General features: G+C 70.9%; 40 protein-coding genes. 24 read left to right on the top strand and 16 right to left on the bottom strand.

Annotated elements, in window-relative coordinates; all coding sequences use genetic code 11:
• Positions 1-3,549 (top strand): hypothetical protein (locus tag D7W81_RS06845; protein ID WP_244227017.1); only part of this gene is annotated, 3,549 nt, incomplete at its 5' end.
• 386 nt (positions 3,550-3,935) lie between these two features.
• Here the strand turns inward: D7W81_RS06845 and D7W81_RS06850 are convergent.
• The 3 genes from D7W81_RS06850 to D7W81_RS06860 all read right to left on the bottom strand — a co-directional run bounded on the left by D7W81_RS06850 (position 3,936) and on the right by D7W81_RS06860 (position 7,140).
• Entirely contained in the window at positions 3,936-5,006 is a 1,071-nt protein-coding gene (locus D7W81_RS06850) for a CgeB family protein (RefSeq protein WP_120554518.1), read from the bottom strand.
• 226 nt (positions 5,007-5,232) lie between these two features.
• The gene (locus tag D7W81_RS06855; protein WP_120554519.1) at positions 5,233-5,793 is read right to left on the bottom strand and encodes a peroxiredoxin; all 561 of its coding nucleotides are present in this window, start codon (positions 5,791-5,793) and stop codon (positions 5,233-5,235) included.
• Positions 5,794-5,859: 66 nt separating this feature from the next.
• Positions 5,860-7,140 carry an amidohydrolase family protein gene (locus D7W81_RS06860; protein WP_120554554.1) on the bottom strand — a complete coding sequence of 427 codons (1,281 nt, stop codon included), beginning with the start codon at positions 7,138-7,140 and terminating at the stop codon, positions 5,860-5,862.
• Positions 7,141-7,478: 338 nt separating this feature from the next.
• Between D7W81_RS06860 and D7W81_RS06865 the strand changes: the two genes are divergently transcribed.
• From D7W81_RS06865 to D7W81_RS06875, 3 genes are read left to right on the top strand one after another with little or no spacing between them, the layout of a single operon-like run.
• The gene (locus tag D7W81_RS06865; RefSeq protein WP_120554555.1) at positions 7,479-9,689 is read left to right on the top strand and encodes a serine/threonine-protein kinase; all 2,211 of its coding nucleotides are present in this window, start codon (positions 7,479-7,481) and stop codon (positions 9,687-9,689) included.
• A gap of 10 nt (positions 9,690-9,699) precedes the next feature.
• Entirely contained in the window at positions 9,700-10,725 is a 1,026-nt protein-coding gene (locus D7W81_RS06870; protein ID WP_120554520.1) for a CE1 family esterase, read from the top strand.
• Positions 10,676-11,488 carry a carbohydrate deacetylase gene (locus D7W81_RS06875; protein ID WP_120554521.1) on the top strand — a complete coding sequence of 271 codons (813 nt, stop codon included), beginning with the start codon at positions 10,676-10,678 and terminating at the stop codon, positions 11,486-11,488. The genes D7W81_RS06870 and D7W81_RS06875 overlap by 50 nt, the downstream gene beginning before the upstream one ends.
• On the opposite strand, the gene D7W81_RS06880 is transcribed toward D7W81_RS06875, so the two are convergent.
• Positions 11,475-13,379, bottom strand: a complete 1,905-nt coding sequence (locus tag D7W81_RS06880) for an ATP-binding protein (protein ID WP_120554522.1) — start codon at positions 13,377-13,379, stop codon at positions 11,475-11,477. The two genes, D7W81_RS06875 and D7W81_RS06880, sit on opposite strands and share 14 nt — an antisense overlap.
• 193 nt (positions 13,380-13,572) lie before the next feature.
• On the opposite strand from D7W81_RS06880, the gene queF reads away from it, so the two are divergent.
• Positions 13,573-13,938 (top strand): preQ(1) synthase, encoded by a 366-nt coding sequence (gene queF / locus D7W81_RS06885; protein ID WP_120554523.1) that lies wholly within the window; start codon positions 13,573-13,575, stop codon positions 13,936-13,938.
• 10 nt (positions 13,939-13,948) lie between these two features.
• Here queF and D7W81_RS06890 read toward each other — a convergent pair whose 3' ends face one another.
• Entirely contained in the window at positions 13,949-14,962 is a 1,014-nt protein-coding gene (locus tag D7W81_RS06890; RefSeq protein WP_438503350.1) for a serine/threonine-protein kinase, read from the bottom strand.
• A 236-nt stretch (positions 14,963-15,198) separates the two neighbouring features.
• Here D7W81_RS06890 and D7W81_RS42265 point away from each other — a divergent pair, with 236 nt between their 5' ends.
• The 5 genes from D7W81_RS42265 (at position 15,199) to D7W81_RS06915 (ending at position 20,577) form a co-directional block, all read left to right on the top strand.
• Entirely contained in the window at positions 15,199-15,993 is a 795-nt protein-coding gene (locus tag D7W81_RS42265) for a hypothetical protein (protein WP_158621474.1), read from the top strand.
• Positions 15,990-16,880, top strand: coding sequence for a DUF3396 domain-containing protein (locus D7W81_RS06900; RefSeq protein WP_158621476.1), 891 nt, complete (start codon positions 15,990-15,992; stop codon positions 16,878-16,880). The genes D7W81_RS42265 and D7W81_RS06900 overlap by 4 nt, the downstream gene beginning before the upstream one ends.
• Before the next feature lie 86 nt (positions 16,881-16,966).
• Positions 16,967-17,551: a sll1863 family stress response protein gene (locus tag D7W81_RS06905; RefSeq protein ID WP_120554527.1), complete on the top strand. Its 585-nt coding sequence runs from the start codon at positions 16,967-16,969 to the stop codon at positions 17,549-17,551.
• A 120-nt stretch (positions 17,552-17,671) separates the two neighbouring features.
• On the top strand, positions 17,672-19,192 hold the full coding sequence (locus tag D7W81_RS06910; RefSeq protein ID WP_120554528.1) for a Ppx/GppA phosphatase family protein: 1,521 nt from the start codon (positions 17,672-17,674) through the stop codon (positions 19,190-19,192).
• A 161-nt stretch (positions 19,193-19,353) separates the two neighbouring features.
• On the top strand, positions 19,354-20,577 hold the full coding sequence (locus D7W81_RS06915) for a zinc-dependent alcohol dehydrogenase (RefSeq protein WP_120554529.1): 1,224 nt from the start codon (positions 19,354-19,356) through the stop codon (positions 20,575-20,577).
• 4 nt (positions 20,578-20,581) lie between these two features.
• Here D7W81_RS06915 and D7W81_RS06920 read toward each other — a convergent pair whose 3' ends face one another.
• On the bottom strand, positions 20,582-21,610 hold the full coding sequence (locus D7W81_RS06920; RefSeq protein WP_208721200.1) for an S-adenosylmethionine:tRNA ribosyltransferase-isomerase: 1,029 nt from the start codon (positions 21,608-21,610) through the stop codon (positions 20,582-20,584).
• Positions 21,607-22,323 carry an SDR family NAD(P)-dependent oxidoreductase gene (locus D7W81_RS06925; protein ID WP_279637806.1) on the bottom strand — a complete coding sequence of 239 codons (717 nt, stop codon included), beginning with the start codon at positions 22,321-22,323 and terminating at the stop codon, positions 21,607-21,609. The genes D7W81_RS06920 and D7W81_RS06925 overlap by 4 nt, the downstream gene beginning before the upstream one ends.
• A gap of 91 nt (positions 22,324-22,414) precedes the next feature.
• Between D7W81_RS06925 and D7W81_RS06930 the strand changes: the two genes are divergently transcribed.
• From D7W81_RS06930 to D7W81_RS06940, 3 genes are all read left to right on the top strand, one after another.
• Positions 22,415-22,972, top strand: coding sequence for a helix-turn-helix domain-containing protein (locus D7W81_RS06930; RefSeq protein WP_120554532.1), 558 nt, complete (start codon positions 22,415-22,417; stop codon positions 22,970-22,972).
• A gap of 116 nt (positions 22,973-23,088) precedes the next feature.
• A complete protein-coding gene (locus D7W81_RS06935; protein WP_120554533.1) occupies positions 23,089-25,215 on the top strand; it encodes a S8 family serine peptidase in 2,127 nt (708 codons plus the stop codon).
• Positions 25,216-25,434: 219 nt separating this feature from the next.
• On the top strand, positions 25,435-26,577 hold the full coding sequence (locus D7W81_RS06940; RefSeq protein ID WP_244227019.1) for a serine/threonine-protein kinase: 1,143 nt from the start codon (positions 25,435-25,437) through the stop codon (positions 26,575-26,577).
• Between the two features lie 4 nt (positions 26,578-26,581).
• On the opposite strand, the gene D7W81_RS06945 is transcribed toward D7W81_RS06940, so the two are convergent.
• Positions 26,582-26,944 (bottom strand): helix-turn-helix domain-containing protein, encoded by a 363-nt coding sequence (locus tag D7W81_RS06945; RefSeq protein WP_120554535.1) that lies wholly within the window; start codon positions 26,942-26,944, stop codon positions 26,582-26,584.
• Positions 26,945-27,057: 113 nt separating this feature from the next.
• Here D7W81_RS06945 and D7W81_RS06950 point away from each other — a divergent pair, with 113 nt between their 5' ends.
• The 4 genes from D7W81_RS06950 to D7W81_RS06965 all read left to right on the top strand — a co-directional run bounded on the left by D7W81_RS06950 (position 27,058) and on the right by D7W81_RS06965 (position 31,719).
• Positions 27,058-28,845, top strand: coding sequence for a serine/threonine-protein kinase (locus D7W81_RS06950; RefSeq protein ID WP_120554536.1), 1,788 nt, complete (start codon positions 27,058-27,060; stop codon positions 28,843-28,845).
• A 26-nt stretch (positions 28,846-28,871) separates the two neighbouring features.
• A complete protein-coding gene (locus D7W81_RS06955) occupies positions 28,872-29,783 on the top strand; it encodes a DUF2381 family protein (protein WP_120554537.1) in 912 nt (303 codons plus the stop codon).
• Positions 29,784-29,854: 71 nt separating this feature from the next.
• The gene (locus D7W81_RS42945; RefSeq protein ID WP_208721201.1) at positions 29,855-31,366 is read left to right on the top strand and encodes a hypothetical protein; all 1,512 of its coding nucleotides are present in this window, start codon (positions 29,855-29,857) and stop codon (positions 31,364-31,366) included.
• A complete protein-coding gene (locus tag D7W81_RS06965; protein ID WP_120554538.1) occupies positions 31,360-31,719 on the top strand; it encodes a DUF2019 domain-containing protein in 360 nt (119 codons plus the stop codon). The genes D7W81_RS42945 and D7W81_RS06965 overlap by 7 nt, the downstream gene beginning before the upstream one ends.
• Before the next feature lie 15 nt (positions 31,720-31,734).
• On the opposite strand, the gene D7W81_RS06970 is transcribed toward D7W81_RS06965, so the two are convergent.
• Positions 31,735-32,481: a hypothetical protein gene (locus D7W81_RS06970; RefSeq protein ID WP_120554539.1), complete on the bottom strand. Its 747-nt coding sequence runs from the start codon at positions 32,479-32,481 to the stop codon at positions 31,735-31,737.
• A 151-nt stretch (positions 32,482-32,632) separates the two neighbouring features.
• Between D7W81_RS06970 and D7W81_RS06975 the strand changes: the two genes are divergently transcribed.
• The gene (locus tag D7W81_RS06975) at positions 32,633-34,153 is read left to right on the top strand and encodes a hypothetical protein (protein WP_120554540.1); all 1,521 of its coding nucleotides are present in this window, start codon (positions 32,633-32,635) and stop codon (positions 34,151-34,153) included.
• Positions 34,154-34,224: 71 nt separating this feature from the next.
• Here D7W81_RS06975 and D7W81_RS06980 read toward each other — a convergent pair whose 3' ends face one another.
• Complete coding sequence (locus tag D7W81_RS06980) at positions 34,225-34,929, bottom strand: hypothetical protein (RefSeq protein WP_120554541.1); 705 nt, start codon at positions 34,927-34,929, stop codon at positions 34,225-34,227.
• A gap of 256 nt (positions 34,930-35,185) precedes the next feature.
• Between D7W81_RS06980 and D7W81_RS06985 the strand changes: the two genes are divergently transcribed.
• Together D7W81_RS06985 and D7W81_RS06990 are read left to right on the top strand one after the other, a co-directional pair.
• Complete coding sequence (locus tag D7W81_RS06985) at positions 35,186-35,710, top strand: hypothetical protein (RefSeq protein WP_120554542.1); 525 nt, start codon at positions 35,186-35,188, stop codon at positions 35,708-35,710.
• 14 nt (positions 35,711-35,724) lie between these two features.
• The gene (locus D7W81_RS06990; protein WP_120554543.1) at positions 35,725-36,306 is read left to right on the top strand and encodes a hypothetical protein; all 582 of its coding nucleotides are present in this window, start codon (positions 35,725-35,727) and stop codon (positions 36,304-36,306) included.
• Between the two features lie 3 nt (positions 36,307-36,309).
• Here D7W81_RS06990 and D7W81_RS06995 read toward each other — a convergent pair whose 3' ends face one another.
• Complete coding sequence (locus tag D7W81_RS06995; protein WP_120554544.1) at positions 36,310-36,912, bottom strand: 2OG-Fe(II) oxygenase; 603 nt, start codon at positions 36,910-36,912, stop codon at positions 36,310-36,312.
• A gap of 95 nt (positions 36,913-37,007) precedes the next feature.
• Here D7W81_RS06995 and D7W81_RS07000 point away from each other — a divergent pair, with 95 nt between their 5' ends.
• Positions 37,008-37,625, top strand: a complete 618-nt coding sequence (locus tag D7W81_RS07000) for a DUF4230 domain-containing protein (RefSeq protein WP_120554545.1) — start codon at positions 37,008-37,010, stop codon at positions 37,623-37,625.
• On the top strand, positions 37,622-38,131 hold the full coding sequence (locus D7W81_RS07005) for an O-acetyl-ADP-ribose deacetylase (protein WP_120554546.1): 510 nt from the start codon (positions 37,622-37,624) through the stop codon (positions 38,129-38,131). Before D7W81_RS07000 ends, D7W81_RS07005 begins: the two co-directional genes overlap by 4 nt.
• Position 38,132: 1 nt before the next feature.
• On the opposite strand, the gene D7W81_RS07010 is transcribed toward D7W81_RS07005, so the two are convergent.
• The gene (locus D7W81_RS07010) at positions 38,133-39,389 is read right to left on the bottom strand and encodes a tetratricopeptide repeat protein (protein WP_120554547.1); all 1,257 of its coding nucleotides are present in this window, start codon (positions 39,387-39,389) and stop codon (positions 38,133-38,135) included.
• Between the two features lie 17 nt (positions 39,390-39,406).
• Positions 39,407-41,455, bottom strand: coding sequence for a hybrid sensor histidine kinase/response regulator (locus tag D7W81_RS07015; protein ID WP_120554556.1), 2,049 nt, complete (start codon positions 41,453-41,455; stop codon positions 39,407-39,409).
• Positions 41,456-41,629: 174 nt separating this feature from the next.
• Here D7W81_RS07015 and D7W81_RS07020 point away from each other — a divergent pair, with 174 nt between their 5' ends.
• Positions 41,630-42,415, top strand: coding sequence for a DUF2270 domain-containing protein (locus D7W81_RS07020; protein WP_120554548.1), 786 nt, complete (start codon positions 41,630-41,632; stop codon positions 42,413-42,415).
• Between the two features lie 2 nt (positions 42,416-42,417).
• Here the strand turns inward: D7W81_RS07020 and D7W81_RS44045 are convergent, their stop codons facing one another.
• Entirely contained in the window at positions 42,418-44,325 is a 1,908-nt protein-coding gene (locus D7W81_RS44045) for a HEAT repeat domain-containing protein (RefSeq protein WP_120554549.1), read from the bottom strand.
• A gap of 81 nt (positions 44,326-44,406) precedes the next feature.
• A complete protein-coding gene (locus D7W81_RS07030) occupies positions 44,407-46,593 on the bottom strand; it encodes a hypothetical protein (protein ID WP_147445369.1) in 2,187 nt (728 codons plus the stop codon).
• 427 nt (positions 46,594-47,020) lie between these two features.
• Here D7W81_RS07030 and D7W81_RS07035 point away from each other — a divergent pair, with 427 nt between their 5' ends.
• A complete protein-coding gene (locus D7W81_RS07035; protein ID WP_120554551.1) occupies positions 47,021-48,028 on the top strand; it encodes an isocitrate/isopropylmalate dehydrogenase family protein in 1,008 nt (335 codons plus the stop codon).
• A gap of 58 nt (positions 48,029-48,086) precedes the next feature.
• Here the strand turns inward: D7W81_RS07035 and D7W81_RS07040 are convergent, their stop codons facing one another.
• The gene (locus D7W81_RS07040) at positions 48,087-48,464 is read right to left on the bottom strand and encodes a translation initiation factor (RefSeq protein WP_120554552.1); all 378 of its coding nucleotides are present in this window, start codon (positions 48,462-48,464) and stop codon (positions 48,087-48,089) included.
• Positions 48,465-48,625: the final 161 nt, after the last annotated feature.

The raw sequence follows: 48,625 nt of genomic DNA on the forward strand, positions 1-48,625 counted from the left end.
GCCCTGCCCACCCTGCGCGCCGAGCTGTCCTCCACCTTCCACGACGCCCGGGTGCGTCACATGGTGGCCCTGGGCCGCAAGGCCCGGACGGACCCGGAAGCGCAGGCGTTGCTGGACGCGCTGGCCCGGGGAGACGCCTTCGAGCGCAGGCTGGCCCTGGCGGCCCAGTTCACGCGGCTCGACGGCGAGGCGGTGCTGAAGGCCACGGCGGACGAGTCCTTCCGCGTGCGCGCGCTGGCGTTCGAGCTGGTGTCGCTGGCCTGTGACGATGCCCAGGCGCTGGAGGCGCTGCGGATGGCGCACGGCATGCGCCGCGAGCAGGCCGTCATCCACCAGCTGCGCAAGCGGAAGCGGCACGCCGTCATCGACGCGTTCCTGGACGGTCTGGCGGAGCGCGGCGAGCACGCCACCTTCGCGGACACGGTGCCCCTGGCCTCCGACGCGGGCCTGCGCCGGCACCTGGCCCGGGCGCTGGAGCGCCCCAGCTACCGGTTCTGGGCGCGGCTGGCGCGGCATGCACCGGCGGTGCTGGGCGAGGTGCTGCTGGAGCGGCTGCGCGCGGTGCCCGGCGAGCCGGATCCCGTGACGCGGCAGCACCTGGGCTGGGGACTGGCGTGGCTGGCGGAGCGGACGCCCGACGTCGCGGAGACGCTGCTGGGCCTGCTGCTGGAGCGGGGCATTCCCCCGGACGAGCACGCCGTGCGGACGCTGGTGCGCCAGCGCCCGGTGCGCATGGTGGCGCTCCTGCGTCAGCATCCCCCCGCGTTCCTCCCCCACCTGCTGTTCACGAAGGTCCTGGCGTCGCTGGACGCCGGGTCCCTGACCTGGATTGCCCAGCGAGACCCCACGCTGCTGGGCCGCGCGGAGGACGTGATCAAGGAGCTGCCGGAGTCCCTGCATCTGACGCTCACCGAGGCCTGGGCCGCGTCCGTGGAGCGGGCGCCCGCGTGGGGCACGGCGCTCATCGCCCGCATCGCGGACCCGGCCTTGCGCGAGAGCGTCTACGCGCGCTGGACCGTGGGGGCGCGCAACCGCGACGGCGTCATTCCGCTGGACTACCTGCGGCACCTGCCGGTGGACCTTCGCGAGCGTGAGGCACGCCGTCACCTGAACGAGGTGGTGGCGCTGGGCACCCGCGCCGAAGCGCGAATCGCCTACGCGCGCCACCTGCCCTGGGATGAGGCGCTGGGCGTGCTGCGGGGCGCGCTGGGACACCCGGACGCGGCGATGCGTGGCGAGACGCTGGCCGCGCTGTTGGCGCTGCCCGGCCTGCGTCCGGACGAGCCCGCGTGGGTGGCCCCCGCGCTGGCGGTGGTGCTGGCCCGGAAGAACGAACAGGACCCGGTGCGCGGCGTGATGCTGCAGGCGCTGGCCTCGTGGCCCCGGCGGATGTGGCGCGCCGAGCACACCGAGGCCCTGGGCCGGATGCTGCGCGACGCCCTGGACGCCGCGGACCTGTCGATGGGCACGGCGCAGGCGGCGGAGCGGCTGCTGGTGCGGGCCTTCGGCGCGGACCCGGCGTGGGGCGCGCAGTGGCTGGGCACCTTCCTCAAGGAGCGCGGGCGCATCCAGGACGCAGGGCTGGGCCACCGGTTGACGGACGACGAGGTGCGCCGGGCCGCGCCGTACCTGCTGACGCTGGCGAAGAGCTGGGCGGAGCGCGAGCGCGGCGGTCCCCTGCTCCAGCTTGCGGCGAGCCTGGGCAAGCGCGCGGCGCTGGTGCCCGGCCTGTCGGACTGGCTCGTCTCCGTGCGGGACGCGGCGCCCGACAAGCGGCTGGCGCTGGCGCTGACGGCGTGGCTGTCGAAGGAAGACCGGACGCGCTTCGAGTCGACGCTCGCGGCCACCCTGCGGCGCTGGCGGGACCGCGGCTGGGACGACGAGGTGGTGGCGTTGGCGGTGGCCGAGAAGCGCGGACTTCCCCTGCACCGGGAGCTGGTGGAGGAGCTGGAGCGCGTGGCGCTGCGGCTGGGCAAGCCGTCCGGGAACGCGCTGTGGGTGCTGCGCTACCGCGCGGTGAAGGACTTCGACCGGATGCTGCCCGCGCTGCTCAAGCGCGACGAGAGCGCCATCGCCATCCCCGTGGTGCGCGAGTTCCTGCACCGGCGGCGGCAGGACCTGCTGGGGCCGTACCTCAACGCGCCGGTCATCACCGGTCAGTTCGCCACGGGGGCGACGCACTGGATATTGCCGTTCGACTCCGGGTTCTTCCGGTGGACGGTGGAGCAGAACCGGGCGTATTCGAGCGCGCTCACGCGGCTGTGCGAGGACCTGGAGCGGGACACGCCCACGCTGCTGGCGGCGGTGACGCGGATGGCGGCGCTGGACTGGGCGCCCATGGACGCGCTCCTCGCGCTGGCGGACGACAAGCGGCCCGCGGTGCAGGAACGGGCGCTTCGGGTGATGGCGCGGTGCGACCAGGGCCAGGGCGTGCCCACGCTGCTGCGGTGCCTGGAGGATTCGCGCGCGCGCATCGCTATCTACGGGCTGCGCCGCGCGTTCAACGGCATGCCGGTGACGCGGGTGTTGTCGCTGCTGGCGGAGGTGCCGCTGACCAAGGTCACGGTGGCGAAGGAGGTGGTGCGCCTGCTGGGCGAGCTGCGCTCGGACGCGGGCTATGCGCGGCTGCTGGAGCTGGACGCGAAGCCCCTGCACCGGGACGTGCGCATCGCGCTCCTGCGCGCGCTGTGGGACCACCTGGACCGCGAGCCCACGTGGGCAGTGTTCGAGCGCGCCGTCTCCGGCGAGGACGCCATCATGGCGTCGCGCGTAGGGGACATTCCGGCGGACCGGCTGACGGAAGGCCTGGATGCGCGGCTGTCCGCGCTGCTCGCGAAGGTGCTGGCGCGGCCGGAGCCGGATGCGCGCATCGACCTGCTGCGGCGCGCGGCGTGGCTGCCGGTGAAGGACCGCGAGCGGGTGTTCCTCTCCGCCTGCGGCGCGCGGCTGGCCTCGCCCTATGACGACGAGGTGCGCGCGGCGATGGGGGCGCTGGTCTACAGGGCCGACGAGCGCGACGTGGCGCTGATGGAGCGGATGCTGGCGGCGGTGATGGAGGACCGGCGCGCGCTGAGCGTGGCGATGGACGCCCTGCTCCAGCCCCGGGAACGGATGCGGCCCGTGCCGCTGCAGACGGTGCAGGGGCTGGTGACGGGGCTTCTCACGAAGGACCCGTGCCTGGCGACGCTGCGCGTGCGCTGCGCGGTGGTGGCCCTGTCGCCGCTGGCCTTCGCGAGCCACCTGGACGCGATGGGGAGAGCGGGATGGCTCCACGCGGACGCGCTGATGGCGGCCCAGGTGGCGGTGTCGAACCTGCCGCTGGAGGCGATGACGGTGATGGGCTTGCGGCTGGCGGTCAGCCCCAGTCCGGAGACGCGGCGTGTGGCCCTGCACTGCCTGGTGCGCGATGCGGCGGATGGACGCGGCTGGACGGAGGAGCGGCTGGCGAAGCTCGCAGAGTTCCAGCGCGATGAGTCACCGCTCGTGGCCGGCGCCGCGCAGTTCGTGTTCCCGCCCCGGGAGATGGTGAAGGCCCCGGAGCAGGAGTAGGCCCGGGCGGGAAGGCAAGCCACATCCCGCCCGACGCGGTCGTCCCAACCGGTCCGACTGTCGGACCAGTTCAAACGGCCCGGCTGGCGCGGGCGCCCTCCCTGACCGGAGTCTTTCCAACTGGTCCGACTGTCGGACCAGTTCAAGCGGCCCAGCTGGCGCGGGCGCCCTTCCTGACCGGAGTCTTCTCAACTGGTCCGACTGTCGGACCAGCTCAAACCGCCCGGCTGGCGCGGGCGCCCTCCCTGACCGGAGTCTTCCCAACTGGTCCGACTGTCGGACCAGTTCAAGCGGTGCGCCGCGGACGGGGCATCCCCTTGGGTTCTCTCTTTCTCATCCCCGGGGACAGCCCGTATGTCCGGGAGCACGGCCCGGCCCCGTGAGGCTCAGTTCAGCGAGCGTACCGGCGCCATCCACGGGGCACCCCGCTCCGCCTCGTTCGCGTATTGCTCCAGTTGTACGGCGCGATGGGCCACGGTGTGTTCGGCCAGGACCCTCGCGCGGGCTCGCATGCCCAGCTGATGCCGGTCCGCTTCCGGCATCGCGAGCAGATAGCGCAGCACGTCCCGCTCCGTGCGGGCGACCATCACCTCTTCGCCCAGCGCGAAGACGTCCTCCAGGCCCGGCCAGGGGTCGCAGATGAGCGCCGCCCCACAGGCCGCGGCCTCGAACAGGTTCGCGCCCGGCGTGTGCTCCGCCTGGGAGAGGGCCAGCGTGAAGCGCTGCGCACCAAGGCAGGCCGCGCGCGCTCGGTGCGAAGGCGCGGGGTGCCTCGCCACGTTGGCAGGCCAGGCGTCATCCACCGCCGACAACGTCCCATTGAGGATGAAGCGGCCCTCGGGCCAACCGCGCGCGGCTCCGAGCAGCCATTGCTTGAGCACTCCCCGCCGCTCCGCGGACAACAGCCCCAGGTGCCCCAGGTCCCAGCGCGCCCTCCCGCTTCCTGGCGCGAAGTGCTCCGCGTCCACACCGGGCAGGAACATGCGCGCCCGGGCCACGCCCCACTCGCGCTCCACTTGCCGGGGCACCGGGCCACCGCTGGAGCAGAGATAGAGCCGGTAGCCCATGAACAGCTCCGGCGTCATGCAGCCGGGGTCCTCGCGAAGCGCATGCCGCGCCAGCGTCCGGGGCGTGTCCCGGTCCCAGAACACGGTGAGCCCGCCCGCAGTGTTCGTGGCCCAGCGGCTCACGTCCGCGACCTGCGGCACGTCCGCGTCCACCAGCACCAGGTCCGCGCGGCGCACCCTTGAATGAAAGCGTTCGTGCAGGTCCGCGAGGTCCAGGTACGTCGCGACGGTGGATGACTCCTCCCGCCCCGTGCCGGAGGCCGCGCGCTCCAGGACGAGGACCGCGTGTCCTCGCCGCCGGAGCGCCTGCGCGAGCTGCCTCGGAGCCGTGCCGGCCTGCGACTCCTCGGTGATGGGCCGGCATGCGGGCCCCAGGAAGACGATGTCCATCCACTCGGGCCTCCTCACGCCCCCAGCCCGGCGGATGGAGGAAGTCCCGCGCGCGGCGAGTCCCAGGGCTATCGCTTCGGGGCTCGGGCGGACAAGCAGCCGAGCGCCGTGCCGCGTGAACTCCTCAACGGCGCGGCCGGCGTTCAGCCCACGCGTGCCACGGCGACGTCCGCGAGTGGACCGTGCCCCTGTCCCGGAAGCCAGGGACCCGCATCCGCGGGCGCGGCTACTTCGTCGCGGGCTCGGCCTTGGTGGGCGGCGTGTTCCCCGCCGGAGCCGCCGCGGGCTTCGCGCCAGCGCCCTTGCGCAGGGGACACGCGACGATGGCGCCCGTGGGGTCGATGGCGTCCTTGCCCTCGTCCACCTTGAGCACCTTGCGGTCCTCGCCCACGACGAACGTGTAGCGCTTGGACACCGTCACCACCGGCATCTTCACGTCATACGCGCCCACGACCTTGCCGTCGGGGTCCGGGATGAACGCGAAGGGCGCCTTCAGCTCCGCCTTGAAGCGCGCCAGCGTCTCCGCGTCGTCCGTGGAGAAGGCCAGCACCTGGCCCTGCACCTGCTCGATGTCCTTGTAGCGGTCGCGGTACGCGGTCAGCTCCTTCGTGCAGCCGCCGGTGAACGCCTTGGGGAAGAAGGCCACGATGACGGGCCCCTTCTTCACCATCTCCGACAGCGTGTGGGTCGTCCCCGCGGTGTCCTTCACCGTGAAGTCCGGGGCGGTTTCACCCACCTGGGGAATCGCTGCGCTGAGCCATCCGACGACGAGCAGGGAGTTGAGCATGCCCGGGACTTAACGGGCCCCGGACACCGCGACAAGCCCCGCTCCCCGGGTTCCAGGCGCCACGCCCTACGACGAAGCCATGCGAGCCCACACGGCGGCGGCGGCCTCGCGCGACTGCTCGGCCACCACGGTGGGGTTCACCGACAGCGGCCTGCGCGCCCAGACGCGCCACACGCCGTCCACCATCACCGCCTCCACGTGGCGGCTGCCCAGCCCGTGCACCACGTGCCACGCCAGCGTCTCCGCCGTCAGCGGCGTGGGCGACAGGTAGTCCAGCACCAGCAGGTCCGCGAGCGCGCCCTCGCGCATGGGGCCGATGGCCGCCTCGAACACCTGCGACGCCAGCCGGTGGCCGTTGGCCAGGTAGCGCAGCACGTCGATGGGCTGCCCCGCCTCGCGCGAGCGCAGGTACGCCGCCTGCGCCTCCGCGAACATGTCCGGCGACGTGCCGTCCGTGCCCAGCGACGCGCGCGCGCCGAACTTCAGCGCGGGCGCGTAGCCCACCTCCAGGCCCTGGTTGGAGCGCGGCGTGTGGAGCAGCCACGTCCCCGTGGCCAGCACCTGCGCCAGGTCCGCCCACGCCAGGTGGCCCGCGTGCGCCGCCATCGCGCGGGGCGACAGCAGGTTGCTGGTGAGCAGCCGCGTCACCGGCGGGTTGCCGTGGCGCTCGGTGGACAGCCGCTCGTCCAGCGGGTCCTCCGCGAGCGGGAAGTGCAGCCCGGTGCCGGTGGTGTTGAGCGCCTCGCCCAGGCCCTGGAGCGCATCGTCGCCCAGCGTGAAGCAGGGGCCCGCGCCCACCTGTCCGCGGAAGCGGCCCCGGGCCTTGCGCGCGAAGCTGACCGTCTCCTCCAGCCCCTCTTCCCGGCCCACCGCGCCCATGCGGTCCGTCACCGCGTAGGACAGCACGCCGCGCACGCCCACCTCATGGAGCCCGCGCGCCGAGCGCAACAGCGAGCCCGTGACCGCCTTGGGCGAGGCGTGCAAATCGAACAGGGTGGTGGTGCCGCACTGGATGGACTCCAGGCCGCCCGCCGTGGCGGCCACCTGCACCGCGTCCAGGTCCAGCGCGTTCTCGAAGGGCCAGCGCACCTGTTCCAGCAGGGCCTGGTAGGACTGCGGCGGCGGACGGACCAGGCCGCGAGACAGCACGCTCGCGAGCCGGTGGTGGGCGTTGACGAGCCCCGGGAAGACGAGCTTGCCGGACAGCGCGACCACCTCGTCGTCGGGGCCGGGCGCCAGGTCCTCGCCCCGCGCCACGATGCGCTCACCCTCGATGCGCAGGTCCACCCGCTCCACGGACGCGGGCTCCAGCTCGACGACGAAACCACCCTTGAGGACGGTGCCCAACATCCCTCCTTGCATCCGCGACGGTACGCGAGGTTCGTGAAGGCGGCCCCCTCCCCTTAGGGGTCACGCTTTGAGGCGGGGGAGGTTAGCACTCCCGCGCCGTCCTCCGTCATCGGGTCCACACATCCCTGCACCCACACCCGTCGTCCCGGCCCGCCAGACACGGTGGGCATGCCCCGGGCCTCCGGAGGGACGGTTGGGGACAGGCAGGCAGGCGGCCCGTCAGGACGTTGGGCGCCGGGGGCGCGGGCCCGTAGACTGCCACCACCTTGGTGTCGAGACCCGGCGTTTCCTGGGCAGGCCGCTACCGCTTGAGCGCGCGCATCGCGACGGGCGGCATGGCGGAGGTGTATCTGGCGCGCGCCATCACCCCGGACGGACAGCGCGGCCCGGCCGTGGCGGTGAAGCGGCTGATGCCGCACCTGGTCGCGGACCGGCGCATCGTGCAGATGTTCCTCAACGAGGCGCGCATCACCGCGCAGGTGCGCCATCCGCACGTGGTGTCCATCCTGGAGCTGGGCATGGAGGGCGGAGAGCCCTTCATCGCCATGGAGCTCCTGGAGGGGCGCTCGTTCGCGGAGGTACGGCAGGAGGCCGCCGAGCGCGGCCAGCGCGTTCCGTTGGGCATCACCCTGCGCGTATTGGTGGACGCGTGCCGGGGGCTGGACGCCGCGCACCGCGCCGTGGACGAGGCGGGACGGCCGCTGAAGATCGTCCACCGCGACTTCACGCCGGACAACATCCACGTCGGGGTGAACGGCGCGGTGAAGGTCATCGACTTCGGCATCGCGAAGGCGGACGCGTTGGGGGCGGGGACGGAGCCCGGGACGCTGAAGGGGAAGTTCTTCTACATGTCGCCGGAGATGATCGCCGGCCGCAGCGTGGACCACCGCGCGGACCTGTTCGCCGCGGGGGTGATGCTCTACGAGCAGCTGTGCGGCCGGAGGCCCTTCACCGGCATGTCCACCGAAGAGGTGCTCACGCGCATCTCGGAGGGAAGGCCGAAGCCGCCCACCGCGTTCGACCCGTCGGTGCCGCAGGCGCTGGAGGCGGTGTGCCTCATGGCGCTGGCGAAGGACCCCGAGGCGCGCTTCGACAGCCTGCAGACGTTCATCGCCGCCATCGAGATGCTGGGCGGCCCCGCGGAGGTCGCCTCGCCGGCGCAGGTGGCCGCGTACCTGGATGCGTTGTTCCCGCCGGACAGCGACCCCAAGCGGCTGGCGCTGCGCCAGGCGAGGCTCGCGGATCCGTCCAATTCGGGAGCGAATGGGACACCGGGCGTGGCCGTGCTGCCGCCGTTCGGGGTGCAGGGCATTCCGCCCTGGCCCGTGCCTCCGCCGGTCGCGGCGGCTCCGGGGGGCGCCCGGCCCCTGCCGCCCCTGGGCACCCACACCGTGTCGCTGCGCGCCCGGCCTGTGATGTCCAGTGGCACCGACGGCGCGGCGCCGGGTAGCGCGGTCGGCCCCATGCCGTCCGGTGGCTTCAACACCGTGACCCCGGGCGACGCGGCCGGTCCGCTATCGCCGGGGACTTCTGCCGCATCCCCGGGCAAGACGGCGGATGGCGCCGCGCACGGCGGAGTTCCGGCCGGCGCACGGGACAAGGCGCCCCGGTCCCGCCGGGCCCTGGCCATCATCGTGGGAGTGCTCGCGCTGGGCGGACTGGGCGCGGGGGCCACGTGGTACCTGCGGCGCCCGGACGTGCCGCCTCCCGCGCGCATCGCCGCCGCCGAGGCCGCCACGTCAGCGGAGGCGAAGGTGTCCGCGCTGGACGGGCTGGGCAAGGACGTCCGCGCCACGGCGCCAGAGCTGGCTCGCGCGGGCACGCTGCTGTTGAACGCGGGCGCCCACTCGCAGGCCCTGTCGCTGGCGGAGGCGTACACCTCGCGCTTCCCGAAGGAGGCGGAGGCGCACCTGCTCGCCGCGCGCGCCGCCACCGAGCTGCGCATGGGCAAGCGCGCGGAACGCGCCATCGACGAGGCCACCACCCTGGCCCCCAAGGACATCCGCGTGCCGCTGGCCCTGGCCGACCTGCGGGCCCGCCAGGGGGATGTGCCGGGGGCGCTGACCGCGCTCGCGAAGGCGTACGCGCAGGCGCCGGGCTCCAGACAGGTCGCGCCCCGCTACGGACAGCTCCTGTCACAAGGTGGACGGCTGGATGAGGCCGCCACCGTGCTGTCCGCCTGGACGCGCCAGCACGACGACGCCGAGTCCCTGGCGGAGCTGGGCTTCGTGCGCTTCCGCCAGGAGAAGCTGGAGGACGCCGCCGCGCTGCTCAAGCGCGCGCAGAAGAAGGCCCCCACGCTCGCGGTGGCCCACTCCTACCTGGGCGCCGTCCTCTTCCGGCAGGGAGACCTCCGCGGCGCCGAGCGCGAGTACCGCGAGGCCGAGCGGCTGGCCCCGGAGGACCCGCGCGCCCTCACCGCGCGTTGCCAACTTCACGTCCACGAGGGCGACACCGCCGGGGTGGCAGACGTGAAACGTACGCTGGCGGAAAGGTTCCCGGACCGGGCGCAGGCGCTGGCGGCGGAGTGCGGCACGGGGGGCTAGCTTCCACCCCATGCGCCTTCGCTTCCTCGCTCTCGCCGCGTCCAGCCTGCTGCTGACCGCCACCGCATGCGCCTCCAAGGAGTACGGCGACTCCCCATCCGACGACGAGGTGGAGGTCCCGAATCCCGAGGCCGGGGACATCCCGCTTCCGGACCGGACCGCCTGCGCGAGCCTCACCGTCACGGCGGGCACCTACGACTGGAACGTCGACCACCAGGGCCGCTCGCGCCTCTACCGCGTGCACGTCCCCACCGGCTACGACCCCACGAAGCCCATGCCCGTGGTGTTCAGCTTCCACGGCTTCGGCTCCAACGAGGTGGAGCAGGAGCAGCTGAGCAACTTCTCCGCGCTGGCGGACGCCGAGGGCTTCATCGCGGTGTACCCGCGCGGCATCAACGTGCCGGAGCTCTACGGCCAGGGCGACCCGGACACCCGCAGCTGGAACGGCGTGGCCTGCTGTGGCCCGGCGCAGATCAACCAGGCGGTGAACGACGTGAGCTTCGTGGACCGGATGCTCCAGGACCTGGGCACCCGCGTGTGCATGGACCCGCGCCGCATCTTCGCCAGCGGCTTCTCCAACGGAGCCTTCCTCGCCTACCGGCTGGCCTGCGAGCGCGCCCAGCGCATCGCCGCCATCGCCCCCGTCGCGGGCATGCTGGGTCTGCCGGACTGCAACCCGTCGCGGCCGGTGCCCGTGCTCCACTTCCACGGCACCGCGGACGAAGCCATCTACTACGACGGCGGCACGAACCTCACCGCCGTCGGAGGCACGCCCTACCCGTCCGCGCCGGAGTCCGTGCGCCGCTTCGCCGAGCGCAACGGCTGCACGGGCGCCCAGCAGCAGACGTATCAGCAGGGCAACAGCACCTGCGTGGCGTATACGGGCTGCCAGCCGGAGAGCGCCACCGCGAGCCTGTGCACCGTCACTGGCGGCAAGCACTCGTGGCCCGGCCAGACCCAGTACAATGACGGCACGCCGGACCTGAATGCGTCGCTGGAGATGTGGCGCTTCTTCCAGGCGCATCCCCGCCCCTGAAGGAGACCCCACGCTGGCCCGCGCCCTCATCATCAACGCCGATGACCTGGGCTACGACCCGGGCATCACCCGGGGCATCCTCCAGGCCATGCGCGAGGGCGTCGTCTCCTCCGCCACCCTCCTGGTGAACGCGCCGGACTCCGGGGACGCCGCGAGGCAGGCCCGGGGACTCGCCATCGGGTTGCACCTGAACCTGGACCGGGGCCCTCCCGTGGCCCCCGGCTTCCCGCGCGAGTGGTGCACCGGGGACGGGGGCCTTGCTGGCTCCCGCGTGGCCGGACTTCCCGCGGACGTGGTGGAGGCGGAGGCGCTCGCGCAGCTGGAGCACCTGGAGCGGCTCCTGGGCCAGGCCGCCACCCACCTGGACGTGCACAAGCACCTGCACCGGCATCCCCAGGTCCTGGAGGGACTGTCGCGCGTCGCGCGTCGCGCGGGCCTTCCGGTGCGCTCCATCGACGCGGGCATGCGCGCCGCGCTCAAGGCCCGGGGCGTGGCCACGAACGACCACTTCGTGGGCGAGTCCGGCGAGTCCGCGTACTGGACGCCGGAGCGCTTCTCCGAGGCCCTGGCGGCGCTGCCTGGCGAAGGCGTCACGGAGTGGATGTGTCACCCGGGCCACCTGCCCGAAGCCGTCACCACCCGCTACGCCGCGCAGCGCGAGGTGGAGCGGGCCACCTTCGTCGACGCCCGCTCGCGCGAGTCATTGGAAGAGGCGGGAGTGCGCCCCACGGACTTCCGCGTCCTCAAGCTCACGCGGGCGTGACGAGCGGAAGCTCCGACTCCACGGGCGTCAGCGTCCGGCGCTTCTCGCGCGTCAGCACATTGCGCACCCCCGCGAGCAGCTCCTCCGGCCGGTACTGCCTGGGGCACATCGCGGTGTTCTCCTGCGCCCACCACGGCCGCGCATCCCCCGCCAGCAGGATGGGCACCGGCCGCGCGCGAGGCAGCGTGGCGAAGGTCTCCAGGAAGCTGCCCACCGCGGACTGCGTGGCGCTCGTGGACAGGACGATGAGGTCCACGGGCAGGTGTGTCGCCCTGCGCAGGGCCTCCGCGCCGCTCTGCACGGTGAAGACCTCGAAGCCCTCGGCCCGGAGCGTGCGCTCCGCCGTGGCCTCCTGGTGCGAGTCCTCGTCCAGCACCAGCACGCGCCGGGGCAGCCGCCGCACCTCGTGCGCGGGCATGCGCGGCAGGTCCAGCATGAACGTGGAGCCCTCGCCCTCGCGGCTGCGCAGCGCCAGCGCGCCGCCGTGCATCTTCACGATGGAGTGGCTGATGAACAGCCCCAGCCCCAGCCCGCCGAAGTTGCGGTGCGACACGTTGCGCGCCCGGTAGAAGCGCTGGAACACCAGCGCCTGATCCGCGCCCGGAATCCCGATGCCGTGGTCCTGCACCTGGATGCGCGCCGACTCCGCCGTGCGCCCCACCCTCACGGAGATGGGCGCCCCCGCCGGGCTGTACTTGTGCGCGTTCTCCAGCAGGTTCACCAGCACCTGCTCCAGCCGGTCCCTGTCGCCCAGGATCCAGACGCCGTCGTGCGGGACATCCACCGTGAAGGGGCGCTCGAAGGCATGACGGAAGTGGTCCACCACCTCCGCCACCAGCTGCCCCACCTCCAGCGGCGACGAGTCCAGCGCCAGCCGGCCCAGCTCCAGGCGGCTTGCGTCCAGCAGGTCCTCCACCAGCCCCGCCAGCCGGTCCACCTGCCGCTTGGCCTTGAGCACGCTTGCGAGCGACACCGGCTGCCCGGAGGCGATGCGGCGCTCCATGGAGAACAGGCCCAGCTTCAGCGGCGTGAGCGGCGTCTTCAGCTCGTGCGACGCGATGGACATGAACTCCTCGCGCACGCGCAGGGCGGACTGGGCCTCGCGAAGCAGGCGCGCGTTCTCCACCGCCACCGCCAGCTGGCTGGCCGCCGCGCTCCACATCTCCAGCTCGCGCACGGAGAACGAAGCGCCCTGTTCCTTGTAGATGAGCAGCAGCCCCACCGTGCGGCGCGGCGCGCACAGCGGCACCGCCGCGAACACGGCGCCCACCGTGTCGCCGTAGCCGCGCTGGATGCCCAGCTGCGGCTGGCGCAGGGCCAGGGCCTGCCGGTAGGGGTCCTCCGACGGGTCGAACACGTCCTGGGGCGCGTCCAGGCCCTCCAGGTCCGACACCGCCATGCGCTTGAGCGTCGCGTCGTCCTCCTCGTAGAGGAACACCTCCGCGCGCCGCACCTGCGCACAGCGCACCAGCGACACCACGGCCGCCGAGCAGACGCGGTCCACCTCCAGGGACTCACCCACCGCGCGGGCAATCTCCCGCACGGCCTGTGAAAACGCGCCCTCGTCGTCCACGCCGGACGGCTCCATCACCAGCCACGCCCCGGCCGAGCCGTCCGTGTGGGTGGGCTTCACCTGCACTCGCACCTGGCGGAGCGCGCGGGTGATGACGTGGCCGGAGTGCGCCCGCCGCTCGCGGATGGCGCGCTCCAGGGCGTCCAGGCTGCGGCCCGGCTCCAGGGCCTCCAGCAGGGTGTTCCCCGGAGCGAGCGTCACGCCCGTCTTGACCGCGAAGCCCTCCTCGCACCATTGGACGCGAAGGTCGGGCCCCACACGCAGGAGCGCTTGGGGCAGGCACGAGAGGACATCCTCGACGTCGTTGGGTGGCAGCATGGATGGGGGCGATGCAGGGGTCGCCGGAGGGAGATAGGAATCCCCGAGCATGATCGCCAACCACCCCCGGACGTTCTCCTGTCCCGGAGGGCCCTGGCGCGTTGGAACCCGAACAGAGCCCGCGCCGGGCAGACAGGGGGGCGACGTCCTGGAGGGCGGTGACACGCGCCGAACGTGTGCTACACGACAGCGCATGTCCTCTCAGCCGTCCAAGGAAATCCAGACCTTCCCCAACCCCGCCGCCGATCGCGACTACGAGATCGCCTTCGACGTGCCGGAGTTCACCTGCCTGTGCCCGCTGACGGGCCAGCCGGACTTCGCGCGCTTCACCATCAAGTACGTGCCGGATCAACTCTGCGTGGAGTTGAAGAGCCTGAAGCTCTACATGTGGTCCTACCGCAACGAGGGCGCCTTCCACGAGAAGGTGACCAACACCATCGCGGACGACATCATCAAGGCCATCCAGCCGCGCAAGCTCACGGTGGTGGGGGACTTCTTCGTGCGCGGCGGCATCGGGACCATCGTCACCGTGTCGCACGACAAGAAGAAGCAGGCCTGAGCCCCGTGCCTCAGCGGGTGAGCTGCTCCAGGAGCGGCGCCCACTGGGACTGGGAGAGGTAGAGGCCGGTGCCGGCGGCGACCGCGCCCGCGGTGAGCGCGGCCAGGACCCACCGGCTCTTGCCAGGCGCGCGCGCGGGCTTCTTCGCGGCGAAGACGTCCAGCACGCCCAGCTCCTGCTGGGTGAGGTGGGCCAGGGCCTCGGTCTCGGTGAGCTTCTCGCGGTAGCGCAGGAAGGCCACGAGCAGCGCGGGATGGGACACGCGCACCTCGTGGGCGAGGAACAGGTCCAGTTCGCGGCGCATGGCCGCGGCATCCGGGAAGCGGGCCTCCGGCTTCACCGACAGCGCGCGCTTCACGATGCGCGCGAGCGGTGGCGGCACGTGCGGGGCCACCTTCTGGATCGGCGTGAACTTGCCGTCGCGGATGCGGGCGAAGACCTCGCCAGCCGTCTTGCCCACGAAGGGGCGCACGCCGGTGAGGGCCTCATAGAGGAGCACGCCCAGGGAGAAGATGTCGGTCCTCGCGTCGAGCGGTGCGCCGGTCACCTGCTCCGGGGACATGTACGACGGCGTGCCCACGGCCATGCCCTGCTGGGTGAGGGCTTCGAGGCTGACGTCCTTGGCGATGCCGAAGTCCATGAGCTTCACCTCACCGGACTTGGTGAGCATGACGTTCGCGGGCTTGAGGTCGCGGTGGATGATGCGGCGGAAGTGGGCGTGGTCCAGCGCGCTGGCGATGCGCGCGGTGATGACGGCGGCGACGTCCGGCGGGAGCGGGCCGTCCTTGATGAGGCCATGGAGGGTGGGGCCGTCCACGAACTCCATGACCATGAAGAGGCTGTCGTTCTTCTCCACCAGGTCATAGAGGGTGACGATGTTCTGGTGGCGGAAGGCGGCGAGCGCCAGGGCCTCGCGGCGGAAGCGGGACAGGGCCTCCTGGTCGCGCTGGCCTTCAGGGAGCAGCTCCTTGATGGCGACCTCGCGTTGAAGCAGCTCATGCAGGCCGCGGTACACGAGCGCCATGCCGCCCCGGCCCAGCTCGCCGAGCACGCGGCAGGCGCCAATCTTGCGGTGACGAACTCTCTCACTCTTATCGGCGGCGGCGACGGTCACGGGACCGCAGGGTACCGATTCACGTCTCATGCGTCGATGGGCTCTCCGTGGCGGGATGGGTTCGCACAGGTGTGATGGAAAGGCGCGGTGTCGCTGTCTCACGCCAGGGTGCCTACCTGCCGAGCGTGGACTGGCAGGATGGGGACATGGGCCTGGGACGCTGGACGGATTGGCTGTGGGTGTTCGTGGCGGTGGGGTTGGGCGGCTGCGCGGGGCCGAGGCAGGGCGCGTACGCGCAGCGGGGCTACGACTCGGTGACGAACACCTGCCGGACGCAGCCGGCGCTGTGCACCGGGGCGGAGTCGGTGCTCCCGGGAGTCCGCGCGGCGGAGGTGGCGGTGGTGGTCGCCGGGGCCCGGGCGATGCTGGACGAGGACACGAAGCGGTCGGTGGAGTCCGTGCTGAAGGAGTGCGCGGAACAGGCGCGGTCAGCGGTGCTGCTTCGCGAGCACGAGGGGCGAAGCCCCACGCCTGAGCAATGCAAGGAGCAGGTGCGCAACGAGCAGGGTGAGTCCGTCAGCCGTGCGATCTGGCTGGGGAACCAGATGCATGCCGTGGCGCTGGAGTGTGTTGAGCGGAAGTTTGACTCGATGATGCCGGGCCGATTCAGCATTGAGCCGACCTACCGGTTCGACCGGCGTACGGGCACCAGCACACTCCTCAGTAAAAAAGAGGTCCAGTTGCTCAAGCAGCCCCGTTTCCGGCATGAACTGAAGGGCACGCTGACGCCAGATTTCGTCATCCACACGGGTGATCCGCTACAAGTCAGTGTCGTCTACGACTTCAAGTTCCCCTGTACGAACGTCTCGGAGCCACCTGGATGGCGCTCAGGAGGTTCTTCATTGAGCGGACCGACCCAGAAAGAAAGCTATATGCAGGCATTCCGACTGGGCACCAGGCAGGTCCTTCGCGTCGTCCCCAGACTTGGAATTTTCGAATGACGCACTCAATCCCACACGTCCGCCTTTACGTGAACGGCGACTTCGATGAGAAGCTGCTCATCGTGCGAGATGGACTCCAGATCTGTCTCTTCCTGCCGCATGCACATGAAACATTGAAGCCCCACATCCAGCGGGCTCTCGACATCTACCTCCATGCCATTGGAAGGGAGTCCCTGAGTTTCTATGTGGACCCCGACGGTCAGTGGCAGTCCCTCGACGCGGCGGGATGGGATTTCATCCAACAGGAACTCCATGAGGAGTTCGGCAGTCGGGTCCACATGGTGGGGTCTTCCGCCCCAGGTGAATCCACGACGCGTCATCGATTCCGGTTCCAGTACGTGGGACGCCTCGAAGACTCCTACTGGCCGGACTCCATCAGCGCCCTGCTAATGACTTTCCCGACGAAGTTCCTGGAAGCACAGGGGCCCGAGCGTTTTCGAGCGCTGGCGCTCGAGATTGTGGGTTCACTGCCCTTCGGCTCGGGCCATGCAGGCCTTTCATTCAACGGCGTGCCCCAGGCGTCTGTCGTCCGTGACGAGATGAAGGCACTGAGCTCCCGTTATCCGGCCATGGACGTGATCAGCCTGGACGATGTGGCCCGGGACCTGGGCACCCGCGTGCGCGCCCCGGCCTGGATGAACTTCCTGGGCCCGCCCGTGCTCAACGAACTGGGCGGCATCGATGCCCTGCGCACCAAGCTGCACTCGCCAGACACCACCGTGCAGGCATTGGGCCCAGACCGCGCTGTCGTCACGCTGGGCCCCTATCCAGAAGCAGGTGACACCGAGCAGGGACAGACATTGCCCGCCTACCGGGAGTTCGCGCGCGTGCTCGAACCCTGGCTGTACCAGTCGTCATCCCCCGAGCAACGCCGTTTCCTCGACTGAGCGCTCCGCCTCCCGTTCCCCTCCGCCCTGCACCACCCCGCGTGCGTTCCCATGCTTCTTCCATCCAACGTGCCTGGGAGGACGTCATGACGGAACAGGACGCATACATCCAGAAGATGGAAGCCGAGCAGCGTGAGGCGACCGCTCGCTTCCGCGAAATCGAAGCCCAGGCGGAGCTCGCCGACAGCGAGGACTCGCTCGACGTCCTCACCGGAGGCCGCGAGCTCAATGACGACGTCAACCGCGAGCTCCAGGCGCTCCGCCGCGCCGACCAGCGCGACTGGGACCGCCTCAAGGATGGCGTGGAGAAGGCCCGCCGCCGCTTCCATGATCACCTGGACCGCGCCGGCACCCATTGGGACCAGCTGCGCGCAGGCTACCGCCGCCAACGTGAGGCCGAGCTGCGGGAGCTGGGCGCGCAGATGGACCGCTGGGTGGCCTCCCGCCAGCGCACCGCCGCCGAGGACTCACTCCTCACCCGTCAGGAAATCGACTTCTTCAAGCGCGACCTGAAGAACTCCGGCGAGTTGCTCAAGAACCTGGGCCACGCACGCGGTCAGGCCTGGAAGACGGCCCGCGACCAGTACGAGGACGCCTGGCGCGGCCTGCTCGAGCGCTCCCGCCGCATCCGCGCGGATGGCATCGCCGCCGACAGCGCCGCCCCTTCCTGAAACACCCATCTTCACCGGCGCCACGCGGCTGTCACACGGCTACGCTAGGAACCGCCCCCTACTGGAGGGACACGGCCCGGAAGGACCGTGCCCCTCCCAGGCGTTTCCGACCGCGAGCCCATGGCCCTTCCCGCCCGTCCGACCCCGCCTCCCGTCCTCGCCGCCATCGATGTGGGCACCAACGCCGTGCGCCTGGAGCTGGCCCGCCCGGACGCCGAGGGCTCGCTCGAGACCCTCCACCAGGAGAGGGACCCCATCCGCCCCGGCGAGGGCGTCTTCACCACCGGCGAGATGCCGCAGGAGACGGCTGACCGCCTGCTGTCCACCCTGCGCCGCTACGCCGCCCTCTGCCGCCGCCACAAGGCCCAGGTGCGCGCCGTCGCCACCAGCGCCCTGCGCGAGGCCCGCAACCGCCAGGACATCGTGCGCCGCGTGCACGAGGAGGCCGGCCTGGAGCTGGAGGTCGTCAGCGGCAAGGAGGAGGCCCGCCTCATCTGCCTGGGCGTGCTGCACCGCAAGCCCCCCAACACCCGCTCGCTCCTCGTGGACATCGGCGGCGGCAGCACCGAGGTCGCCATCGCCACGGGCGAGAAGCCCGACGAGCTCTGGAGCCTCGCGCTGGGCTCCGTGCGCCTCACGGAGGTGTTCGACACCGCGCGCGCCGTGACGCCCAAGCAGCTGCGGCTGATGCGGAGCTTCGTGGAGGAGGTCCTCCACAAGACCCTCCCGGAGAAGCTCCCCGCCCTGCCCCGCGTGGCGCTGGGCTCGTCCGGCACCATTGGCGCCGTGGTGGGCTTCGCCTCCGCGGAGAACGGAGGCAATGCCACCATGCGGCAGCTCACCCAGACCGTGGAAGCGCTGGCGAAGATGCCGCCGGAGCGCCGCCGCAAGCGCTTCGACCCGCGCCGCGCGGACATCATCGTCTCCGGCGCCGTCATCCTGGAGGGCGTCGCGCGCCACCTGGGCGTGGAGTCCGTCAGCGTCGTCAACCGCGGCCTGCGCGACGGCCTGCTGGTGGACCTGCTCTACCGCCAGGACGAATCGCGCGAGGACCACAGCCTCGCGGACGCGGCCCTCGTCATGGGCCAGCGCTTCCGCTTCGATGAGAAGCACGCCCGCCAGGTGGCCCGCCTGTCCCTGGGCCTCTTCGACAGCCTGGCCGCGCTGCACCAGCTGCCCCTGTCCGTGCGCCCCCACCTGGAGGTCGCCGCGCTCTTGCACGACATCGGCACGGCGGTCAGCTACGAGCGCCACCACCGCCACACGTACTACCTCATCCACAACGCGGAGCTCCCCGGCCTCGCGGACCGCGAGCGGGAAATCATCGCGCGCGTCGCCCGCTACCACCGGCGCTCCCAGCCGGAGCTGTCCCACTCCGGCATGGCCGGGCTCACCCCGTCCGAGGCGCGGCGCGTGCGCAAGCTGGCCACGCTGCTGCGCCTGGCGAACGCGCTGGACCACAGCCACCACCAGCCCATCCGCGACTTCAAGGTGACGGACGGCCGCGAGGCGGTGACGCTGCACCTGCACGCCCGCCAGCCCCTGGACCTGGAGCTGTGGAACGCCGAGCGCGAGGTCGCCCAGTTCCGCAAGGTGTTCGGCAAGCGGCTCGCGTTCCAGGTCCACTCGGGCGGGCGCTAGGGCCACTGCCTCCCCGCCTGCCCACCGGCGGAAGGAGCGCGGCGCCCCTCCTGCCCGGCCCCACCGCCGTGGCCAGTGTGCAGACGAACGGGTCCCGTGCGCTTCTGGAGCGCCGTGGGCCTTCACGTCTTTCAAGGCCCTGGCGGGGCAAGGAGCGGCACATGAAGGCAGTCGTTTTCCACGGCATTGGGGACATCCGGCTGGACGACGTCGCGGAGCCGAAGCTCAAGGAGCCCACGGACGCCATCATCAAGCTGACCGCCAGCGCCATCTGCGGCACGGACCTGCACATGATCCGCGGCACCATGCCCGGCATGAAGCCCGGCACCATCCTCGGGCATGAAGGCGTGGGCGTCATCGAGGAGCTGGGCAAGGACGTGCGCAACTTCAACGTGGGTGACCGCGTGGTCATCTGCTCCACCATCGGGTGCGGCAACTGCTCGTACTGCCGCGCGGGCTACTACGCGCAGTGCAACGACGCGAACCCCAACGGCCCCGACGCGGGCACCGCCTTCTTCGGCGGTCCGGCGATGACGGGCCCCTTCGACGGCATGCAGGCGGAGAAGGCGCGCATCCCGTACGCGGCCATCACCATGGTGAAGGTGCCCGACGGCGTCACCGACGACCAGGCCATCCTCGTCTCCGACATCTTCCCCACGGGCTACTTCGGCGCGGAGATGGCGGAGATCAAACCCGGTGACACCGTCGCCGTGTTCGGCTGCGGCCCGGTGGGTCTGTTCGCCATCGTGAGCGCGAAGCTGCTGGGCGCGGGCCGCATCTTCGCCATCGACAGCCACGAGGACCGGCTGGCGCTCGCGAAGGCGCAGGGCGCGGAGATCATCAACTTCGAGGAGGAGGACCCGGTGGAGACGCTCAAGCGCTTCACCGGCGGCATCGGGGTGGACCGCGCCATCGACGCGGTGGGCGTGGATTCCCAACACGCGCACCACGGCCCGGCCGCCAAGAAGGCCAAGGCGGAGAAGCCCGAGTTCAAGCGCGAGGTGGAGATGGTCGCCCCCAAGCAGAAGCCGGACGGCGACAACTGGGTGCCCGGCGACGGGCCGTCCCAGGCCGCGCAGTGGGCGGTGCAGGCGCTGGCCAAGGCGGGCACGCTGTCCATCATCGGCGTGTACCCGCAGACGATGAACGCGTTTCCCATTGGCGAGGCGATGAACAAGAACCTCACCCTGCGCATGGGCAACTGCAACCACCGCAAGTACATCCCCAAGCTGCTGGAGCTGGTGCGCTCCGGCACCGTGGACCCCACGGACATCCTGAGCCACGTGAGGTCCATGGCCTCCGCCATCGACGCGTACCGCAACTTCGACCTGCGCAAGCCGGGCTGGGTGAAGGTGGAGCTGGAGCCGGGCGCCACGATTCAGTGACGCGTCACGCATCCGGGTCCAGGATGAGGCACGTGTCGCCGAACTCGTGCCCCAGGTAGCCCGCTGCTTCCGCATGCGCCGCGGCCCGGTGCAGGAGCGGAAGCGGCGCGAACGCCTGGAGCAGCGCATGGTGGCTGCTCCCCGGGTCGTGCACGCCGGTGAGCAGCCCGTGCACCACCCGGGGCACGTAGCCGGGCCCGAGCAGCAGGTCCGTCACGCCCTCCCCTGGCACCAGCGCCCCGTGTTGCGTCGCGCGTCCTTCCAGCGCGCGCACCACGGTGGTGCCCACCGCCACCACGCGCCCGCCGCTCGCCCGCGTCTCCTCCACCAGCGTCACCGTGCGCTCGGGGATGTCCGAGCGCTCGGGCCGGGGCAGCGCCGCGTCCAGCGCCGCGTCCCCCGTGGAGGACAGCCCCGCCGCGTGCGTGAGGGAGGCCCAGCGCACGCCGCGCGCCTTCATCCGCGACAGCACGGACGCCGTGAGGGGCAGGCCCGCCGAGGGCATCTCCGCGGCCCACGGACGTGCGGCGTAGAGCGTCTGCACGTGCCACAGCGCCAGCGGTCCCGCCGTGTAGGCGTACTGCACGGGCCGGCCCGCCGTGTAGAGCGCCTGCCAGAGCGCCGCGCCGCGCAGGTTGAAGGCCACGCGCAGGAGCCGGGGGGATGGGGGCAGCACCTCCACCACGCGCGCGGTGAGTCCGCCCACTTCCAGTAGTGAGCCCACGGGAAGCTCGGGCGGTGGCGGCCGGTCCTCGGTGCGCCGGCGCCAGTCCCCCGCGCCGAAGAGGACGACCGTCCAGGTGTCATCCGGTTCGTGGGACAGCAACCGCAGCTCGATGGGCGCGCCCGCGCTGGTGCGGCCCGTGAGCGAGCCGGGCAGCGTGGCCGCGTCGTTCATCACCAGCAGGTCGCCTTCGCGCAGGAGCTGGGGCAGCTCCGACGCGACGGTGTCGGTGAAGCGTTCGTTGCGCGGCTCCACATGCAGCAGCCTCGCCGTGTCGGGGTGTTCCCGGGGCCAACGGGCGGCGTTCATGCGGCCTCCCATCTGGCGGCCTCGAACCGCTGACCGGACGCGGTGTCCCGGGCCTCCACGAGCGCGAGGATGCGCGCGGCCACGTCCTCCGGCTTCGCCAGCGTCGCGGGGTCGGCATCCGGGAGCGCCTCGGCGTGCATGCGCGTGTCCATGTCACCGGGGTCCACGGTGAGCAGGCGCACGCCGCTGCCCTCGAACTCCGCGGCCCAGATGCGCGTGAGGTGTTCCAGCGCGGCCTTCGACACGCTGTAGGCGCCCCAGCGGGGATAGGCGGACACGGCGGCGTCGGAGGTGATGTTGAGGACGAGCCCGCGGCCCCGGACGACCATGCTCCCGGCCACGGCCTTGGTCAGGCGGAAGGGCCCCAGCAGGTTGACCTCCAGCACCTGCGCCACGTCCTCGCACGCCGTGTCCAACAGGAGCGGGAGCGGCGTGGGCCCCAGGCTGCTCGCGTTGTTGACCAGCACGTCCAGCGGGCCCACCAGCGCGGTGGCCGCGCCCACCAACGGATAGATGGCCTGCTTGTCGCCCACGTCGAAGGCGAGCGCGTGCACCGCCAGCCCCCGTGCCTTCAAGGGCGCTACCGCCGCGTCCAGGGCCTTCGCATCGCGCGCCACGCCCACCACCCGGGCGCCGCGAAGGGCGAAGGCCTCCATCAGGGCCCGGCCCAGTCCCCGGCTCGCGCCCGTCACCAGCACTGCTTGGTTCCGCATGTCCATGGATTGCCTCTCCTTGGGGACAGGGATAGCGCAGGGGCTCCGATGCGATGGCATGGGCGCCAATGGGTTGGCAGAATGCCAGCGCATGAGCGATGAGGACCTTCCGGGCAGGCTGGCGCGCAACCTGCGGACGCTGCGGGAGACGCGAGGGGCCACGCAGGTGCAGCTGGCGAAGCTGGCGGGCGTGCCCCGGGCCACCTGGGCGCATCTGGAGTCCGGGGCGGCGAACCCGACGTTGTCGGTGCTGCACCGGGTGGCGGGGGCGCTGCAGGTATCACTGGAGGAACTGCTTGCGAGGCCCAAGGCGAGCGCCCGGCACTACAAGAAGGACAGCCTGCCCATCCGTCAGCGGGGCGCGGCCTTCCTGCGAAAGCTCCTGCCGGATCCGCTGCCCGGCATGGAGTTCGACCGGCTGGAGCTGCCGCCCAAGGCACGCATCACCGGCGTGCCCCACACGCCCGGCACGCGCGAGTACCTGGCCTGTGAGTCCGGCACGATCGCGCTGGTGGCCAGCGGGGAGCGCTTCGTGTTGGAAATCGGTGACGTGGTCGTCTTCCGGGGTGACCAGAAGCACTCGTATGAGAACCCCGGCGTGCGCACGGCGGTGGGCTACTCCGTCGTGCTGCTCGCACCGACGCTCTGAAGGCCTGATTTTTGAGAATCTGGAAGTGTCTGTAAAACGAGCACTAGCAGAAGCATGGATTGACGAAACCCAGACGTAGCAGCCTGCTTCCCCAAGTCGTTTCACTTGGGGGGTCTATGAAGAATTGGGTTCTGCCTGTCCTGCTGTCATCCCTGTTGCTGAATGCCTGCGGCGCGGATGCGCCCGTCGCGACCACCACCGCGCCCCTGGCCGCGGCGACCGCGCCGTCGGACGCCTTCTCCGAGCCCGCGAAGAACCCCCGCCGGTTCGTGCCGGGCCAGGCCATCGTGAAGTTCAAGGGCTCCGGCAAGGCCCTCACGGACGCCGCGCTTCCTCCAGTCCAGGGCTTCCGTGCCCAGCTTGTGCAGCCGCTCTCCAGCGGGGCGGTGCTGGTGTCGCTGGAGGCGGAGCCCCGTTCCGTCGCCGCGTCCATCGCGGAAGAGGAGGCACGCACCCTGGACGCCATCGCGGAGCTCCGCCGGAATCCGGACGTCGAATACGCGCACGAGAACCTCTACATGGAGTTCTTCGCCACGCCGACGGACCCGCTGTACTCCCTGCAGTGGAACTACCCGGCCATCAACCTGCCCACGGCCTGGAACAGCGTCACGGGCAGCGGCGTGAAGATCGCCGTGCTCGACACCGGCAGGCTCGACCATCCGGACCTCAGCGGGGCCTGGACGGCGGGGTATGACTTTGGACAGGGGGACGCGGACCCCTACGACACGAACACCTACCACCACGGCTTGCACGTGGCCGGCATCCTCGCGGCGCGCACGAACAACGGCATCGGTGGCGCGGGTGTCTGTTGGGGCTGTCAGCTCATGCCCGTCAAGGTCTCCAGTGCCAGCAATGGCGTCACCCTGGCCACGGTGGACGAGGCCATCCGGTACTCGGCGGACAACGGCGCGCGCGTCATCAACATGAGCTTCGGCACGGCCTACAACCCCAACGCCCCCACGGCCGTCTTTCCCTGCTCGAACTACCCCGACATCCAGAGCGCGGTGACCTACGCCATTGGAAAGGGCGTGGTGGTGGTCGCCGCCGGTGGCAATGACGGCGTGGCGGGCCTGCAGACGGCGAACATCACGCCGGCCTCCTGCACCGGCGTCATCGCCGTGGGTGCCAGCACGCAGACCGGTGCGCGTGCGGCGTGGAGCAGCGGCGGCGCTCGCGTCGACGTCATCGCCCCGGGCGGCACCGCCAGCTCCGGCTTTTACGGTCAGGGGATTGGCTGCCCCCCCGACCCCAACCCAGGGGACCCGTACAGCGGTACGGACCAGGTTGTCTCGGCGTGGGCCATTCGAAAGCCGGGGGCCACGCTGCTGCCGGGTGACTACTGCCACCGCTACCTGGGCGGCACCTCCATGTCGTCTCCGCACGTCGCGGGCCTCGCCGCGCTCATCCTCTCGCAGAAGCCCTCGATGACGCCCGCGCAGGTCACCGCGCGCATCAAGTCCACCGCGACGGGGGTGTCCGGCTGCGGGGGCAGCTGCGGTGCCGGCCGCATCAACGCGGCGGCGGCCGTCTACACCAACCTGCCGCCCCGCCCGGCCAAGGGCCCCTGGTACAACCCGGCGCGCTCCGGCAACGGCCTGGACATCCAGCACCTCGCCTCTGATCAGATCCACGTCACCTGGTACACGTACACGTCCGCGGGCGTGCCCATCTGGTACCAGGCCTATCTCTTCGCGGAGCCCGGCGAGTGGCGGGGGGACCTGCTGAAGACCTCCTGGACGGGCTCCAGCGCGACGAACACCGTGGTGGGCACGATGCGCATCACCTACAGCGGAGGCCTGTGGCGCTTGTACTGGACGCTGGGTTCGCTCTCCGGCAACGAGCCCATCCAATTCCTGTCCTTCGGGAGCGGGGGCTCCGTGATGAACCTGAATGGCCTCTGGTTCAACGCCGCGGAGTCCGGCTGGGGCACCAGCTTCAACACGCAAGGCAACACCCACGTCATCAACATGACCGTCTACCAGGGCAGCAACCCGGTGTGGCTGCAGGGCGTGGTGAGCAGCACCTCCACGTCGCTGTCGTTCCCGATGTCCTACATCACCGGGACGAACCTCTGCCCGGGTTGCACCGGAACGACGTCGACCTCGTCGACGGCCGCGGGCACCTTTGCGGTCAACGGCTCGGCGGGCATTCCCAACAGCATGGCGGCCTCCTCCGCGGTGAGCTTCCCCGGCGGGTCGTGGAACCGGCCCTCCTTCACGCTCAGCCGTCTGACGGGCCCCTAGACTTCATCCTCCGGGCGCCGTGTCGGCGCATCCGTCGTCACGGCGCCCGTCCCGCAGTGCGAGGAGCATTTCCAGGCCGAGCGCATCACATCGCCATATGAACCTTTAAAGTCCAAAGAGCATGGACTTTTCAGGTCACGCGTGTCCAGACTCCCGGATGGCGCCACTGCGCCAAACCCTCGAGGAGTCATGTCCACGTCCACCCCTGCCGGTGAGCCGATGCGCACCCAGGCTGCGTCGCGCTGCGGCGTCTTCCTGCCCACACCCGAACGGCCCCGCCCCCTCTTCACCATCGAGGGCATTCGCTACGAGGCCATTCGCGAACTGGTGCGGATGCAGACCGGGGAACTGCTGATGCTCGCCCGGCGTCATCCGGAGCGCGGAGCCACGCTGCCCGGGCTCTGCTTCGTGCGCCGGCTGGCCAATCCCTCCACCACCCTGCGCCGCACGCGCCTGGGGGAGGAAATCCAACTGGCCTTCCGCCTCCATCACCCTGCCATCGCCCAGGTGTTCCACCGCAAGGTGCACCAGGACGCGTTGCACGTCGTCATGGAGTATGTGGACGGCCCCTCACTGGAGACGTTGGTGAGCGCGAGCGTGGCGCGCGGCCAGCCTGTGTCCGAACCCTTCGCCCTTTATGTCGGGGCGGAGCTCGCCGGGGCGCTGCACCATGCGCACACCCTGACGGACGACGCAGGCAAGCCCCTGGGAATCATCCACCGCGACGTGAACCCCCGGCACGTCTACGTGGGCGCGCACGGCGAGGTGAAGCTCGTGAACTTCGGCGCCGCCTATTCGGTGGTCATCGGACGCGAGGAGTCACCCGCGAACCTCGTCCGGGGTGACGTGGCCTATGCCTCACCCGAATACCTGGAGCGGCTGCCGCTGACGCCGCGCTCCGACGTCTTCAGCCTGGGCGTGCTGCTGGTGGAGCTCTTCACCGGCAAGCATCCCTTTGACGTGCAGGACGTGCCCCGTCCGGCCATCCGCCTGAGCCCGCTGAGGGTGGAGGTCCTCCCCTCGCTGCCGCTGACACAGATGCGGGTGCTGCTGGCCAGCTTCGGACCCGCGGAGGTCGAGGCGGCGGTGGAGCGGCTCTCGCCGGATGTGAAGCCACTGCTGCACGCGGCCCTGCGCGCCGACCCCGAGGAGCGGTTCGCCACGGCGGCGGACATGCGGGATGTCCTTCGCGCGGCGCTCGTCAGGCGGCACCCGGGCTATGGGCGACAGGAGGCGGCCGCAGAAGCCTCGCGGCTGCTGGCGGAAGGCAGCGTGCTCCGGGACGTGGTGGAGTTTGGCGAGGGAGGGCTCTTCCCGGAGGGACTGGAGGAACACGAACTGGAGCGCCTGGGGAAGAAGTAGCGCGTCAGCGCGCCAGCACGGAGGCGACGCGCAAGAGGGCATCCAGTTCCTCCGCGTCCAGCTTGCGCGCCAGGTGCAGGAGGCGACGCAGGTCCGGCGCGTCGCCGTCCTCCCGAGGCGAGGACTTCCGGCCCTTGAGCACGTCACCCTTGGGAGTCAGCCCCAGCAATGTTTCGGGCGAGACGCGCAGCTCCTGACAGAGGCGGTAGAGGGACGGGACGCTGGGCAACATCTTGCCGCGCTCCAGGCGGCTGTAGACGGGGTGGACCAGTCCAATGCGCTCGGCGACTTCGGCCTGCGTCAGTCCCAGATGCTCGCGGGCGGCACGTGCCGCCATGCCAATGGTGATGCCGAGTTCTTCATTCATGGAGGGCGCGCAGCGTATCCGAGTTATGCGCTCCAGACCCTCGCACCCGCATGCGCGCGGGCCCGCGCGAGGAGACACATGCGAGCGGCACGAGCGCCTGAGAAGAGAACGCCATGAGGCCGCCGCCAGCCATCCTGTCGCCCGGAGTCCAGGTGCTGGGTTACACGGTGGAGCGCCAGCTGGGACAGGGTGGCTTCGGCACGGTGTACCTCGCGCGCAACGCGGGACAGCCCTTCGCCCTGAAGCTGTTGCACCTGCCGCGCGTCGGGGAGCGCGCTGAGCGCGAGGTCTCCATCCTCCTGAAGCTGCGCCATCCCAACGTCGTGGGGCTCCAGGGATACGGGCTGTGGCCGCCGGGCGAGCCGCGCTTCGCGGTCATCGTCATGGAGTACGTGGACGGGCGCAGGCTGGACGTCTGGGCCGACGAGGAGAACCCCACGGCGCGGCAGGTGGCTCACGGGGTGCTGGATGTGGCGCGGGCGCTCGCCACGACGCACGCGGCGGGGGTGCTGCACAGGGACGTGAAGGAGGCGAACGTCATGGTGCGCGCTTCGGATGGCCTGGCCAAGCTGTTGGACTTCGGGATTGGTGATTACACCGGAGCCCGGGGACTGACGGCGGACATCCTCCCGCCCGGGACGCCGGAGTACCGCGCGCCCGAAGCGTGGCGGTACTTCCGGCAGCACGCGCGAGTCCCTGGTGCCCGCTACGTGGCGGGCACGCCGGATGACCTGTGGGCACTGGGCATCGTCCTCTACTGGCTGCTGACAGGGCGCAAGCCCTTCGACGGTGCCAGCGACACGGAGTTCATCGAGGCAGTGATCACCCAGACACCGTCGCCACCGTGCGAGGTGAACGAGCGCGTGCCTCGGGCGTTGAGTGACGTGTGCCTGCGGCTGCTGGAGAAGACGCCCGAGGCGCGCACACCGAGCGCCCTGGCCGTCGTGGCCGAACTGGAGGAAGTCCTGCGAGGCGCCGATGCGGCGTGGGACGTGCCCCTGTGCGATGCGTTCGGCGAGGACACCGCGACGACGGAGAGCGAGCAGGACAGCTTCGAGAAGTGGCGGAACCGTCCCCGGCACAGGCCCCGGAGGGGCATGCGTGCGCCGCTGGAGGCTTCACCGCTGCCTGCCGGAGCCACGACGACGCCGGAGACGACGGTGAAGCCACGGCGTTCCCTGCGCGCGTGGGCGGTGGTGATGACGATCCTGGCGCTGATCACAGTGGGAGTGTTGCTGCTTCGTCAGGAAGTAGCGCCCACTGACAAGTCACCTCAATCTGAGCGGGCCGCGGTTCCCAGTGGGCCTGAGGCCACCGCCGCGGCCGTCGCGCTTCCCGCGACGCTCCAGGAGGTTGCCGCCACCGTGACGACGCAGACGCCAGAAACTCCCTTCCTTCCGCTCTCCTCGAAACCCGTGAGAAAGGTCCGGAGCGTCATGACCCGTGCGGCGGGCGCGGCGGCCTGCACGGCATTGATGGCCTGCCCCGGCTCGCAGGTGCGCCCTCCACCGCCGCCAGAGCCCTGCCCCGTGGGCGCGGTGAAGGCCATGACGGACCGGGGCATCGAGATGGGGGACAAGTACATAGCGGCCTTCGACTTCACCGGTGCGCGCATCATGTCGGTGTCCGAAGGCCCCGCTCAATTTCTCCTGGCCGAGGACGTGGGAGACCTGCCGGGTGGTACGGCGGTGTCAGGCCGACTCATCGTGAGGGACCGCGTCTATGGACGCCTGACGTGGGCGACGACCAAACAAGGCGACAGCTTTCCCGTGTGTCTGGAGGTCTACGAGGAGGGGGGCAGCCGGGGCAGGGGCATGTTGAGGGAACCTGGAGACGACTCACCGTCGAGCGCCCGGGTCTTCACCACGGTGCGCGTAAAAGCAGTGCGTGAGTTCGAGTAGCAGGCTCGCCTGGGAGACGCCGCCAAGTGCCCTCTTCATCCACGGTTGTCTTCCTGGGACTGCTGCTCGCGAGTGCCGCGGCCTTGGCTCAATCCGAGAGCTCGGCCTCCGTGCAGGGCGCCCGGCGCATCGAGCTGCCCCCGGACGGGAGTCCATCCATCGCGGAAATCGCGGTCAGCGCGGGGCTCTCCACGGGCCTCTACTTCGACTCGGACCTGATGCGCGACGGCATCGAGTTGGAAGGGCGGGAGCGCTTCTCACTGGTGGACATCGGCCAGGCCACGCTCCGGCTGGTTCCCTCTTCGCGTGTGACGCCTGGCGAGCACTTCCGGCTCATCGTGCGCTTCAGGGATGGCGCGGCGCCGGTGAGTGCCTCCTTTCTCCTCCAGGTGCATCCCGCGAAGGCGGAACCCCTCGTTGAGGTCTATCGCGAGAAGCGGACGCTCGAGACCTATCAACAAGAAAGCCGGGAGGTCCGTGCGGAGTTGGAGCGCTGCCGGGACGAGAATTCACGGCTGGTGGCTGAGAATGAGGCTCCGCCCGGGCTGGCGGGGCTCCTCTCCACCGGAACGCTGGATGAGGACGGGGTGGTGGGGCGCATCGTGACCAAGGACATCCTTCGGCTGACTGGAAGTGCCCTGGCTGCGAACTCCGTCATCACCTACCGCGCCAAGACGGCTGTTGCCATCGTGGTCAATCTGGCGACGGAAGCGGGTGCGGAACCCTGGAGCCCGAAGGGGGCGACACTTCGGGGCAGGACGGGAGCGGAATTGAAGGTGCTCCGCATCTGGCAGCAGCCATCCAGTCCCATGAGTGAGGCCCGAAGCATCGTGGTCGAGGCGGAGGCGCCAAAGGCCGGCGTCCAGGGGTCGTTCTCCTTGAAGCTCTGGGAGGACGGCCCACGCACCGTCACGCTGGGCAACGTGACGTTCCCCTAGGCATGGGTTCGGAGCTCGCCACTGACGGGCTCGGCGCATTTGGATGCAAACATTCCCCCTTGAGGTTGATGATGCGCGTGAGTGTCCTGGCGCTGTTCGCGGCCCTGCTGCTGGCAGGCTGCGCTGGCGTGGAGACTTCTTCCCCCCGAGGAAGCTCACGGGTTCTCCGGCAGCGCGCCACCCATGCGTCGGACGCGCTCGACGATGAGGAGGACACGCAACGACTCCACCGGCGGCAACCCGTCCGCATGCCGACGGGGACGGTCATCCTGGCTCCTTCCGGGAAGATGTCGCGGGAGGCCTTGGAGATGGGCCTGCTGGATGTGGACACCTTCGAGAAGTTGCTGGTGCGTGCCGGCCTGGAAGACGTGGATGAACTCCCCCTTCGCCGCAACCCTTTCACTCCGGATGACGCGGTGGAGGTGCTGGGCCGGTTGATGGAGAAGCCGGTGACGCTCGGCACCTTCCCACCCCGCATGGCGGCGGGCTTCCTGATGCGGGAGGTGTTGGAGCACGGTGAGGTCTCCCGCGAGGAGCTGACGCGACGGGTGGCGCGCTTCGCTCGCGAGCAGGTGGCGGTGCTGCGGCCGGATGGCTACCTCGCGTGGGCGCTCAACGGACGTACGCAGCAGAAGGTCGCGGCCATCGAGTGGAGGGACGGAGCCTTCCGCGCGGGCAACTTCGAGCTGGGGCGCTTCTACAGCGGCAAGGGCGGCGTCTTCCGCCAGGTCGACTCGCAGCTTCGGGCGTCGGACCGGCGGCCCCTGGCCGAGGTGTACGACGACGCGGATGTCCTCAGCCGCTCGCTGGACGGCGCCGAGGACGCCTTCGTGGGGATGTACCACGCGCTGGGGCAACTCCTCTCCCGCCCCACGGACAGCATCGCGGGACTGCGCCATCTCCCTTCCGGTGTGGTGGCGCTCATCGCGTCATCGCCCGCGTACTGGGAGCGCTTCCAGTACATGACGGCTGGCGAGCAGATCCGCGGGGTGGCCCGGGTATGGACGGACGTCCTCGTCACCTGGGGCACGGCCTCCGCCACGACGCGGACGCTGAAGGGGATGGTGTCTGGAGCCGACGCCGCAGTCCCTGTCCTGTCGCTTTCAGCAGAGGGGGCCCTGGTGCTGGAACGCATCTCCGTGCCAGTGGGGCGTGCGGCGGCGGTGTTGAGCAGCGGCCCCGGGGCGGCCATCATCCTCCAGCGAGTCGATGACACGGCGGGCTCGGGTGATGGGGACGGTGGAGGTTCTTCGCCGAGCGGGCCGAAGGGCTATTCGTCCTTCAAGTCATTCAAGCGGGCCCTGGGGCCGGCGGGGAATGGGAAGGAGTGGCACCACATCGTGGAGCAGACCGACGGAAACGTGACGCGCTTCGGGCCGCAAGCACTCCACAACACGGAGAACGTGATTCCGCTCGACAAGGCACTTCATAACTCAGTGAGTGCGTTCTATTCGTCGCACCAGTATCGAGTCACAGGCTCGACGTCGCTGACCGTTCGGCAGTGGCTGAGCACCCAATCATTCGAAGCCCAAAGTGCATTCGGGCTGCGTGCGATGGAGAACATTCGGAACGGACTATGGTGACGGAAGACCTTCAGAAACTCGTCGCGAAGTTCGCGCAGCATGCAGCCGCCCAAACAGAGGCAATCGTGCAGGGGGACTCGAAAGCCGCGAACAAGCACGCGAAGGAATCGATCGCAGCGTTCAAGCGGCTGAAGACCCAGGGGGACATAGGACGGGATGCACTCGCAACCCTGTTCACCCATCCCCGGATGGATGTTCGAACGGCGGCGGCGGCATTTCTGCTTCGGTATCGCACCGCTGAAGCCAAGGCGGTGTTGGAAGAAGCCGCGAAGGGTAAAGGACTGATCCCATTCGAAGCGCAGGAGGCCCTGAAGCGATGGGAAGAAGGAACCTGGTCCCTGGACCCCGCTTGAGCGAAACCGCTCCCGCTACGCCCCACCGCCCTGCCACGTCAGCATCCCCATCACGCCCACATCTCGCGCACCCCCCGCGTGCAGCCTCCACGGCACCGCCACGCCGAACTCCAGGGACTTCAGCGGTCGCGCCAGCAGCCCCGGAGACAGGAGCACCGTGGAGGTGCCGTCCTCATCCCTCCACCCCGCCTCCACCATGGGCCGCAGTGGCCCCAATGCCAGCACCGCTCCAGCCGCAAAGTCCGGATGGAACTCGTTCCTCAAGCCGCGCACTCCGGGCAGCTCCTCCGCCTTGAGCTGGAGGTTGAAGCCCACCGGCCCCACGTCCTGATACGCCAGCAGGTACGGTTCGAAGCCTGGACGGAAGCGGTCGTCCCTGACGTCGCGCGTGGCCTCCAGGTCCATGCCCAGGCTCAGCGTGAAGCCTCGCCGTCTGTCATTGACCAGCGCCAGACCGATGCCCGCCTCCGCCGTGTCCAGCCCCCGCGGATCCTCCGGCGTCGTCAGCGAGACCTTCGCCTCCACCTGCATGCGGTCACTGAGGCCGTACTCGCCTCGCACCGGTAGCTCGAAGCGCGTCTCATCTTCCTGCCGCGTCCACTCCAGGCCGGTGCCCAGTTCCACCTGACCGCGCTGCTGCGGCGGCGCTCCGTCTCCCAGGAAGAACTCCTGCACCCGCCCCTGCACCCCTTCCTCCGCCGCCGCTGGCACCGCGAAGAGGCCCAGGACTCCCACCGTGACGAGCTGCCGTACGTTCGCCATGTCAGCAGGGTGGACACGGCCCTGATGCACCGGGGCCTCTCCACCGTGCCGCCCACCGCTCGGCCGCACGCCTGCTTCCAGGAACAAACGTGTGAATGCTCCGGGTGCAGGCTTGCATCACCCCGCGTGGGGGTGGCAAAGCCTCGGGACCATGCGCTCCGCCATCAAGCCCGCCCTCCCCTTCGCGCGACACACCGTGGCCCTGCTGGCCCTGGGCCTCACCGCCTGTGGCGGCAAGGACGTGCGCCCCGGCGAAAACCCCGTCACCGACCCCTGCGTGGAGAGCACCACCGCGGACCCGGCCAGCGGAACCTGCGCGCCGCTGCGGTTGCAGTGCGCGAAGGACCTGAGCGGCTTCAAGACGGACCGCTACGTCTGGCGCGACCGCGACTGCCGCGTGCGCACCGTGTCGCTCGTGCGCAACGACGCGGCGGATCCGGCGGGCTGGAACGGCGGCTACATCCGCCGCTACACCTACGAGGTCGCGGGCGCCGAGCGCATCTGCGACGGGCAGAGCTCGCAGGTGCCCGGCTGGGGCATGGTGACCAGCCACCTGAAGGAAGGCCCGTCATGGGGCGCGTGGACCCAGGACGTGCGCGGCACCGGCCGCATCGTCTTCAAGGGCGCGCACCACGCACTGCACGAATTGAAGTGGCCCCTGTCGCTGGACGGCCACGTGGTGCAGGTGACCGTGCAGTACCTCTTCGCCACCGGCCGCGACCACCCGCTGTATGCCATCACCCACGACGCGTCCGGCTTCCCCGCGAACCAGATTGAAGCCGACGTGCGCTCGCCCTACGGCGACCTCGCCTTCGACGGCAATGCCAACACGGACATCGCCGGCCTGGGCTGGGGAGACCGCTACCGCTTCGTCACCCTGTCCTCCCCCGTGACGATGAACACCGGCTGGGACTACCGCGAGCCCAACGTCGTCCCCTACACGCGCATGTGGACCGCCGCGCCGGACGCGGAGATGGGCGCGGTGCAGACCCAGACGTGGGAGCAGAAGCCCGCGGGCGGCTACTGGCTGTATCCGCAGTGGGGCACGCGCCACGCCAACGGCCCCATGCCCGTGGACTACAACTGGGCCTACCAGCTCAACCAGTACGAGCTGCCCTCCGTCACCAACTCCCACCGGCTCGCGTGGGGCAGCAACTTCGGCGCGGTGGGCCTGTCCCAGTACCCGCGCCTGGGCGACGACGGCGTGATGCTCTCCGGCCATCCCTACCAGAGCTATTCCGTCTTCATGGTGCTGGGCACGCACGCGGCGAACCCCGTGCTGTCGCTCGTGTCGGAGGTGGAGGCCTGGCAGGGCGTGAAGCTCACCGCCTCCGAAGGCACCGTGCGCGCGCGCGGCCCGGGCGGCGTGGGCCGCTCGGACGCCGTCACGTATGACGTCCCCGGCTACAACCCCGTCTACGCCACGTGGGAAGCGGACGCCGCCTCCAACCGCGTGACGCTGGCGTTCGATACAGCGGGCCGCACGCTCGCGCACCCGGTGCTGGTGGTGCACGGCTACACCGCCACCACCGCGCCGAAGACGGTCACCCTGGATGGCCAGGCCCTCACCGCGGACACGGACTACTTCGCGTCCGTGGACCCCGCGGGCAAGGCGCTGTGGCTCACGCTCCAGCGCGACTTGAAGGGCAGCGCCACCCTCAAGGTGGAGTAGCCCCCCAGGCGGGACAGGCCCCTGCACGCCACGGTGCGAGGGGCCCTTCCCTGACTTCACGCGGGTGGACGTCAGTCCGCGTTGCCGCTGCCGCCGTAGCCCTGCGGGGCCTGCGAGCGCAGTCGCTGCCACTGGGCGCGGGCGTCCTGCTCCACGCGCTTCTGATCGTCCACGTTGCGGCGGGCGTCCTCCACGCCGCGCTTGGCCTCCGCGACGGCGGACATGAAGTTCGCCTCGGACATGTCCCTGGCGCGCACGTCGCCGCTCTTCTCCAGCGCCTTGTACTGGGCCAGGTTGAGCTCCGCGTCCGCCACCTTCAGCTCCGCGTCGCGCAGGTCCTTCTCCGCCTTGGCGGTGTCCGTCTTGCGCTCATGCCAGGACACCTCGGCGTCCGCGGCGGCGCGGCCGGCCTGGGCGCCCTCGAGCTTGGACTTCGCCTGCGCGATGGGGCTCCGCTGGCCGGTGGCCTCGGCGGCCTTCACCGCGGCCCTCTCGGCCTCCATGCGGCTTTCGGCGGCGTCGCCGTTGCGGCGGGCCACTTCCGCAGCGCGCTCGGCGTCGCGCACCGCCACCTCGGCGCGCGTCACGTTGTCGGCGGCCTTGGTGCGGGCCAGCTGCGCGTTGCGCACCTCGCTCAGCTGCTCCTCGGGGATGCGCGCCATCATCGTGTCGTCCACGCGCGCGGCCTTGGAGCTGCCGCAACCGGCGAGGAACGCCATGGACGCCCCCAACGCCAGCCCCACCACCCAGTGCCGCTTCGTCCTGTTCTGGAACATGTTCTCGATCCCCCGTCCAAAGATGACTGGGGAAGAACGTAGACACGGCCCCGCCGGGCGACAGGGGCCACGGACGCCGCCGTTCCCCCTGGAATCCGCCCGCGTCCGGGCCGGCCGTGGAGCAGGCAGGCTCCAGCCCTTTTCCATTCCACGCCGTTGCCGTCCGGGACTTTCGTCACGGGGGCATGTCCCAACCCGGACGCAGTGCGTGTCTCAAGGTCGCGCGAAGGACGCGCCACCAGGGAGAGGGACCACAATGAAGCGGACCGGATGGGGATTCGTGCTGGGAACGAGCTGCGCGCTGCTGATTGCCGCCTGCGGCGCCGGGTCGGAGGAACCCGGCAACATCGAAGGCACGGAGTCCGTGAAGATGAGCATCTCGCTCGCGGGTGACGCGTGCGGCGTCATCTCGGCCGAGGCGACCGTGACCGCGCAGGACCTGCCGCCCACGCCTCCCCAGTACCTGTACGTGGGCAATGGCTACATCGAAGGCTACCTGAGCAACATCCCCGTCGGGCCCCGGCGCATCGTGGACGTGCGGGCCTACAACGGTGCGGGGCGGGAGGTGTACGCCGGCAGCGCGGCCGTGGACGTGTACCAGGGCTCCGTGTCGTACGCGCAGCTCCAGCTCAAGCGCAATCAGCAGAACTGCCCCGGCACGGGGACGGGCGACATCTACATCATCGGCACGCTGGAGGGCACCGGCCCGTCCCAGGACGCGGGCTACGACGCGGGCCCGGGTCCGGTCTACGATGCGGGCAGCGCGTTCGACGCGGGCTAGAACGGGAGTCCTCCATGGGGAGCACAGCGCGGTCCATTGGCCTCCTCATCGTGCTGGGCTCCCTCATGGGGTGCGCCACGACGTCCTCGATGAACACGGACCTGGACAAGGGTCCGCTGGGCTCGAGAACGCAGATGAAGACGCCCCTCAACGCGGCCACCGGCCCGCGTGTCGAGGAGCTGGAGGATCCCCGCCGCCTGCTGTTCTACTCGTTCGCGACGTACTTCCGGATCCACGGGCGGGGAAAGACCCGGCGGCTCGTCGATAGCGAGCGCGAGCAAGACAACCCCTTGTGCCGGCGGACTCGCGACACTCCGCCAGGGGACTGCCCGGAGATCAACGACATCGCCTGGTCCGACATCCTCTTCGACCGGCTGAACCAGCAGGCCGTCCGTCATGAGCACGGGGTGTGGAGAGCCCCCAAGGACCCGTCGCGCAAGGACGGCCGCGAGCTGTGGGGCTACTGCGTGACCCTCCTGGACTGGAAGGACGTGGACGCGACCATCGCCGTCATTGACGAGCTGCTCCTCGACTACGACATCACCACCGACGTCTGCATCGTCCTTCACGGCATCGAGGAAGCGGAGGTGTTGTAGGCGTTACGTGCCCCGGCCGTAGAACCACGCGGTGAGGGCCAGGCGGGAGGCGTGGGCGGGCAGCACTTCGTGCTCCAGTTGCTCGCTCAGGAACACCACCAGGCGGTCCAGCACGGGTGCCACCTCCACCGGGGCGCCGGTGTCCTCCGGGAAGAGTCGCAGCACGCCGCCGTCCTCCGGCCTCCAGCCCGCGTTCGCGTACCAGATGGCGGTGAGCCGGCGGTTGGACTGGCCCGGGAACGCGTCGCGGTGGCGGGCGTAGTGCGCGCCGCCGCCGGGGTAGCAGGCGAGCTGCACGTCGAAGCGGCCCAGCCCCAGGTACGCGCCGGAGGACACGGCCTCCCCCAGCGCCTGGAAGCGGTGCCACAGCGCTTCCAGCTCCGGGGCCGCGCCGGGCAGCACCCACTCGATGTGGTCACCGCGCACGGAGGTGTCGAGCGAGTGGTCCGCGCCGCGCCGGATGCCCGCGGGCTTCAGCTTCCCGGCCTCCACGCGCGCGAGCGCCGCGGCCCGCACCGCCAGGGCCTGGGACTCCCCGAGGAAGCCGTCCCGCACGAAGTACCCGCGCGAGCCCAGGGCCTCCACCTCCGCGTCCGTCAGCTCCACCTGGCGACTCTCCTGTGTCGGGCGCCTGTCCGGAAGCCCGCGTCCACACGCTGCCCCAGGACGCCCCCCTTCCGGAAGCGGTTAGACTTCCCCCCATGGCGAAGAACGTCTCGCGAGCCCTCTCTTTCATCGCCGCGGTCGCGCTCGGCGCGCTGGGGGCCTGGTTGCTGCTGCGTCCCGCGTCCTCCCGGCTGCCGGACACGGCGGTGGTGGTGGAGCAGATGCGGGAGGTGGCCCGGCTGGAGACGCTGGACGTGTCCCTCTACAAGAAGGTCACGTTCACGCCGGAGCCGCAGGCCACGGACGCGCTGTGGAAGGACGTGCTGCTCTGGGCCAGCTACACGCTCCAGAACCCGCACGGCCGCGCCATCGTGTTCGCGGACGCGCACCTGGGGTTCGACTTCCAGCGCTTCGACGCCAGCCACCTGCATGCCGTGGGCACGCGCGTGGACGTGCTGCTTCCGCCCATGCAGGTGACGGTGGCGCTGCGGCCCGGGGAGACGGAGATCATCGACTCCAACCTGGACAGCGCGCAGACGGCGCAGCTGTTGGAGAAGGCGCGTCTGGCCTTCGAGAGAGAGGTGCGGCAGGACAAACGCCTCCAGGACAAGGCGCGGCAGTCCGCGGAACGCTCGCTGCGGGGCCTGCTGCTCACGCTGGGCTTCCGCGAGGTGCGCTTCGTGGAGACCTTGCCGGTGGGGAGCGCGGGATGACGGAACGTCTGGAATTGATTCAGGGAGACATCACGCACGTCACGGCGGACGCCATCGTGAACGCGGCCAATTCCTCGCTGGGCGGAGGGGGCGGCGTGGACGGCGCCATCCATCGCGCGGCGGGGCGGGAGCTGCTCGCGGAGTGCCTCACCCTGGGCCGTTGTCCCACCGGACAGGCGCGGATCACGAAGGGTTACCGCCTGCCCGCGGCTCACGTCATCCACGCGGTGGGCCCGGTGTGGCAGGGCGGGAGTCACGGCGAGGACGCACTGCTGGCCTCGTGCTACCGGAGCGCGTTCGCGCTGATGGAGAAGCACGGCCTTCGCACGGTGGCGTTCCCCTCCATCTCCACGGGCGTCTACGGCTTCCCCATCGCGCGGGCCGCGCCCATCGCGCTGCGGGAGATCCGCGCCGCCCTGGAACGAAGGCCGGAGCTGGAGCGCGTCACCGTGGTCCTCTTCAGTGAAGCGGATTTGAAGGTGTACCAGCAGGCGTTGGGCGCGTAGCTCACGCGTTCCGCAGCACGTCCCCGTCCAGGAGGAACGACCCGGGGACTCCGTCCGGTGCGTGCCCCAGCGCGGCCAGTCTCCGCACCGATTCACTGTCCGACTCGCGGCACAGGAGCGCCACCTCGCGCCGGCCCAAGCTCACGCGCAGCGGACCTCCGCCCGTGGCGGCCTCCAGCCTGCGCCGCTGCGACTTCGTGAGCAGCCGCGCGCCGTCGTGTCCGTCGCCGCCCGTCACCGCCCAGACGCCGGAGAACGCCTCCGCCAGCCGCACCTCGCCCTGGTCGATGACGACGGGACGCACGTCCGCGGGCCGCAGCTCCAGGTTGTGCCATGCCGCCGCGTCCACCGCTTCGAGCGTGAGCCCTGCGTCCTTCAATGCGGCGACCGGCAGGTAGCGCACGAACTCCGCGTCCTCCAACACGTAGAAGACCTCCAGCCCCGCGGGCCCCGGACGGAACAGCGCGCCCTGTGTCCCCGCCACGAAGCCCGAGGGCCGCAGCACTGGGCGCAGCGCCTCCACTGGCACCCCCGTGGCCCCCACGCCCGAGGACAACCCGCCCAGCCTCGACGCCAGGGCCTCCACGTGCGCGGTGAGCCCCTGCGTCCCAGGTGCCTCGCGATACGCGGCGTACAGCGAACCCACGTCCACGCGGCCCACGCCGCCCGTGGCCAGCTTCACCAGCAGGTCGCGGCCCTGGCGCCGGAAGGCCATGCCCGCGCGGCCCAGCGCGGCGGTGAGCGCGGCGGTGAACTCCGGGCGCAACACCTGCTCCTCGGGCGCGGGCGGCGGAGGCAGGTCCGCGGCCTCCAGCTCCGCGCGCAAGAGCTTCGCCTCCGCGTCGAAGGGGTCCCGCTCCACCGCCTCGGCCACGTAGGCGCGGGCACGCTCGCCCTCGCCCTGCCGCAGCGCGAGCACCGCCAGCACCTTGAGGGCCTCCGGGTCGCCGGGGCTCAGGGCCAGCGCCTCGCGCAGCTCTGCCTCCGCTTCCCGGTGCCGCTCCAATCCCAGCAGCGCTCGCGCGAGCCCCAGGCGCACCTGGAGGTCCCTGGGGAAGTCGCGCCGCAGCGCCTGCATCAGCGGCAGGGCTTCCCGCTCCGCGTCCGCGTTGACCAGCGCATGCGCCACGGTGAGGCGCAGCGTGGGCCCGGGCGTACGCGCGGCCTCGGCGCGCAGCGCATCCAGCTCCGCGCCGCTGAGCACTTCACCCGCCTCCACCTTGCGGCGCAGGCGCTCCAGTTCCGCCGGGGAAATCACGCGCGGACTCTACCCCCTCAGTGCGTGGTGTCGTGCGTGTCCGTCTGCCCGGAGGACTCTTCCTCGCCCCGGGTCTGCGACAGGAAGTCGTCCAGGGCGCCCACGTCGATGGGCTTTCGGAACACGGCATCCACCTGCGCGAGGCTCGCGCGGTTCTGTCCCCGCACGTCCATGCCGGTGACGATGGCCAGCAGTGAGTGGGGCGTGCGCTGCCGCAGCTCGCGCGCCAGCTCCCAGCCCGTCATCTCCGGCATGACCGCGTCCAGCAGCGCGGCGTCGTAGGGATGCTTCTCCCACATGTGCAGGGCCACGTCGGGGCTGTGCGCCACCTGCACGTCGTAGCCCTCCTCACCCAGCACCTCCGCCATCATCCGCGCGTTGTCCAGGTCGTCGTCCACCACCAGCACGCGGCGCGCGCGGCCCGGCATTCGCGGCATGCCTCCCGGCGCCATCCGCGGCGGCGGCTGCGTGGAGGGCGGCGGCGCACCGGCCGAAGCGTCACTGAAGCGCGGCAGCCTGACGATGAAGCTCGCGCCCGAACCGTCGCGCCGGTTCTCCACCGTCAGCTCTCCGCCCCAGCGCTGCACCTGCGTGCGCGCCACCGCCAGGAACAGCGAGAACTGCGGCGCCCCCGGGTCCCGGCGCAGGGGGTCGAACAGGCCCGCCAGCTCATCCTGCGCATAGGGACGCCCGCTGTCCTCCAGGCGCAAATCCAGCCATTCCTCCCCCGCCGGACGGGTGCGGACCACCAGCGTGCCGCCGTTCTCCATCCGGTCGCGCGCGGACAGGAGCAGGTTGACGATGAGCTCGCGGAAGAAGCCCGCGTCCGCCTTCACGCCCCACGGGAAGCCCAGGTCCAGCTCCGTGTGCACCGGGTGCTCGCGCTGCTCCAGCTCGCCCCGGGCCAGCTCCAGGGCCTCGCGCACCGTCTGGTCCACCGGCACGTTGCCCAGGCGCTCCTCGGTGCGCTGCACGCTGAACTCCTGCAGCCGCGCCACCAGTTCGCCAATCTGGCGCACCGTCTTGTCCAACGACTCCACGTGCTCCGGCTTGTATTCACGTTGCAAGAGCGTGATGCGCAGCCGCAGCACGTTGAGGAAGTTGTTGAGCGCGTGCGCGGCGCCGCTCGCCAGCTGCCCCAGCGCCTGCTGCCGGGTGCGCCGCAGGAGCTGCCCCTGGAGCCTGCGCACCTCGCCGTGCGCGTTCTCCAGGGCCTTGGTCTTCACGGCCGCTTCCGTGCGGTCGCTGAAGGTCTGGATGACGCCCGCCAGGACCTGGTCCTCCTCCCACACCGGCGTGGCGCTCATCTCCAGCGTGGCGTCCCCGCCTCCGGGGCGCTCCACCTGCATCATCACGCCGCGCACCGGCCCCTTCTCGCGCAGCGCGCGCAGGAAGGGCATGTCCTGCACCTTGAAGGGCTCCCCCGTGGGATGCCGCGCGTTGACCTGCGTGAGCACCGGCCCCAGCGAACTCGCGGCGCGCGCGCCCACCACCGCGCGCATGGGCACGCCCATCAGGCGGCTCACCGGCGGCGATGCGAAGGACACCATGCCGTCCGTCTCCGCCAGCAGGATGCCCACCTCCACGTGGTTGAGCACCGACTCCATCACCGCCGCCTCGCGGAAGCGGACCTCCTCCGTCTTGAGCACGCGCGCATACGAGGCCTGCGCGGACGCGTCCGCCTCCCACACCAGCTCCGACACCAGCGCCGCGACGTCCGCGTCGATGACGCCCCCGTTGCGGCGCGCGTAGACGTAGAGCAGAACCTCCTGGAGCGACTTGAACTCGCGCGTCAGGTCTTCCGGTTCGAAGTTCTGGTCGTACCGGAAGGCCCCGTGCGAGCGCACCACCTCCGGCCACAGCCGCACCGCGTCCTCGCCCCGGTCTTCAAGCAGCCGGGCAAGCTCGTCCAGCAGGTGGCGCAGCGGCGCGCGCAGGTCCCGGCCGGGGACCTCCACCTCGTACGTCTCCGCGCGCAGGCGCTTGGACCACAGGCGCGTGATGCGCTCGCCCTCGTCCGAGAGCAGACCTGACAGCGCGGCGATGGCGGTATCGGAAGAAGGCACGCTCAAGGGCGCACGATGCGCACGCTCCAGGCGCCCAGCCACCCGCCCCCCGTCCGCATGCCGTGCGGCACTGTCTGGCGTTCCACAGACGCGGCTCCATCGCGGGCCCCGAGCGCCTGCCTGCCCGGCCGCCCTGGCGGCGCCGAGCGATCGTCCCCACCTTCCCAGGCACGGATGAGCATCAAGGAGCGCAGGAAGAACGATCTGGAGCAGCCCGAGGTCTCCCAGCAGGCCATGGCGCAGCTGTTCCGTGGCGAGCTCAGCCGCTCGGACACGTGGCGCACGCGCCTGGACACGACGACGAACTGGGCGCTCACCACGACGGCGGCGGTCATCTCCTTCGGCTTCGCGACGCCGGAGAGTTCGCACGTCACGTTCCTGGTGGGCATCTGGATGGTGGTGTCCTTCCTCCTCATCGAGGCGAGGCGCTACCGCTACTACGACCTGTGGAACCGCCGGGTGCGTCTGCTGGAGGACGGGTGGTGGGCGCCCATGCTCCGGCGCGAGCCGGTGGATCCGGACGCGCTGCGGGAACTGGCGGTGGAGATGTCCCGGCCGCAGATCCAGCTGTCGCTCTTGTCCGCCATCGCCACGCGCCTCAACCGCGCGTACGGGCCCATCCTCATCGTCCTGTTGGTGACCTGGTTCTTCAAGGTCTACAGCCACCCGCGGCCGCCGCGCGACTTCGGGGACTTCATGGACCGGGCGCACGTGGCCTGGATTCCAGGCCCGGTGGTGATGATCTCCCTCCTGTTCCTCACGGTGGCGGCGGCGTACCTCTTCACCGCGTCCTTCTTCATCCGGGCGCCGCTGGGCGAACTGCGCACCCGGCCCCGTGGACGCCGGGCCGCGCTCTGGGAGGCCTTCTACCGGCCCTACGCCATCCAGCGCCGCAAGCGCCCCCGTGCCCAGGGGGTCCGCGCCAATCCGCCGCGCCCGCCGGCCCCGTTCGACCACTGACGCTAGCCGCCGAGCCGCGCGCCCATCTGCGCCATCAGCGCCAGCACCCGGGCGCGCGTGGGACCCTGCAGGTCCCTGCGCACGGAGAGCGCCTGGAGCATCTGGAAGACGGGCGTGCCACCCTCCAAATGCTGGGACGCGACCGCCAGCAGCGCGGGCTCCTCGCCCGGCGCCAACCTGCCGGACACCACCCAGGCCCGCAGGTGCTCCAGCGCGCCAGCGTCCAGGGGCCGCGCATTCAGCGAGTCCAGCAGCGCCCGCTGCACCCCGCGGTGCTTCTCCGTCTCCAGCGCGTCCAGCATCAGGCGCGTGGCCAGATCCTGCGGCGCGCGGCGCAGCGCATCCGCCGCCGCGGCCCGCACGTCCGGGGACTCCGCGCGCAGGTGCGGCGACGCCACGTCCACCACCCGCTCCGCACCCGTGCCGCCCAGCGCCCGCAGCGCATGCGCCCGCGCCTCGTCCCCCGAGGCCCGGGCCACTCCGTCCTCCAGCGTCCGCAGCGCCGCGCGCGCCTCCGCCGAGCCCGGCTCCAGGCGCGAGGACCATGCCCCCAGCGCGTACGACGTGGCCCGCTCCACCGGGACGTCGTGCTCCGCCTTCGCCCGGTCCAGCAGCCCGTTGAGCATCACGCCCGTCTCCGGCTCCGGCTTCGTCAGGAGCCCGGCGCGCTGCACCATCATCACGTACGCGCCCGCGTGCTCACGGGCCTCTGGCGCCAGGAGCAGCGTGCGCAGCGTGGCCTGCGCCTGCGCGTGGCCCGCGCCCACCAGCAGGTCCAGCATCAGTTCCCGCATCCCCGGGGGCGTGCCCGGCTTCAGGAACAGCCGCGACAGCTCCCGGCTGCGCCCCGGCTCCAGCTTCAGCGCGGCCACCGCGCGCCGCGCGAACACGTCCAGCCCCGCGATGGCGTCCGGGCCGCTGGCGTCCTCCAGCGTCTCCAGCAGCTCATCCACTGTCATGCCTTCGGCCTGGCCGCGCAGCCGCGCCACTTCCGGATCCACGTCGAAGGCAATCTGCGACGGCGTGCGCACCACCCGCTTCTGCTCGCCGGACGGAGGCAGGGGCTGCATCTCCCGCGACTGGTACGTCAGCCGCAGCCGCAGCCGCCTGGACACGAGCATGCGCCCGTCCGTCCCCAGCGCGTCCAGCAGCTCGTCCTGGGTGATGGCCAGCAGGCGCCCTTCAGCGTCCCGGTCGAAGGTCGTGAGCGCGCCCAGCTCCTGCTGCGCCACCGTCGCGGCGCCCGCGGGCCGCAGGGTCTGGTAGCGCGTCCGGCGGCGCGTCAGCCGCGACGCGTCCCCGCCCTCGAAGGCGAACGTCGCCTCCACGTCGCCTGTCTGCGTGGACTCGGTGGTGGTCCAGGTGGCCTGGTCGCGCAGCTCGGAGGGGAACAGCTCCGCCGCCAGCGTCTGCGCGAACTGGCGGAACAGCGGAGGCTCCGCGTCGGAGAAGCGCACCGCCTGGAGCGCGCCGCGCGCGTCCAACTCCAACCACGCGCTGGCCGTGTCCGGCAGGTGCGTGCGCACCGACTCCGCGTCCGGCAGCAGCGGCTGGCCGGAGAAGAGCGCCTCGTGCCGCTCCAGCCGGCGCAGCGTCAGGCGCAGCCGCGTCCCCGTGGCGCGCGACTCCAGCGCCTGGAGCGTGAGCTCGCCGTCCAGGTGCAGCACGCCCTCCAGCACGTCCGGCTGTGATGGATCCGCGATGGGCAGCGCCACGCGCGTCAGGTCGTCCCAGACAAGGTGGAAGGTCTGCGCCTCGCCCACGCGCCAGCGGAACAAGGGCAGCCGCCCGGAGGCCCCGGAGGCCACGGCGGCGGACGAAGAGGACGGGGACTGCCAGACGGCAAACGCACCCAGGCACAGCATGGCGACCAGGCCAGCCACGCCACGAACGAGGGTCGAGCGACGCATGAAGGACTCCAGCGGGAAGGACTTCGAAGGAAGGGGCCGCCACCCGGGAGGCCAGGACAGGCCTCCCGGGCGACGCGTGACTCAGAGCTGGTACAGCGGCAGGTCCACGGCCTCGGTGAAGAGGGTGTTGGTGGTGCCGAGTCCGGGCCACGCGACGAGGGGGAACTCGCCCTTGAACGGGCCCACCTGCCCGAAGAGGGACAGCGTGCCGTCCAGCAGGCGGAGCTGCTGGTCCAGGCGGGCCTCCACGTGCAGGAAGAGCCGGTTGGGGTCCGTGGGGTGCGCGGAGGAGGTCAGGTGCACGCCCAGCTCCGCCTGCAGCGGCAGCGCGTGGTTGATCAGCGTGAGCGAACCCATCACCCCCACCTGGAGGTCCGGCACGCCCGCGCCCACGGAGACGAAGCCGCTGACGTTGCCGAAGGGCGCCACCAGGCCGTCCAGGTCCAGGTCCACCGTGTCCATGGCGCAGTCGCGGGTGAGCGCCGCGGCCAGCTCCGTGCGCACGCCCGCGGTGGCGGAGATGCCGCCCGTGACGGTGACGGGGATGAACCACACCATGAAGGTCCCGGAGGCCCGGGCCGCGTCCGTCCTGGGGAACTGCGTCTCCTGCACCAGGGTGACGTGCATGGGGTAGGCCATGTCGTGGTTGTAGAGCTCCACCCCCAGCACCCGCGCGTTCAGCTTCAACCGGATGTCATTGCCCTGGGTGGACGCCTCACCCTCCAGGTGCGCCACCTCCGTGCGGTTCGTGCTGAACACATTCACGTTCACGTCCAGCGCGGCGAAGATGCGGGCGTCCGTCTCACACCACAGGCCTTCTCCGAAGGAGTCCACCGCCCAGCCGCCCACGAACGTGTAGCCCCCGCCGAACTTGTCGTCGCCGACGTGGGCGCTGTCGCTCTGGGTGTTGCCCTTGCGCTTCGTCCGCGTGGAGGCGTCCAGGAGCCCTCCGCCGTCCTTCAGCCCCTGGAGGTAGGCCTGGAGGTAGGACGTCAGCAGCGTCGCGTTGAGCGTGTAGTCGTGGTCCGGCAGGCTGGCCAGCTGGAGGCGCTCCGCGTTGCGCACGAAGCTCTCCTCGCCAAAGTCGTTGCCGGTGAGCAGCAGGCAGCGGCTCAGGTCCGCCTCGCGGCGGGCCATCATCGCCTTGTCCACCATCACCTTGTAGCGGCGCGGGCTCCAATCACAGCTCGTCCGCGGCACCTTGGTTTCGAAGCACCCCTCCGTCTCCGCGGCCACCAGCGCGCTCTCGATGGACTGGTCCAGCGTGCGCAATTGCAGCGCGGTCTGGCTGTTGATGCTCGCCGTGGTGAGGCCCTTCGCGGACTGGCGCTGCCAGGCGGCATACACGGCGTCCCGGCGCGCCAGCAGATCCTCGAAGGCCTCCTGCCGCCGCTGGGAATCATTGAGCACGGCGTCCGGAACCTTGATGAGCGCCGTGCTCATGGCCTGGTGCCACGCGTCGGAGATGGTCACCGCCGTGCGCTGGAGGACGTTGTTGGCCTTGGTGGCCGCCGTCGACGTGAACAGGTACTTCGTCGTGAACGGCGGATAGGCCCCCGGAGCGAAGCGGTAGTAGGCGTTCTTCGGAGCGCGGGAGGTACTGGTCCACAGGGGCGCGAGCGCCTGTCCATCCTTGCCGTACAGCGTGCGTGACGCGATGCCCCCCGTGCCCTTGGACGCTTCATAGAGCGCGCGGAAGTCGTCGCCGTACGCGCCCGCGCCCTGCTCGAAGCGGCTGAAGTCGTAGTACTTCTCGTGCACGTACTCCTGGCAGGAACGGATGCCCTCGCCGTTGGTCTCCCACGCGTCGCGGACGGCCTTGTACGCCTGCTCCGCGGCGGTGAGGTTCTGGTAGCCCTTGCGCGCCAGCACCTGCCCCCGCAGCACCTGGCCCGCGACGGTGGTGTTCCCGCCCTCGAACGCGGTGTTGAGCACCTGCGGGGCCTGGTACGCCACGGTGCCGGTGCCGCCGCCCAGCGACTGGGGCAGCACCGCGGTGCGCTTGGGCGCCGCGTTGTGGCGGGCCGTCCACGCGGTCTCCACCTGCGTCTGGCAGTAGGCGTCGTACTGGGCGCCGCAGTAGGAGTTGCGGTACGTCACGCTGGAGCACTGCGACAGTGACGGCTGGAGGCAGAGGGGCGGCGGAGGAGGCGGCGGCGGGACGATGATGATGCCCGCCATCGCCGAGGGGCCCGCCAGGGCCAGGGTGGTGAGCAGGGCCCGGCGCACGGGGAGTGCAAGCCGGGACAGGAGTCCGTGGGGTGTCATCGCGGTGTTCGTCCTTGGTGGAGACGGACCAGGGGGGCCCGGCTCGGGACGATGCCCAGCACGATGCATGCCGCACACTGCTTGTCTGTGTTTCAGAGGAGACCCCGTCTGTGATTGATGCCTCCCAGGCCACGGCGTGTGGCTTCCGTTGCCCCCCGGGCAACATCAGACGTCTCCCCGTCCAAGACATACGTCCAGGGTCATCCCAGACACGACGCCTGACACAGGTCCGACACAGGGTGGACCGCGCCCCAGGCCCTTGAGCAATGTTTCACACCGGGTGGGACCTGCCTCCCTCCCCCTCCTGCCCGGCGGACGGAAGGGCGTCCGGGTGGCCCACCCGGGCTGATAGGGGCCATGTCCAGGGGTGAAGTCCGGCCGCTTTCGTCCTTCCGGCCCCCCCGGATTTGTGGTGTGAACCGCCCCCATGGCGAACACGCGCACAGTGACGGTCATCAACGGCGACGGCATCGGTCCCGAGGTCTCGGCGGCCACCATCCGCGTCCTGGAAGCCCTCAAGGTCCCCCTGGAGTTCGAGTTCAAGGACGCGGGCACGGAGGTGGTGGCCAGGTTCGGCACCAACCTGCCCCACGAGACGGTGGAGGCGGTGCTGCGCAGCGGCGTGGCGCTCAAGGGCCCCACCGGCACCGTGGTGGGCGGCGGCCTGCCTTCCGCGAACGTGGGCCTGCGCAAGCGGCTGGACCTGTACTCGTCCCTGCGCCCGGTGAAGAGCGTCCCCAACGTCAAGACGCGCTACGAGAACGTGGACCTGGTGGTCGTGCGTGAGAACACCGAGGACCTCTACGCGGGCCTGGAGCACATCGTGGTGCCGGGCGTCGTGGAGGCCATCAAGGTCATCACGGAGAAGGCCTCCACGCGCATCGCGCGCTTCGCCTTCGAGTACGCGAAGAAGAACAACCGCAAGAGGGTGTCCGCCATCCACAAGGCGAACATCATGAAGCTGTCGGACGGCCTGTTCCTGGACTGCTGCCGCAAGGTGAGCCGCGAGTTCCCGGAGGTCGCGTACGACGAGGTCATCGTCGACAACCTCTGCATGCAGCTGGTGAAGGACCCGACCCGCTTCGACGTGATGGTGCTGGAGAACCTCTACGGCGACATCGTCAGCGACCTGTGCGCGGGCCTGGTGGGCGGCCTGGGCATGGTGCCGGGCGCCAACATCGGCGAGCGCACCGCCGTCTTCGAGGCCGTGCACGGCACCGCCCCGGACATCGCGGGCAAGGGCATCGCGAACCCCACCGCGCTGATGATGTCCGCGGTGATGATGCTGGAGTGGCTGGACCTGCGTGAGGAGTCCCAGCGCATGGCCAACGCCATCCAGAAGGTCTACGGCGGCGAGTCGAAGGTGCGCACCGGCGACCTGGGCGGCAGCGCCACCACGCGCGAGTTCACCGACGCCATCATCGCCGCGCTGTAGTCCCGCGCCGCGCGGCGCTTGAAGGGGGCTGGAGGTCTCCTCCGCCCCCTTCGTGTTTTCAGCCGATGATGACCTTGCGGACGCCCCGCGCTTCCAGGAGCGCGGGAAGCCGTTCCCGCTGGTCGCCCTGCAACACCAGCGCGTCCTCCTCCACCACGCCGCCGCAGCCCAGGCCGCCCTTGAGCGCCTTGAGCCAGGTGTCGAGCTGGGCCGCGGGCAACCCCAGCTGCTCCACCACCGTCACCTCCTTGCCACCCCGGCCCTTGCGCTCCATGCGGACCACGGCGCGCGCGGGGCCCTTGGGCTCGGGCTTCTGCCGGGGCTCGGGCGGGGGCGGCCCCACGGGCAGCGCTTCGCGCTGCGCGGACAGGGCGGCGAAGGGGTTGTTGAAGGGCCCCGGCGGCGGGGCCTCGTCCTTCTTGTCGCGCTTGCCCATGGCGTCCTTCCGCTCCTCGCGTCCCTTACGGGTGGGCGTGGCCCTCGTGGCCGCCCGGTACACGGCCAGCGCGTCCGACAGGGACTGCCGGACGCGCCGGTGAAGGTGCTGGAGTGGACCGACAGCAAGTGCCCCCACTGCAAGTCGCTGGTGGAGGAGCT

It is taken from the genome of Corallococcus aberystwythensis (genome assembly GCF_003612165.1).
Taxonomy (GTDB): domain Bacteria; phylum Myxococcota; class Myxococcia; order Myxococcales; family Myxococcaceae; genus Corallococcus; species Corallococcus aberystwythensis.

What these genes read in the sequence shown, in the direction of transcription:
- D7W81_RS06940 (WP_244227019.1), top strand. Translation starts at nt 25,435, where the DNA reads ATGCGCACCCAGGCTGCGTCGCGCTGCGGCGTCTTCCTGCCCACACCC.
- D7W81_RS06910 (WP_120554528.1), top strand. Translation starts at nt 17,672, where the DNA reads ATGGCCCTTCCCGCCCGTCCGACCCCGCCTCCCGTCCTCGCCGCCATC.
- D7W81_RS07030 (WP_147445369.1), bottom strand. Translation starts at nt 46,593, where the DNA reads ATGACACCCCACGGACTCCTGTCCCGGCTTGCACTCCCCGTGCGCCGG.
- D7W81_RS06915 (WP_120554529.1), top strand. Translation starts at nt 19,354, where the DNA reads ATGAAGGCAGTCGTTTTCCACGGCATTGGGGACATCCGGCTGGACGAC.
- D7W81_RS06920 (WP_208721200.1), bottom strand. Translation starts at nt 21,610, where the DNA reads ATGAACGCCGCCCGTTGGCCCCGGGAACACCCCGACACGGCGAGGCTG.
- D7W81_RS07035 (WP_120554551.1), top strand. Translation starts at nt 47,021, where the DNA reads ATGGCGAACACGCGCACAGTGACGGTCATCAACGGCGACGGCATCGGT.
- D7W81_RS06880 (WP_120554522.1), bottom strand. Translation starts at nt 13,379, where the DNA reads ATGCTGCCACCCAACGACGTCGAGGATGTCCTCTCGTGCCTGCCCCAA.
- D7W81_RS06985 (WP_120554542.1), top strand. Translation starts at nt 35,186, where the DNA reads ATGAAGCGGACCGGATGGGGATTCGTGCTGGGAACGAGCTGCGCGCTG.
- D7W81_RS06965 (WP_120554538.1), top strand. Translation starts at nt 31,360, where the DNA reads ATGGTGACGGAAGACCTTCAGAAACTCGTCGCGAAGTTCGCGCAGCAT.
- D7W81_RS06905 (WP_120554527.1), top strand. Translation starts at nt 16,967, where the DNA reads ATGACGGAACAGGACGCATACATCCAGAAGATGGAAGCCGAGCAGCGT.
- D7W81_RS06900 (WP_158621476.1), top strand. Translation starts at nt 15,990, where the DNA reads ATGACGCACTCAATCCCACACGTCCGCCTTTACGTGAACGGCGACTTC.
- D7W81_RS06925 (WP_279637806.1), bottom strand. Translation starts at nt 22,323, where the DNA reads ATGCGGAACCAAGCAGTGCTGGTGACGGGCGCGAGCCGGGGACTGGGC.
- D7W81_RS06975 (WP_120554540.1), top strand. Translation starts at nt 32,633, where the DNA reads ATGCGCTCCGCCATCAAGCCCGCCCTCCCCTTCGCGCGACACACCGTG.
- D7W81_RS42945 (WP_208721201.1), top strand. Translation starts at nt 29,855, where the DNA reads ATGCGCGTGAGTGTCCTGGCGCTGTTCGCGGCCCTGCTGCTGGCAGGC.
- D7W81_RS06970 (WP_120554539.1), bottom strand. Translation starts at nt 32,481, where the DNA reads ATGGCGAACGTACGGCAGCTCGTCACGGTGGGAGTCCTGGGCCTCTTC.
- D7W81_RS06945 (WP_120554535.1), bottom strand. Translation starts at nt 26,944, where the DNA reads ATGAATGAAGAACTCGGCATCACCATTGGCATGGCGGCACGTGCCGCC.
- D7W81_RS06850 (WP_120554518.1), bottom strand. Translation starts at nt 5,006, where the DNA reads ATGGACATCGTCTTCCTGGGGCCCGCATGCCGGCCCATCACCGAGGAG.
- D7W81_RS06980 (WP_120554541.1), bottom strand. Translation starts at nt 34,929, where the DNA reads ATGTTCCAGAACAGGACGAAGCGGCACTGGGTGGTGGGGCTGGCGTTG.
- D7W81_RS07000 (WP_120554545.1), top strand. Translation starts at nt 37,008, where the DNA reads ATGGCGAAGAACGTCTCGCGAGCCCTCTCTTTCATCGCCGCGGTCGCG.
- D7W81_RS06990 (WP_120554543.1), top strand. Translation starts at nt 35,725, where the DNA reads ATGGGGAGCACAGCGCGGTCCATTGGCCTCCTCATCGTGCTGGGCTCC.
- D7W81_RS06935 (WP_120554533.1), top strand. Translation starts at nt 23,089, where the DNA reads ATGAAGAATTGGGTTCTGCCTGTCCTGCTGTCATCCCTGTTGCTGAAT.
- D7W81_RS07005 (WP_120554546.1), top strand. Translation starts at nt 37,622, where the DNA reads ATGACGGAACGTCTGGAATTGATTCAGGGAGACATCACGCACGTCACG.
- D7W81_RS06855 (WP_120554519.1), bottom strand. Translation starts at nt 5,793, where the DNA reads ATGCTCAACTCCCTGCTCGTCGTCGGATGGCTCAGCGCAGCGATTCCC.
- D7W81_RS06870 (WP_120554520.1), top strand. Translation starts at nt 9,700, where the DNA reads ATGCGCCTTCGCTTCCTCGCTCTCGCCGCGTCCAGCCTGCTGCTGACC.
- D7W81_RS06950 (WP_120554536.1), top strand. Translation starts at nt 27,058, where the DNA reads ATGAGGCCGCCGCCAGCCATCCTGTCGCCCGGAGTCCAGGTGCTGGGT.
- D7W81_RS06890 (WP_438503350.1), bottom strand. Translation starts at nt 14,962, where the DNA reads ATGGCGCTCGTGTACCGCGGCCTGCATGAGCTGCTTCAACGCGAGGTC.
- queF (WP_120554523.1), top strand. Translation starts at nt 13,573, where the DNA reads ATGTCCTCTCAGCCGTCCAAGGAAATCCAGACCTTCCCCAACCCCGCC.
- D7W81_RS06875 (WP_120554521.1), top strand. Translation starts at nt 10,676, where the DNA reads ATGCGTCGCTGGAGATGTGGCGCTTCTTCCAGGCGCATCCCCGCCCCT.
- D7W81_RS06930 (WP_120554532.1), top strand. Translation starts at nt 22,415, where the DNA reads ATGAGCGATGAGGACCTTCCGGGCAGGCTGGCGCGCAACCTGCGGACG.
- D7W81_RS06865 (WP_120554555.1), top strand. Translation starts at nt 7,479, where the DNA reads ATGGCGGAGGTGTATCTGGCGCGCGCCATCACCCCGGACGGACAGCGC.
- D7W81_RS44045 (WP_120554549.1), bottom strand. Translation starts at nt 44,325, where the DNA reads ATGCGTCGCTCGACCCTCGTTCGTGGCGTGGCTGGCCTGGTCGCCATG.
- D7W81_RS07040 (WP_120554552.1), bottom strand. Translation starts at nt 48,464, where the DNA reads ATGGGCAAGCGCGACAAGAAGGACGAGGCCCCGCCGCCGGGGCCCTTC.
- D7W81_RS07020 (WP_120554548.1), top strand. Translation starts at nt 41,630, where the DNA reads ATGAGCATCAAGGAGCGCAGGAAGAACGATCTGGAGCAGCCCGAGGTC.
- D7W81_RS42265 (WP_158621474.1), top strand. Translation starts at nt 15,199, where the DNA reads ATGGGCCTGGGACGCTGGACGGATTGGCTGTGGGTGTTCGTGGCGGTG.